The 54,600-nt window shown below is 70.0% G+C and carries 56 protein-coding genes, 2 tRNA genes, 1 rRNA gene and 1 pseudogene (1 of these 60 only partly in view); 26 read left to right on the forward strand and 34 right to left on the reverse strand.

What is annotated here, in order from left to right; translation table 11 throughout:
• A 16S ribosomal RNA gene (locus CHC05_RS38890) occupies positions 1-229 on the reverse strand; the annotation flags it as partial.
• Between the two features lie 2,396 nt (positions 230-2,625).
• The gene (gene map, locus CHC05_RS38895) at positions 2,626-3,447 is read right to left on the reverse strand and encodes a type I methionyl aminopeptidase (RefSeq protein WP_089255676.1); all 822 of its coding nucleotides are present in this window, start codon (positions 3,445-3,447) and stop codon (positions 2,626-2,628) included.
• Between the two features lie 63 nt (positions 3,448-3,510).
• Between map and CHC05_RS38900 the strand changes: the two genes are divergently transcribed.
• Positions 3,511-3,777 carry a helix-turn-helix domain-containing protein gene (locus tag CHC05_RS38900; protein ID WP_089255677.1) on the forward strand — a complete coding sequence of 89 codons (267 nt, stop codon included), beginning with the start codon at positions 3,511-3,513 and terminating at the stop codon, positions 3,775-3,777.
• Here CHC05_RS38900 and CHC05_RS41130 read toward each other — a convergent pair.
• The 3 genes from CHC05_RS41130 to CHC05_RS38910 form a co-directional block, all read right to left on the reverse strand.
• Positions 3,698-4,273, reverse strand: coding sequence for a hypothetical protein (locus CHC05_RS41130; protein WP_144022979.1), 576 nt, complete (start codon positions 4,271-4,273; stop codon positions 3,698-3,700). The genes CHC05_RS38900 and CHC05_RS41130 overlap by 80 nt on opposite strands.
• 97 nt (positions 4,274-4,370) lie before the next feature.
• Positions 4,371-5,321: a permease prefix domain 1-containing protein gene (locus CHC05_RS38905; protein ID WP_089255678.1), complete on the reverse strand. Its 951-nt coding sequence runs from the start codon at positions 5,319-5,321 to the stop codon at positions 4,371-4,373.
• Positions 5,318-5,659, reverse strand: coding sequence for a PadR family transcriptional regulator (locus tag CHC05_RS38910; RefSeq protein WP_089255679.1), 342 nt, complete (start codon positions 5,657-5,659; stop codon positions 5,318-5,320). Before CHC05_RS38910 ends, CHC05_RS38905 begins: the two co-directional genes overlap by 4 nt.
• 82 nt (positions 5,660-5,741) lie before the next feature.
• Here CHC05_RS38910 and CHC05_RS38915 point away from each other — a divergent pair, with 82 nt between their 5' ends.
• Positions 5,742-6,548: a protein phosphatase 2C domain-containing protein gene (locus tag CHC05_RS38915; protein WP_179266583.1), complete on the forward strand. Its 807-nt coding sequence runs from the start codon at positions 5,742-5,744 to the stop codon at positions 6,546-6,548.
• A 35-nt stretch (positions 6,549-6,583) separates the two neighbouring features.
• A complete protein-coding gene (locus tag CHC05_RS38920) occupies positions 6,584-6,964 on the forward strand; it encodes a flavin reductase family protein (RefSeq protein WP_218824821.1) in 381 nt (126 codons plus the stop codon).
• A gap of 58 nt (positions 6,965-7,022) precedes the next feature.
• Here the strand turns inward: CHC05_RS38920 and CHC05_RS38925 are convergent, their stop codons facing one another.
• Positions 7,023-7,382 carry a hypothetical protein gene (locus CHC05_RS38925; RefSeq protein WP_089255680.1) on the reverse strand — a complete coding sequence of 120 codons (360 nt, stop codon included), beginning with the start codon at positions 7,380-7,382 and terminating at the stop codon, positions 7,023-7,025.
• 85 nt (positions 7,383-7,467) lie between these two features.
• Here CHC05_RS38925 and CHC05_RS38930 point away from each other — a divergent pair, with 85 nt between their 5' ends.
• From CHC05_RS38930 to CHC05_RS38940, 3 genes are read left to right on the forward strand one after another with little or no spacing between them, the layout of a single operon-like run.
• Positions 7,468-7,806 carry an ArsR/SmtB family transcription factor gene (locus tag CHC05_RS38930; protein WP_089255681.1) on the forward strand — a complete coding sequence of 113 codons (339 nt, stop codon included), beginning with the start codon at positions 7,468-7,470 and terminating at the stop codon, positions 7,804-7,806.
• Positions 7,803-8,249: an SRPBCC family protein gene (locus CHC05_RS38935; RefSeq protein ID WP_089255682.1), complete on the forward strand. Its 447-nt coding sequence runs from the start codon at positions 7,803-7,805 to the stop codon at positions 8,247-8,249. The genes CHC05_RS38930 and CHC05_RS38935 overlap by 4 nt, the downstream gene beginning before the upstream one ends.
• On the forward strand, positions 8,237-8,998 hold the full coding sequence (locus CHC05_RS38940; RefSeq protein ID WP_089255683.1) for an alpha/beta fold hydrolase: 762 nt from the start codon (positions 8,237-8,239) through the stop codon (positions 8,996-8,998). The genes CHC05_RS38935 and CHC05_RS38940 overlap by 13 nt, the downstream gene beginning before the upstream one ends.
• Before the next feature lies 1 nt (position 8,999).
• On the opposite strand, the pseudogene CHC05_RS38945 reads toward CHC05_RS38940, so the two are convergent.
• Positions 9,000-10,184, reverse strand: a pseudogene (locus CHC05_RS38945) (FAD-dependent oxidoreductase); the annotation flags it as partial.
• A 115-nt stretch (positions 10,185-10,299) separates the two neighbouring features.
• Here CHC05_RS38945 and CHC05_RS38950 point away from each other — a divergent pair.
• Positions 10,300-10,671: a type II toxin-antitoxin system RelE/ParE family toxin gene (locus CHC05_RS38950; RefSeq protein ID WP_089255685.1), complete on the forward strand. Its 372-nt coding sequence runs from the start codon at positions 10,300-10,302 to the stop codon at positions 10,669-10,671.
• Positions 10,672-10,696: 25 nt separating this feature from the next.
• Positions 10,697-10,987 (forward strand): helix-turn-helix domain-containing protein, encoded by a 291-nt coding sequence (locus CHC05_RS38955; RefSeq protein ID WP_089255686.1) that lies wholly within the window; start codon positions 10,697-10,699, stop codon positions 10,985-10,987.
• A gap of 248 nt (positions 10,988-11,235) precedes the next feature.
• Here the strand turns inward: CHC05_RS38955 and CHC05_RS38960 are convergent.
• A tRNA-Gly gene (locus CHC05_RS38960) sits at positions 11,236-11,309 on the reverse strand.
• 156 nt (positions 11,310-11,465) lie between these two features.
• On the opposite strand from CHC05_RS38960, the gene CHC05_RS38965 reads away from it, so the two are divergent.
• Entirely contained in the window at positions 11,466-12,434 is a 969-nt protein-coding gene (locus CHC05_RS38965; RefSeq protein ID WP_089255687.1) for a zinc metalloprotease, read from the forward strand.
• A gap of 50 nt (positions 12,435-12,484) precedes the next feature.
• Here the strand turns inward: CHC05_RS38965 and CHC05_RS38970 are convergent, their stop codons facing one another.
• Positions 12,485-13,000, reverse strand: coding sequence for a pyridoxamine 5'-phosphate oxidase family protein (locus CHC05_RS38970; RefSeq protein WP_089255688.1), 516 nt, complete (start codon positions 12,998-13,000; stop codon positions 12,485-12,487).
• A gap of 44 nt (positions 13,001-13,044) precedes the next feature.
• Here CHC05_RS38970 and dcd point away from each other — a divergent pair, with 44 nt between their 5' ends.
• Positions 13,045-13,632 (forward strand): dCTP deaminase, encoded by a 588-nt coding sequence (gene dcd, locus CHC05_RS38975; RefSeq protein WP_089255689.1) that lies wholly within the window; start codon positions 13,045-13,047, stop codon positions 13,630-13,632.
• 64 nt (positions 13,633-13,696) lie between these two features.
• On the opposite strand, the gene CHC05_RS38980 is transcribed toward dcd, so the two are convergent.
• The 3 genes from CHC05_RS38980 to CHC05_RS38990 all read right to left on the reverse strand — a co-directional run bounded on the left by CHC05_RS38980 (position 13,697) and on the right by CHC05_RS38990 (position 17,120).
• Complete coding sequence (locus CHC05_RS38980) at positions 13,697-14,650, reverse strand: C40 family peptidase (RefSeq protein WP_245871452.1); 954 nt, start codon at positions 14,648-14,650, stop codon at positions 13,697-13,699.
• A gap of 105 nt (positions 14,651-14,755) precedes the next feature.
• Positions 14,756-15,808, reverse strand: coding sequence for a hemolysin family protein (locus CHC05_RS38985; RefSeq protein WP_089255690.1), 1,053 nt, complete (start codon positions 15,806-15,808; stop codon positions 14,756-14,758).
• Complete coding sequence (locus tag CHC05_RS38990; RefSeq protein ID WP_483860515.1) at positions 15,801-17,120, reverse strand: hemolysin family protein; 1,320 nt, start codon at positions 17,118-17,120, stop codon at positions 15,801-15,803. The genes CHC05_RS38985 and CHC05_RS38990 overlap by 8 nt, the downstream gene beginning before the upstream one ends.
• A gap of 126 nt (positions 17,121-17,246) precedes the next feature.
• Between CHC05_RS38990 and CHC05_RS38995 the strand changes: the two genes are divergently transcribed.
• Together CHC05_RS38995 and CHC05_RS39000 are read left to right on the forward strand one after the other, a co-directional pair.
• Positions 17,247-17,894 (forward strand): DedA family protein, encoded by a 648-nt coding sequence (locus tag CHC05_RS38995; protein ID WP_089255692.1) that lies wholly within the window; start codon positions 17,247-17,249, stop codon positions 17,892-17,894.
• 89 nt (positions 17,895-17,983) lie between these two features.
• Positions 17,984-19,954 carry a glycosyltransferase family protein gene (locus CHC05_RS39000; RefSeq protein WP_089255693.1) on the forward strand — a complete coding sequence of 657 codons (1,971 nt, stop codon included), beginning with the start codon at positions 17,984-17,986 and terminating at the stop codon, positions 19,952-19,954.
• 1 nt (position 19,955) lies between these two features.
• Here CHC05_RS39000 and CHC05_RS39005 read toward each other — a convergent pair whose 3' ends face one another.
• Positions 19,956-20,600: a response regulator gene (locus CHC05_RS39005; protein WP_089255694.1), complete on the reverse strand. Its 645-nt coding sequence runs from the start codon at positions 20,598-20,600 to the stop codon at positions 19,956-19,958.
• Complete coding sequence (locus tag CHC05_RS39010; protein WP_089255695.1) at positions 20,591-21,724, reverse strand: sensor histidine kinase; 1,134 nt, start codon at positions 21,722-21,724, stop codon at positions 20,591-20,593. The genes CHC05_RS39005 and CHC05_RS39010 overlap by 10 nt, the downstream gene beginning before the upstream one ends.
• 355 nt (positions 21,725-22,079) lie before the next feature.
• Here CHC05_RS39010 and CHC05_RS39015 point away from each other — a divergent pair, with 355 nt between their 5' ends.
• Positions 22,080-22,304: a hypothetical protein gene (locus tag CHC05_RS39015; RefSeq protein WP_089255696.1), complete on the forward strand. Its 225-nt coding sequence runs from the start codon at positions 22,080-22,082 to the stop codon at positions 22,302-22,304.
• Positions 22,304-22,555, forward strand: coding sequence for a GNAT family N-acetyltransferase (locus tag CHC05_RS39020; protein ID WP_089255697.1), 252 nt, complete (start codon positions 22,304-22,306; stop codon positions 22,553-22,555). Before CHC05_RS39015 ends, CHC05_RS39020 begins: the two co-directional genes overlap by 1 nt.
• Before the next feature lie 16 nt (positions 22,556-22,571).
• Here CHC05_RS39020 and CHC05_RS39025 read toward each other — a convergent pair whose 3' ends face one another.
• From CHC05_RS39025 to CHC05_RS39040, 4 genes are all read right to left on the reverse strand, one after another.
• Entirely contained in the window at positions 22,572-23,666 is a 1,095-nt protein-coding gene (locus CHC05_RS39025; protein WP_089255698.1) for a TolB family protein, read from the reverse strand.
• Positions 23,663-24,115, reverse strand: coding sequence for a SigE family RNA polymerase sigma factor (locus CHC05_RS39030; protein WP_089255699.1), 453 nt, complete (start codon positions 24,113-24,115; stop codon positions 23,663-23,665). The genes CHC05_RS39025 and CHC05_RS39030 overlap by 4 nt, the downstream gene beginning before the upstream one ends.
• 694 nt (positions 24,116-24,809) lie before the next feature.
• Complete coding sequence (locus CHC05_RS39035) at positions 24,810-27,002, reverse strand: (Fe-S)-binding protein (protein ID WP_089255700.1); 2,193 nt, start codon at positions 27,000-27,002, stop codon at positions 24,810-24,812.
• 116 nt (positions 27,003-27,118) lie between these two features.
• Positions 27,119-27,382 (reverse strand): cell division protein CrgA, encoded by a 264-nt coding sequence (locus CHC05_RS39040; protein WP_089255701.1) that lies wholly within the window; start codon positions 27,380-27,382, stop codon positions 27,119-27,121.
• A 126-nt stretch (positions 27,383-27,508) separates the two neighbouring features.
• Between CHC05_RS39040 and CHC05_RS39045 the strand changes: the two genes are divergently transcribed.
• Positions 27,509-28,339 carry a DUF881 domain-containing protein gene (locus CHC05_RS39045; RefSeq protein ID WP_089255702.1) on the forward strand — a complete coding sequence of 277 codons (831 nt, stop codon included), beginning with the start codon at positions 27,509-27,511 and terminating at the stop codon, positions 28,337-28,339.
• Positions 28,340-28,375: 36 nt separating this feature from the next.
• On the opposite strand, the gene CHC05_RS43565 is transcribed toward CHC05_RS39045, so the two are convergent.
• Entirely contained in the window at positions 28,376-28,864 is a 489-nt protein-coding gene (locus CHC05_RS43565) for a hypothetical protein (protein ID WP_425426915.1), read from the reverse strand.
• On the opposite strand from CHC05_RS43565, the gene CHC05_RS39050 reads away from it, so the two are divergent.
• The 3 genes from CHC05_RS39050 to CHC05_RS39060 are packed head-to-tail and all read left to right on the forward strand — an operon-like array spanning position 28,842 to position 30,713.
• Positions 28,842-29,759, forward strand: coding sequence for a class E sortase (locus tag CHC05_RS39050; protein ID WP_425426916.1), 918 nt, complete (start codon positions 28,842-28,844; stop codon positions 29,757-29,759). The genes CHC05_RS43565 and CHC05_RS39050 overlap by 23 nt on opposite strands.
• A 3-nt stretch (positions 29,760-29,762) precedes the next feature.
• Positions 29,763-30,056, forward strand: a complete 294-nt coding sequence (locus tag CHC05_RS39055; RefSeq protein ID WP_089255704.1) for a hypothetical protein — start codon at positions 29,763-29,765, stop codon at positions 30,054-30,056.
• A 6-nt stretch (positions 30,057-30,062) separates the two neighbouring features.
• Complete coding sequence (locus tag CHC05_RS39060; protein ID WP_089255705.1) at positions 30,063-30,713, forward strand: aminodeoxychorismate/anthranilate synthase component II; 651 nt, start codon at positions 30,063-30,065, stop codon at positions 30,711-30,713.
• A gap of 25 nt (positions 30,714-30,738) precedes the next feature.
• On the opposite strand, the gene pknB is transcribed toward CHC05_RS39060, so the two are convergent.
• The 7 genes from pknB to CHC05_RS39095 form a co-directional block, all read right to left on the reverse strand.
• A complete protein-coding gene (gene pknB / locus CHC05_RS39065) occupies positions 30,739-32,556 on the reverse strand; it encodes a Stk1 family PASTA domain-containing Ser/Thr kinase (RefSeq protein ID WP_089255706.1) in 1,818 nt (605 codons plus the stop codon).
• Positions 32,553-33,923 (reverse strand): serine/threonine-protein kinase, encoded by a 1,371-nt coding sequence (locus tag CHC05_RS39070; RefSeq protein WP_089255707.1) that lies wholly within the window; start codon positions 33,921-33,923, stop codon positions 32,553-32,555. Before CHC05_RS39070 ends, pknB begins: the two co-directional genes overlap by 4 nt.
• A gap of 1 nt (position 33,924) precedes the next feature.
• The gene (locus CHC05_RS39075) at positions 33,925-35,430 is read right to left on the reverse strand and encodes a peptidoglycan D,D-transpeptidase FtsI family protein (RefSeq protein WP_089255708.1); all 1,506 of its coding nucleotides are present in this window, start codon (positions 35,428-35,430) and stop codon (positions 33,925-33,927) included.
• Positions 35,427-36,809 (reverse strand): FtsW/RodA/SpoVE family cell cycle protein, encoded by a 1,383-nt coding sequence (locus CHC05_RS39080; RefSeq protein ID WP_089255729.1) that lies wholly within the window; start codon positions 36,807-36,809, stop codon positions 35,427-35,429. The genes CHC05_RS39075 and CHC05_RS39080 overlap by 4 nt, the downstream gene beginning before the upstream one ends.
• A gap of 115 nt (positions 36,810-36,924) precedes the next feature.
• Positions 36,925-38,370 carry a BofC C-terminal domain-containing protein gene (locus tag CHC05_RS39085; RefSeq protein WP_089255709.1) on the reverse strand — a complete coding sequence of 482 codons (1,446 nt, stop codon included), beginning with the start codon at positions 38,368-38,370 and terminating at the stop codon, positions 36,925-36,927.
• A complete protein-coding gene (locus CHC05_RS39090) occupies positions 38,367-38,852 on the reverse strand; it encodes an FHA domain-containing protein FhaB/FipA (RefSeq protein ID WP_089255710.1) in 486 nt (161 codons plus the stop codon). The genes CHC05_RS39085 and CHC05_RS39090 overlap by 4 nt, the downstream gene beginning before the upstream one ends.
• A gap of 4 nt (positions 38,853-38,856) precedes the next feature.
• Entirely contained in the window at positions 38,857-39,660 is an 804-nt protein-coding gene (locus CHC05_RS39095; protein ID WP_089255711.1) for an FHA domain-containing protein, read from the reverse strand.
• A gap of 225 nt (positions 39,661-39,885) precedes the next feature.
• Between CHC05_RS39095 and CHC05_RS39100 the strand changes: the two genes are divergently transcribed.
• The 3 genes from CHC05_RS39100 to CHC05_RS39110 all read left to right on the forward strand — a co-directional run bounded on the left by CHC05_RS39100 (position 39,886) and on the right by CHC05_RS39110 (position 41,925).
• A tRNA-Leu gene (locus tag CHC05_RS39100) sits at positions 39,886-39,971 on the forward strand.
• Between the two features lie 77 nt (positions 39,972-40,048).
• Positions 40,049-41,122, forward strand: a complete 1,074-nt coding sequence (locus CHC05_RS39105; protein WP_089255712.1) for an NAD-dependent epimerase/dehydratase family protein — start codon at positions 40,049-40,051, stop codon at positions 41,120-41,122.
• Positions 41,119-41,925, forward strand: a complete 807-nt coding sequence (locus tag CHC05_RS39110; protein WP_425426917.1) for a WecB/TagA/CpsF family glycosyltransferase — start codon at positions 41,119-41,121, stop codon at positions 41,923-41,925. The genes CHC05_RS39105 and CHC05_RS39110 overlap by 4 nt, the downstream gene beginning before the upstream one ends.
• Here CHC05_RS39110 and CHC05_RS39115 read toward each other — a convergent pair.
• Together CHC05_RS39115 and CHC05_RS39120 are read right to left on the reverse strand one after the other, a co-directional pair.
• Positions 41,922-43,784 (reverse strand): S8 family peptidase, encoded by a 1,863-nt coding sequence (locus CHC05_RS39115; RefSeq protein ID WP_089255713.1) that lies wholly within the window; start codon positions 43,782-43,784, stop codon positions 41,922-41,924. The two genes, CHC05_RS39110 and CHC05_RS39115, sit on opposite strands and share 4 nt — an antisense overlap.
• A 184-nt stretch (positions 43,785-43,968) precedes the next feature.
• Complete coding sequence (locus tag CHC05_RS39120) at positions 43,969-45,843, reverse strand: S8 family peptidase (protein ID WP_089255714.1); 1,875 nt, start codon at positions 45,841-45,843, stop codon at positions 43,969-43,971.
• Between the two features lie 202 nt (positions 45,844-46,045).
• Here CHC05_RS39120 and CHC05_RS39125 point away from each other — a divergent pair, with 202 nt between their 5' ends.
• Positions 46,046-46,624, forward strand: coding sequence for a hypothetical protein (locus CHC05_RS39125; RefSeq protein ID WP_089255715.1), 579 nt, complete (start codon positions 46,046-46,048; stop codon positions 46,622-46,624).
• On the opposite strand, the gene CHC05_RS39130 is transcribed toward CHC05_RS39125, so the two are convergent.
• The 3 genes from CHC05_RS39130 to CHC05_RS39140 all read right to left on the reverse strand — a co-directional run bounded on the left by CHC05_RS39130 (position 46,598) and on the right by CHC05_RS39140 (position 48,231).
• Positions 46,598-46,987, reverse strand: a complete 390-nt coding sequence (locus CHC05_RS39130) for a hypothetical protein (RefSeq protein WP_425426918.1) — start codon at positions 46,985-46,987, stop codon at positions 46,598-46,600. The genes CHC05_RS39125 and CHC05_RS39130 overlap by 27 nt on opposite strands.
• A gap of 174 nt (positions 46,988-47,161) precedes the next feature.
• The gene (locus tag CHC05_RS39135) at positions 47,162-47,386 is read right to left on the reverse strand and encodes a DUF397 domain-containing protein (protein WP_089255717.1); all 225 of its coding nucleotides are present in this window, start codon (positions 47,384-47,386) and stop codon (positions 47,162-47,164) included.
• The gene (locus CHC05_RS39140; protein WP_089255718.1) at positions 47,350-48,231 is read right to left on the reverse strand and encodes a helix-turn-helix domain-containing protein; all 882 of its coding nucleotides are present in this window, start codon (positions 48,229-48,231) and stop codon (positions 47,350-47,352) included. The genes CHC05_RS39135 and CHC05_RS39140 overlap by 37 nt, the downstream gene beginning before the upstream one ends.
• A 344-nt stretch (positions 48,232-48,575) precedes the next feature.
• Here CHC05_RS39140 and CHC05_RS39145 point away from each other — a divergent pair, with 344 nt between their 5' ends.
• On the forward strand, positions 48,576-48,860 hold the full coding sequence (locus CHC05_RS39145; RefSeq protein ID WP_089255719.1) for a hypothetical protein: 285 nt from the start codon (positions 48,576-48,578) through the stop codon (positions 48,858-48,860).
• Between the two features lie 108 nt (positions 48,861-48,968).
• Positions 48,969-49,790 carry a hypothetical protein gene (locus tag CHC05_RS39150; protein WP_144022982.1) on the forward strand — a complete coding sequence of 274 codons (822 nt, stop codon included), beginning with the start codon at positions 48,969-48,971 and terminating at the stop codon, positions 49,788-49,790.
• 171 nt (positions 49,791-49,961) lie between these two features.
• On the opposite strand, the gene CHC05_RS39155 is transcribed toward CHC05_RS39150, so the two are convergent.
• The gene (locus CHC05_RS39155; protein ID WP_089255721.1) at positions 49,962-50,945 is read right to left on the reverse strand and encodes a PASTA domain-containing protein; all 984 of its coding nucleotides are present in this window, start codon (positions 50,943-50,945) and stop codon (positions 49,962-49,964) included.
• A gap of 113 nt (positions 50,946-51,058) precedes the next feature.
• Between CHC05_RS39155 and CHC05_RS39160 the strand changes: the two genes are divergently transcribed.
• Entirely contained in the window at positions 51,059-52,171 is a 1,113-nt protein-coding gene (locus CHC05_RS39160; RefSeq protein ID WP_089255722.1) for a hypothetical protein, read from the forward strand.
• On the opposite strand, the gene CHC05_RS39165 is transcribed toward CHC05_RS39160, so the two are convergent.
• Together CHC05_RS39165 and CHC05_RS39170 are read right to left on the reverse strand one after the other, a co-directional pair.
• On the reverse strand, positions 52,168-53,646 hold the full coding sequence (locus CHC05_RS39165) for a glutamate-cysteine ligase family protein (RefSeq protein ID WP_089255723.1): 1,479 nt from the start codon (positions 53,644-53,646) through the stop codon (positions 52,168-52,170). The two genes, CHC05_RS39160 and CHC05_RS39165, sit on opposite strands and share 4 nt — an antisense overlap.
• Before the next feature lie 193 nt (positions 53,647-53,839).
• The gene (locus CHC05_RS39170) at positions 53,840-54,424 is read right to left on the reverse strand and encodes a YceI family protein (protein ID WP_089255724.1); all 585 of its coding nucleotides are present in this window, start codon (positions 54,422-54,424) and stop codon (positions 53,840-53,842) included.
• Between the two features lie 92 nt (positions 54,425-54,516).
• On the opposite strand from CHC05_RS39170, the gene CHC05_RS39175 reads away from it, so the two are divergent.
• Positions 54,517-54,600, forward strand: the 5' portion of a protein-coding gene (locus CHC05_RS39175; RefSeq protein WP_089255725.1) for a MarR family winged helix-turn-helix transcriptional regulator. It continues 426 nt past the right edge of the window; 84 of the gene's 510 nt are visible here — the first part of the coding sequence; the start codon lies at positions 54,517-54,519; its stop codon lies off the right edge, out of view.

Here is a 54,600-nt window from a genome sequence, read left to right on the forward strand (position 1 = left end):
GCGAGCCCATCCCAGACCGAAAAACTTTCCCCAACCAACCATGCGGCCAGAAGGAGGTATCCGGTATTAGCCCCCGTTTCCGAGGGTTATCCCAAAGTCCAGGGCAGGTTACTCACGTGTTACTCACCCGTTCGCCGCTCGAGTACCCCGAAGGGCCTTTCCGCTCGACTTGCATGTGTTAAGCACGCCGCCAGCGTTCGTCCTGAGCCAGGATCAAACTCTCCAACAAAAACCTTTGTTAAAAAGCGACCTGGCAACCATAATTAACGGATGCCAAAATCAAACACAATTGGCACTGGCTTATCAAACACCCTGTTGAGTTCTCAAAGAACAAACACACACCGAGTTCGTGGCCGATTTCTCGGCCGCGCCCTGCGGGGCACAACTTCTCCAGCTTACTCGGTCGTTTTCGCGCTGTCAAGCCGGCATTTTCGGCTTTCTTGCGCTTCGCCCGAGATCCCGCAACTTGGGCGCGAAGATCCGCTCCCGTTTTGTTGCTAGGAATCCTGCAGACCGGCCGGATTCCGTCGCTCCCGTGAGGGGCTCTCGGATCATCCCGCCCGGCTCCTGCCGGCTTGGTTACTTTACCCGGTCGGCTTCGCAATCTCAAATCCGGTCTAGCCGGTCGATCGCACCGCCCGAACCCTCCACCAGCAAACTGCCTGGTAGTGGTGCCTGCATCCCCCCGGTCGTTTTGTCCGGTGTTCCGCTTGCAGAGAGAAAGTTACGTTGGACGTCCCCGAAACGCAAATCAGGGTTGGTCCATGTCCACTTGCTCCACCTGCGGCCGGCGCGACCAGGGTGACGGCCGAGGTCGTCGTCGCCCTGGAGCAGGACAAGGAGTCCCGGTCCTGGACCTGCAGGCGTACGCCGCCGAGGAAGTCGCCGCCTGAGGTGGCCGAGGCGGGCGTCCGGACAGGGGCGGCGGGGTGACGCCGATGTGCTCAGGCGTTTCGGGTCGGATGCGGATGCCGCCAACGTCGCAGTGGTCGTCTCCGACGTGCAGGTCCGGGTGTACGTCGCCACCGGACGCACCCGCCACGAGCCGCCCGCGTGAGCGGCCTCGACGAGCCGCCCAAGCCGCAACCGCGTTGACGACCCACGCGTCGCGGCAGCGAAACCGCCGTAGTCGCTCCCGGTCTACAAGTCAGGTCATCCGGCTAGCGCCGCGCAGCGGACGGCCTCCGGCTGCCAGTTCTTGCCAAGGCGGGGTTTCGTTTGTTTCGGAGCTCGCCCCGCCCGAGACCGGCACGCGGGCGAAGCTCGGTTGGCCTCGTCAGTACAGCTCGTCCTGCCGGCTCTCGGCTCCATGCCACCACCCGTCGCCGACGTTCGACGCGGCCGCAGGTCTTCGACCGGCCAAGCGCGGAACTGGTCTTGTCGCGAGCCAACACGAAGTCCCGCCCTCCCCCGACATAGCCAGGGACCCCCGCGGGCGGTTCCCCGGTCGCCCCTCGAACCACGGGCCCGGCAGTTCCGACCTCGCCAACCGACGCAGCCAGAAGGCACTGCAGTTGGCCGTGCCGTGGCCTAGCGGCCTAGGTCGCGAGCCGGGTCTCCAGGTAGCCCAGCCACCAGGGCTGAGGCGGGGTCTGAGCGATCAACACGTCGACCACGGCACGTTCGTGGGCAGCGAAGCTGATCCGGTTCAGCGGGTAGAACGTGGCATATTCCGCGTAGACCGGCGGGATCGCCGTGGTGAGGTCGCGTAGACCGGGCAGTCCTGGTCGGAGAAGATCTGCGTCGCCGTGGTGCCTAGGATGCTGCCGGTACCGGCCACGCCCTCGCTGCAAGGACCAGATGCCACGGGCGGCGACGGCGGCAGCCGACCCATCGGCGACGCCTCGATCCTGCGCAGTCCCAGGCACCGGCAGTCGGGCCGACCGCCAGCCGACCGGACCCGGACTAGACCCGACCGGACACGGCGGCCCTCCGGCGGACCGCGGACCGACGGAACCACGTGCCGACCTGACGGCAGTGCCGCAAGTCAACGGCACTCGCAGACACCGAGATTGACCTTGGCGGTCACGGCGCCTCTTCGGATCAGGCGACCATCCTGCCCGACCGCAAGCCCTCGAGTCGGACGCAGTGCGCCAGCCCTGCCGAGGTCCGGCGCGTAAACGCGGGTCAAGCGCGTGCGCCCGGCCGATCCGCGCTGGATCCGAGAAGTCGATCTTCCGCGCTTGGCCTCACCCACGGCTCGCGGCTGACGACGATCGACGGGTCGGTGCACGCCGCGGGACGATCCCTGTGCCGCGCCGCGGTGATCACGGCCACCCGCGTAAGACGCCGTGCTCCGAGCGGACCCCGGCTGTCGTGCTGCCAGCCCCGATCCGGCGGCACGGGTGTCGGTGGTCCCGAGCCACCACGCGACCTGGTCCACCTCGGGTCCCGCCGGCACCACCACCGGCAACGCGCCACCCCGCCGACGCGGCCCGCAGCGTGGCCACCGACTCGGCCGGCAGGCGGTGCGGCGTGGGCAGGCCGACGCGGCTGGACCAGGCCGGCACATTCAGAACCCGCCCGCACCACCTCGCATCGACGCGACCGGCCAGGTGCGCCGCCCGCCGGGTGGCCGAAACCCCACGCACCAGACGGCCGTCCGAACCGAACGGGCTCGGCAGGTCAGGAGGTTGCGGCCGGCTTCTCGGCGGAAGTGGCGGCCGAGCTCGCGCCCGAGGTGGGGCGGAGGGTCAGGACCTGGGGGCCCGACTCCGTGATCGCGACCGTGTGCTCCGAGTGCGCGGTGCGCGAGCCGTCGGCGGAGCGGATCGTCCAACCGTCCCGGTCGTACATGATTTTGTCTGTCGACTGGCAGAGCCACGGCTCGATGGCGATCGTGAGGCCTGGCTCGAGTCTCATGCCTCGGCCCGCCCGGCCGTCGTTCGAGACGTGTGGGGACTCGTGCATCGTGCGGCCGATGCCGTGGCCGCCGAACTCGCCGTTGACGCCGTACCCGTACGAGCGGGCGACCTCGCCGATCGCGTTCGAGACGTCGCCCAGCCGCCCGCCGGGCTGAGCCGCGGCGATCGCGGCAGCTAGCGCCACCTCGGTGGCCTCGATCAGCTTCAGGTCGGCCGGGTCGGGAGTGCCGACCACGAACGAGAGCGCCGAGTCCGCGACCCAGCCGTCGATGCCCACCGCCATGTCGATGCTGAGCAGGTCGCCGTCTGCCAGGACGTAGTCGTGTGGCAGGCCGTGCAGCACCGCGTCGTTGACCGACAGGCACAGCACGTTGCGGAACGGGCCGCGGCCGAAGGACGGCGCGTAGTCCCAGTAGCAGGACTGCGCGCCCCGTTCCTTGATGCGCCGGCGCGCGTGGTGCTCGATGTCCATCAGGTTGACTCCGACCGCGGCGACGCCGCTGAGCTCGGCGAGCAACTCGCCGACGAACTGGCCGGTCACCGCCATCCGCCTGATCTCCTCGGCGGACTTGAGCTCGATCACGAAAGCCTCCCTAACGATCTGCGGTATTTTTATACCACGCCCTCCGCGGGCTATCCTGCGACCATGGTTCGCCAGCCGCTCACCCCGGAACAGATCGCAGCGGGCCAGCGCCTCGGCGTCGCGCTCCGCGCGGCGCGCGCCGGTCGCAGCCTCGTCGAGGTGGCCCTGGCGGCCGGCATCTCACCCGAAACGCTACGCAAGATCGAGGCGGGCCGCCTCCCGGCACCCGCGTTCGGCACGGTGGTCGGGCTCAGCCAAGCGCTCGACGTACCCCTGAATGATCTTGCCGAGGTCTGGCTCGCCGACCTGCCTGTCCGTCAAGCGTCGTAACACGGATGAGGTTGACCGCCCGACCGAGCACCTCCCGCAACACCCGCAGCTGGCGGGGGCTCCAGATCGGGCGGTAGGACTCCATCTTGTAGACCCACGGCACCGCGGCGGCGAAGAGCTGGTCGTGGCCGGCGCTACCCACCGCCCCGCCGGTGTGGAAACCGCGACCCGTGCTGTGCGCGACGTCGGCTCCCCAGTTCCACAGGTCCAGACCGGCCTGCGGGTCGAGGGTGATCCGCTTTCCACGTAGCCAGGCCTGCGCCGGCTCCAGGTCCGTGACCTCCACGACCTCGTCGTCGCCGTCGGCGCCTGGCCAGCCGCGCTCCGCCGCTGTCGTGCGGCAGGCCTCCTCCGACGAGAAGGTGTGCAGCTGGCCGGCCCGGCCGGCGATGCAGTCCTGGCCGTCGGAGTCGGATCCGTACCAGAGGTAGACCAGGCGTCCGTCGAACCTGAGCCCGGTCACCCAACCCTCGACGGGGATGAGTTCGCGTCCCACGACCGACGACACTGCCACACCTCGACGCGGCGGCCGGCGTACAACACGGCGCGAAAGGCCCGGCCCCCCAGGGGGGCCGGGCCGCAGAAAAGAAGAGCTAGGCGGTGCGGCGCAGCTTGATGATGCTCTCGGCGATGTGCCAGAGGGTGATCACGATCGTCACCACGATGGTGACCGTGGCCACCGTGTCGAGGTTGTCGGGCTGGCTGAGCCAGTCGAAGCGGGCCACGAGCTCGGGGCTGAGCAGGCGGTCGTTCGCCATCAGGAGGATGACGGGGATCGCGAAGGCCAGGTCCAGCACCGCGCTCGTCACGACCAGGGGCCGGGTCCACCGGCCGGCGCGGTACTTGGCGATCTCCAGACCGAGCGTGGCGATCAGGACGACCATCAGGAACGGCAGCCAGAAGCTCCACAGCTCCGGGTTGAGGATCGGCAGGTTGCCCTCGCCGTCCCGGGCGGGGACGAACGAGAAGAAGTGCTGGAGCGGCACGTACGCGGTGAAGATGGCGAGCCAACCGATCGAGGCCGCGGCGTCCGTGAGGGTGATCTGCCGGTCCGGGCGGTCGTTCGGGAGCTGGTCGACCGTCCACGCCGGCAGGTCGAGCTTGGTGTTGGTGCGCTCCAGGATCGCGAAGACCAGCGTGACCCAGAACCCGATCTGCACGGCGGTCTGGATCGCGGCGGCGATGCCGGAGCCGACCGCGCCGCCCGCGTTGTCGCCGTCGGTGGCCTGCACCAGGCCGACCACCACGCCGACGAGCGCCGGCACGAAGCTGAGCAGCAGCCGGAGCAGCCGGAACCAGGCCAGGTAGTAGGTCGGGCCGATCAGCTGCAGCCGCCGGTCTTCGTAGCGAGCCGCCAGTTGGGCCGGGTCGCCCAGCTCGGTCAGCACCTCCCGCTCGGCGGTCGTGCTGTCCTCGCCGGCGGCCGTGCGGCCGTCGATCATGTCCTCGATCGAACCGCGCAGCTCGGCTGCGATCTCCTCCCGGCGCTGCGCCGGGACGGTGCGTAGGGTCGCCGCAACGTAGCGGTCGGTGAGGGATGTCATCGTTCCACTCCTTGGATCAGTGCGGTCATCGAGGTCTGTACGGCGGCCAGGTCTTCGAGGAGGCGGGTCAACGTCGACTCGCCCTCGGCACTGGTCCGGTAGAACTTGCGCGGCCGGCTCTCTTCGGTGTTCCACTCGCTGGTCAGCAGCCCCTGCTCCTCGAGCCGACGCAACAGCGGGTAGAGCGTGTTGGCATCCACCGGGAAGCCGTGCTCGGTGAGCCGTTGCAGCAGGGCGTAGCCGTAGTCGGGGTGGCGCAGGGCTACGAGGCTCGCCACGACGACGGTCCCCCGCCGCAGCTCTTGGAGGTGGATCCGCAGGATCTCATCGCTCGCCATGCGTCACACCATACTGTGTGCCACACACCAATGTCTAGAGCACATCATCGTGCGTACGAATGATGATGTGTACCGTCAGGCCATGCGAGTGGCGATGGCGACCGGGGCGGCCGAGCCGGGCCGGGTCAACGAGGACTTCTTCGCGGCCGGGCCCGCGGCGGCCGTGCTGCTCGACGGCGCCGGAATCCGCGGGATCGAGGAGATCTGCCGGCATGGCGTGGCCTGGTACACCACCCGGTTGGGCGGCGAGCTCGTCGCCCGGTTGGCGCTCGCCGACGGGCGCGACCTGGTGTCCGTGCTCGCCGACTCGATCGACGCGGTGGCCGGCTCACATCGCGACACCTGCGACCTCACGAACCCGAGCAGCCCGTCGGCCACGGTGGCCATCCTGCGATTGACCGGCGACCGGGCCGACCACCTCGTACTCGGTGACTCGGTTCTGGTGCTCGATCGGGGCGGCGCCGGTCTGGCCGTCGTGCACGATCGCCGGGAGCTCGTCGTGCGGGAGCGGTTCGGCTCGGCCTACGAGGCCGCACCCGAGGGCAGCGCGAAGAAAGAACGCGAGCGCGCCCGGTACGTCACGGCGTTGCGGGCCAACCGCAACCAGCCGGGTGGTTTCTGGCTCGCCAAGGAGGACCCGCGGACGGCGGCCGAGGCGATCACCGGCAGTGACCCGACCGGCGACCTCACCGATGCCACCCTGCTCACCAACGGCGCCAGCCGCCTCGTCGACCGCTTCGGCGCCGCCGACTGGCCGGGCGCGCTGGCCGTCGTCCGGGCCCAGGGTCCAGGCGAGATCATTCGCCGGGTACGCGCGACGGAAGCGGCGGCCGGCATCGCCCGCGACGACGCGACGGTCGCACACTGCGCGGGCCTGGCCGAAAGCTGACTCCCGCTCCGCCGCGCGCGCCTATGGTCGTTCACGTGGCATGGAAGCAGCTGCCAGGCGACAAGGCGTACCGCGTGCTCGAGGCCGGTCCGACGATCCTGGTCTCCACCCGGAACGCCGCCGGCCGTGCGGATCTGATGACCGTCGGCTTTCACATGGTCATCTCGCACGAGGGCGTGCTCGCGGCCGTCGTCTCACCCGGGGACTTCTCGCAGCGGTCGCTGGCGGAGACCGGTGAGTGCGTGCTCGGCGTGCCCGGCGTCGACCTGGCCGAGCAGGTGGTCGACATCGGCAACTGCTCGGGCTTCGACGTCGACAAGTTCGAGCGCTTCGGGCTGACGCCCAAGAAGGGAAACCACGTCGCGGCGCCGCTGGTCGAGGAGTGCCTGCGACGGCACCTTCAACGCCGACGGTGACCTCATCGACCTCCGCGACCGCATGGTGTTGTGGAAGGCCTACCAGGACTGACCCGGGCTACCAGATCACCACGGCGCCACCCGCTAAGCGGGCCCGGTTTATGGCGTCGGCGATGTTGGTCAGGCGTTGGGTGAGGAAGTCCGGGTCGCGGCCGACCGACGCGGAGACGTAGCCCAGGTTGTCGAGGAGCAGGGTGCAGTCGGCGTCGAGGGCGTCGAGCTCGGCCGTGGTCTCGGCGTACACGTCCTGTGTCGCGAGCATCGGCAGCATCCGCGCTCCCAGCGCCACCACGCAGGGCGCGCCGTAGATGCCGGTGCGCGCGGTCGTCGGGCCGGCCAGGTCAGAGCCGGGTGGACCGTCGAGGAACAGCATCTCGCCGGCGGGGCCGCGGACGTACGCGTGCACGAGGAGGCTCATCGTCGTCGATCGTTACACATCTCACCGCGCCGCCGTACACAACTAATTGGTTGTGAAACTTATTAGTTGTAGATAGGGTCGCGGGGTGACCACCGACGAGCTCAGCCTGGTCTTCGCCGCTCTGGCCGACCCGACCCGGCGCGCCATCCTGGAGCGGCTCGCGCGCGGCGACGCGACCGTCAACCAACTCGCCGAGCCGTTCGCGATGAGCCAGCAGGCCGTGTCGAAGCACGTCAAGGTGCTCGAGAAGGCGCGCCTCGTGCAACGCACCCGGGCCGCGCAGTCCCGGCCGTGCGCGCTCGACACCGTGCGCCTGGACGCCGCGGCCGACTGGATCGCCGAGCACCGGCGGGTCTGGGCCGACCGCTACGACCGCCTCGACGAGCACCTCGCCCGGTTGCGGGCTGGAGAGGAGACCCGATGACCGGCGAGCTGACCTACCGCCGCGTCCACGACGCGCCGCCGGAGCTGCTCTTCGACTGCATGACGCAGCCCGCGCACCTGACCCGTTTCTGGGGTCCGACCGGCACGACGACCCCGCTCGACGGCATCGTCGTCGACCTGCGGCCGGGCGGCGCTTTCGAGACCACGATGGTCAACGAGCGCGACGGCAGCAGCTACCCGATGCGCGCGACGTACGTCGAGGTCGCGCGGCCCCACCGGCTGGTCTGGATCGAGCCGGAGTCGCAGGGCGGCATGAAGACCACGGTCACCTTCACCGCGCTCGGCGACGGCCGCACCGAGGTGGTCACCCATCAGACCAACGTGCCGGAGGCATACCGCAGCGCCGAGGCCCAGGCGGGTTTCCAGACGAGCCTGGACCGATTCGCGGCCTACCTGGAAGGGAGAACGTCATGGCCTTCGTGACATCCGAGGACGGCACGAACATCGCCTTCGAACGCAGCGGCAGCGGGCCGCCGGTCATCCTGGTCGACGGCGCGATGTGCCACCGCGCGTCCGGGCCGATGCGCGGCTTCGCGGCGGTGCTTTCATCGCATTTCACCGTGTACGCCTATGACCGGCGCGGCAGGGGCGAGAGCGGGGACACGCAGCCGTACTCGGTATCCCGGGAGCTCGACGACCTGCGAGCGCTGGTGGCTGCGGCGGGCGGTTCCGCCTTCGGCTTCGGCATCTCGTCCGGCGCGGCCCTGCTTCTGATGGCGGCCGGCCGCGGCTTCGAGCGGATCGCGCTCTACGAGCCGCCGTACGTGGCCGATCGGGACCCCTCCTATGCGCCACAGCTGGCGTCGTTGTTGGCTGCCGGCCGCGACGGCGACGCGATCGCGCTGTTCATGACGTCGATCGGAATGCCCGCGGCTCAGGTGGCCGGGATGCGGACGCAGCCGTTCTGGCCGATGTTCGAGGCGGTCGCGCCGACGCTGGCCTACGACAACGCGATCATGGGCGACCATTCGGTCCCCCGCTCGCTGGCAGCGGAAGTGTCCGTGCCGACGCTGGTGGCGGCCGGCGGAGCGAGCCCGGCCAACCTGCGGGCCGCGGCCAAGGAGGCGGCATCATCGGTGCCGGGTGCCGTGCACCGGGAGTTGCCGGGCGAGACGCACGACGTATCCCCGTCGGCCCTGGCGCCGCTGCTGGTGGAGTTCTTCGGCGCCTGAGTCAGAGGTGTTCGGGCCGGACGCCGAGCCCGACGGCCCGGGCGGCCATGCGCTGCAGCCGCGGCGTGCGGTCGAGCAGACGCATCGGGCCGGGGATGTCGACCGGCCCGGTCAGGTGCAGGAGCGGATCGACGACGCGGCGCTGCGCGAGGCGCTGAGCTGCCTGGGTCACGGCGGTCGGAAACTGACGCCGGCGCTGCACCTTGTGCAGGTCGTCGTCGGTGCAGCTGCCGGCGGCCAGCCCCGGACCGAGAATCCGGGCGGTCGCCACCGCATCCTGAACAGCGAGGTTGATGCCGACCCCACCGATCGGCGACATGGCGTGCGCGGCGTCGCCGATCAGCAGTGCGCCAGGCACGGACCACTGCCGCAGCCGGTCGAGGCGCACAGTCAACAGTCGGACGTCGTCCCAGCTCGCGACTTCACCCACCCGGTCCTTCAGGTGCGGCGCCCGCGCGGTGATCCGGTCACGGAAGGCGCCGAGGCCCGCCGTCTTGATCTCGTCGTAACCGCCTTTGGCGATCACGTAAGCGCACTGAAAGTAGTCGTCCCGGTCGATGCAGAGCATCAGCCCACCGGCACCGACCCGCATGTCGAGCCCGACCGGATCGTCAGGCCGCCGGGAAACCCGGAACCAGAGCACGTCCATGGGCGCCCCGAACTCTTTCGGCCGCAGACCGAGCACGCTTCGAACCACGGACCCGCGACCGTCACAACCGACAGTGAACCGGGCCCGCACCTCTCGCCCATCGTCGACGCGAACGCCGGCGACCCGCCCTCCGTGGCCCCGGATCACGTCGACCACCTCGGCCGACCGCACCAACCTGAACGTAGGAAGCTTCGCGGCCTCCTCGGCCAGCAGATCGAGAAAATCCCACTGCGGCAGGAAGAGAACGTACGGGTGAGCGCCGGGCAGCCGACTGAAATCAGCGACCCGCACACTCCCGTCGTCAAAGGTGGCGCGCAGCGCGTCGACCTTGCGCCCAGGCCGAGCCGCGAGCGCCTCCCCGAGCCCGAGCTCGTCGAGCAGGTTCAACGTGGACGGATGAACGGTGTCGCCCCGAAAGTCCCGCAGAAAGTCGGAGTGCTTCTCGAGCACGACGACGTCAACACCCTGCCGAGCAAGCAACAACCCGAGCACAACGCCCGCCGGCCCGCCACCCACAACACAAACGCTCGCCTCGACGACGACCCTCCTCGATGGAAGCCCGCCCCAGGTTACGTGGAATTGGGCTCAATCTGCCATCGACGACCCTGACCTGTGGCTTGCCCATATACCAAGGACGGTATATTGTTCGAAGGTGAGACGCTACGTCATCGAGCTTGAGCCAGAGGTACGCGACTGGCTCGAAACCTTGCGACTCACGGAGTACGCCAAGGTCGAAGCGATGGCCGACATCCTGGCCGAGCGCGCGGAGACGCTCGGTGAGCCCTACTCGCGCCATCTCGGTGGCAAGACACGCGAGCTGCGGTTTCACCTCGACCGGTCGACCGTCCGCGTCAGCTACTGGCTCGCGCCACAGACTCGAGTAGTGCTGCTGACCGTATTCCGCAAGTCCCGCCAGGTCGAACGTGCCGAGGTCATGCGAGCTATCGCCGCCCAGCAGACGTGCGAACTGGGGCACGAGGACCATGCGCCCGCGACCGAGATCTTCGAACGGAAATGGCAATGAAGCACAACGGAAGGGCGGAAGGACCATGACAGCACGTCACTCCCACTGGGAGCGCACCGGCGCCGAACAGCACAACTCCGCCTACGAGGAAGCGCGGGCAGCGCTTCTGCTCGGCCAGATGGTCCACGACCGGCGCACCGAACTCGGCCTCACCCAAGGCGAGCTCGCCGAGCGTGCCGGCATGACCCAACCGCAACTGTCGCGCCTCGAATCAGGCGGTGCCACGCCCACCGTGCCATTGCTGGCCAGACTCGCAGCAGCGCTCGACGCGGAGCTCGACATCGCCTTCCGACCACACCGTGGCGCCGCAGCCTGAAGCCCTCGCCGCCGATTCACACAACTGCGGCAACAAGCCAGCACAACCGATGCGGATCCAGCGACTCCGCGTCACCAACGACCAACCGGCCGCGCCCGGCGACGCCTGCCAGCAAGCGACGAACTCCGCGCTAGCAGCGGCCCGGGGGCGGCGACCGCTGGAACGTGGGGTGTCCGGGGCTCGGCCCCGGAGCCAGAATGCGAAACCGCCCACGTCCGCGCTCTACGCGGACATGGGCAACCCAGCGGTGGAGCGGGTGACGGGAATCGAACCCGCACTGTCAGCTTGGGAAGCTGATGTTCTGCCATTGAACTACACCCGCGAGCCAGGCCACTCTACCCAACCTGAGCAGGTTGCGCACCAACCCCCTCCGTGAGGGGCGTGGTTAGGGCTGAGGCAGGGGTTTCGGACGTTCCTTCACATCATGCTCATCACTAGCCTCTTTCACATCTGTTCCACGGGGAGGAAGAGGTGAGCAATGACGCTTCAGGGAACACGGTGGGCGTTGCGGGCGGCTACGACCGCGGGGGCCGCGCTTGCCCTCGTGCTCAGCGCCGGCGCTGCCGGGGTGGCCAGCGCCAAGGGTGCGGCGCCGGCGGGTGAGGTTTGTGTCGCTGGTCAGGACCACGGCGGTAGCAACCTCAAGGTGCGTAAGGGCGCGCAGCGGCACGATCCCAACGACCTGTCGCCGGCCGAGGTGGCCGCTGCCGAGGTCGAGTTCGACGCGGCCGCCGCCGCGCGCAGTGGGGGCGTCGCCGACGAGCGGGCCAAGAAGGTCACCATTCCGGTGGTCGTCCACGTGGTGTCCGCGGACGGTACGCGGGCGACCGGCAACATCCCCCGGTCGATGATCGACGCGCAGATGAACGTGCTCAACCTCGCGTATGGCGGCTCCACCGGCGGCGCGGCCTCGCCCTTCTCGTTCAAGTTGAAGAAGGTCAACCGCGTGGTCAACCCCGCCTGGTCGCCGATTCTCGCGGAGACCCCGGCCGAGGTGCAGATGAAGAAGAAGCTGCGTGAGGGCGGCCCGGAGACGCTCAACATCTACATCGGGATCGTCGACCCCGGGCTGCTCGGTTGGGCGACCTATCCCGAGCGCAAGATCACCAAGTACGACGGTGCCGTGATCCTCTCCGAGTCGCTGCCCGGTGGGACCGCCGCGCCCTACAACGAGGGTGACACCGCGACGCACGAGGTCGGGCACTGGCTGAACCTCATGCACACGTTCGAGAACGGGTGCGAGGGCAAGGGTGACCACGTCGCCGACACCCCGGCCGAGGCCGACGCGCAGTTCGAGTGCCCGATCGGCGCCGACACCTGCGCGGCACCGGGGCTGGACCCGATCCACAACTTCATGGACTACACCGACGACGCCTGCATGTATCAGTTCACCGCGGGCCAGGTGAAGCGGATGAACCGCGCCTGGAACGCCTTCCGCGCACCGTAGCGACCACCGCCCGGCGCCGCTCAGAGCAGATGAGCGGCGCCGGCGGTGTCTTAGTTGAGCGCCAGGGCTGGTGCGCGCAGCGCCGGGGCGATGCCGACGCGGCGCGGGGATGATCGGCGACGGTCGCCGGACGGGTCGAGCCAGATGCGCACCTCGGGGCTCGTGCCCCGCCGCGACAGCATCGCCGCCTCGACGGTGAGCTCGAAGAGCCGCCAGTCGACCCGGGGCTCGGCACGTAGGTTGACGGCGATGGCCTGGACCCGCCGCGGGTCGGTGACCGGCTTGGCCCGCCCGGCGACGTAGGCCTCGTCGTCGCTGTCTTCGGGCGGGAACGAGTGCAGCGCGTAGCGCCCGTCGCGCTCCAGATCGCGCCGTTTGGGTGAGTCGACGACGAAGCAGAAAAGGCCGTCATCGGTGATCACCGGTGAGACCGGGTGGACCCGCGGACCGCCGTCGGCCCGGACGGTGGCCAGGTAGCCCAGGCCGGGCCCGTATTGGTGCAGGAGGGCTTGGATCGCCCGCGCAAGTCGCGGCTCATCGGACGCGAACTCAGACCAGGAAGCCATGGAGTGATTCTATCGTACATACGTACGAACCATAGGGTGATTCAATGCTGCTCTCCGACCGTGACCTGGTCACGGAGATCAAGTCGGGCGCCCTGACGCTGGAGCCGTTCGAGCCCGCGCTGGTGCAGCCGTCCAGCATCGACGTGCGCCTTGACCGGCTGTTTCGGGTGTTCAATAACCACCTGTACACCCACATCGACCCGGCCACCCAGCAGGACGAGCTGACCTCGTTGGTGGACGTGCCGGACGGTCAGCCGTTCGTGTTGCACCCGGGCGAGTTCGTGCTCGCCTCGACCATGGAGGTCATCTCCCTGGGCGACCAGCTCGCCGGGCGGCTGGAGGGCAAGTCGAGCCTCGGCCGGCTCGGGCTGCTCACGCACTCGACCGCCGGCTTCATCGACCCGGGCTTCTCCGGCCACGTCACGCTGGAGCTGTCCAACGTGGCCAACCTGCCGATCATGCTCTGGCCGGGCATGAAGATCGGGCAGCTCTGCATCTTCCGGCTCTCGTCGCCGGCCGAGCACCCCTACGGCGCGGCGGTCTACGGCTCGCGCTACCAGGGCCAGCGCGGCCCCACACCGAGCCGGGCCTGGCAGAACTGGCGCACCTGGCCGACCGCCCCCGAAGCCTGAACGCGAAAAGACAAACGAAAGCGGGGGCCCCGAAGGAGGCCCCCGCTTCGAAAAGCAAGAACAGCTAGCGCTTCTTCACCGATCGGTAGCCCGTGATCGGCATGTTGCTGACGCTGGACACCTGCACCGGCTCACCGGCCCGAGGCGCGTGCACCATCTTGCCGTTGCCGATGTAGAGGCCCACATGGCTGATCGGGCTGTAGAAGAAGACCAGGTCACCGGCCCGCGGGCTGGACACCGCATACGTCTCGTCCCACTGGTCACCCGTGTAGTGGGTCAGCGACACGCCCGCCTTGCCCCACGAGTAGAGGGTCAGGCCGGAGCAGTCGAAGGTGCTCGGCCCGTCGGTGTTGAAGACGTACGGCTTGCCGACCTGCTGGCACGCGGTGCGCACGGCCGTGCCCTCGGCGGTCGTGACCGTCGAGATCTTCGGGCAGCCGGCCACGTTGACCCGCGTCGGCGGCAGCGACGCCTCGAGCTTCTTGATGTCCGCGGCGATCGTCTTCTTGCGCGCGGCCAGCTCGGTGTCGGTCTTCTTGTTCTCGGCCACCAGGGCGTCGAGCTTGACCTTCTCGGCGTTGAACTTGTCGCGGGCGGCCACCACGTCGGCGATCTGCGCCTGCTCGTGCCGCGCCATCATGTCGATCATCGCCAGCTGGTCGGTCAGGTCGCCGGTGTTGCCGCCGCTCAGCAGCATCGTCAACTCGCTGCTCGGACCGGCTTTGTAATGCTGCGCCGCGATTGCACCGATGCGGTCAAGTGCGATGTCGGCCTGCAACGACAGCGGCGTGATTTTCTTTTCTAGGTCTTTTGCTTTCCTTTGGTTTTTCTCAAGTTGCGAGTGCACCTTGTTGTACTGCTCGATGACGGGCTCGAGCTGCCGCCATTTCTTGTCGATTTCGGCTTCGATCTGCTGCGGGCTCGGCTCAGCGGCAGCGAGACCTGCCGGGAGCACGGCAGCGACCAGGCCGAAGCAGACGGCCAGCAGGACGTGGACAAACGGCCGGGACGCGCGCAAGGCGAATGCCTCCCGTAGTGAGACGAATGGGCGTGGGGGGTACGCCGCCGAGGAAACACATTAGAGAGAAGCGAAAGCGCCCGCAAGGCCGCATTCGCTGTGCTGTCAGGCGGGTACGGGCGGTGTAACACCTCCGCCAGGAAAGCCCGAATTGCCCTGTCCGACAACCGCATTCAATACATCGTCGAGAGTCACTACTCCCAGTGGCGCGCGGCCATCACTGACCAGAACCATGTGTTGCCGCTCACGCCGCATCGACAACAACAGGTCGGCCAGAGAGCGATCCGGCGGTACGACCGTGAGCCGCCGCACCACCTCCACCGGCACCGGCGCCGTCCGGCTCGCACCCGCGTACCCGAGGATGTCCTTGACGTGCACGAAGCCCAGCACCCGGCGGGTGCTGCGCTGCACGACCGGGAAGCGCGAGCGGCCGGTGCGGGTCGCCAGCACCTCCAGCGAAGCCGGCGAAACGTCCTCGGCGACGGTGGTGACCGACGACCACAGCCGCATGGCGTCGGCCGCCGTGCGATCGTGCAGGGCCAGGGCCCCGGTGATCCGCGCGTGCTCCTCGGAGCCCAGCAGCCCCTCCGTGCGGGCCTGCGAGACCAGCCCGGCGAGCTCCTCGGCGGTGAACACGGTCTTCACCGCGTCGGCCGCCTCGATCCGCCACAGCTTGAGCACCAGCCGGGAGACCCATTTCAACGCCACCAGCAGCGGCTTGGTCGCCACGCAGAAGGCCAGCATCGCCGGACCGAGCCAGAGCGCCGAGGTCTCGGGGCCGGCGATGGCGATGTTCTTCGGCACCATCTCGCCGATGACCGTGTGCAGGTAGACCACGATCATCAGGGCGATGACGAACGCCACCGGGTGCACCGCGGCCTCCGGCAGGCCGACCGCGTGGAACGGGCTCTCCAGCAGGTGGGCGATGGCCGGCTCCGCGATCGCGCCGAGGCCGAGCGAGCAGATGGTGATGCCGAGCTGTGCGCCGGCGATCATCAGCGGGATCTGGTTCATCGCCGAGAGCGCCAGCCGGGCCCGCCGCGACCCGGCGGCCATCGGCTCGATGACGGTGCGGCGCGACGCGATGAGGGCGAACTCGCTGCCGACGAAGAAGGCGTTGCCGAGGATCAGGACCGCCGTGACCAGCAGGTTAAGCATGTTCGGCCTCCGGGCTGACGACGCGCACCTGCTCGACCCGGTGCCGCTCGACCTCGACGACCGTGAACTCCCAACCCGTCTCGTGGATGGTCTCGCCGGCCACCGGGATGTGCCCGAGCCGAGCCATCAAGAACCCGGCGAGCGTCTCGTACGGACCCTCGGGCAGCCGGAAGCCGGTCAGCTCGGCCAGCTCGTCCTCCCGGAGCATCCCGTCGACCAGGAAGGTGCGGTCGCCGCCGGGCACGGTCAGCTCGACCACGCCCGTCTCCTCGATCGCCTCCAGGTCGAACTCGTCGGCGATCTCCCCGACCAGCTCCTCGACCAGGTCCTCGACGGTCACGACGCCGTCGGTGCCGCCGTACTCGTCGACCACGATCGCGAGGTCCGCGTCCGCGGTCCGCAGCGCCGCGAGCACGCCGTCCAGGTCGAGGCTCTCGGGCACGTAGACCGGCTCGCGGGCCACCGCGGCGACCGTCGTGGTCGCCCGCCGGGCCGGCTGCACGCCGAGCGCGTCCGGCACGGCGGCGACTCCGGTGACCAGGTCGAGGGTGTCCTCGTACACGGGGAAGCGGGTGCGCCCGGTCTGGCGGGCGGCCTCGAGCAGCTCGGCGACGCTGGCCGTGGCGCGCAGCGCGATGACGTCGACCCGCGGTGTCATCGCCTCGGCCGCGCGCTTGTCACCGAACCGGATGGTCCGCTGCAGCAGCATCGCGGTGTCGCTGGGCAGGGCGCCGGCCCGGGCGGAGATCGCGGCGAGCAGCCCGAGCTCCTCCGGTGAGCGCGCGCTGGCCAACTCCTCCTGCGGCTCGACGCCGAGGCGCCGCACCACCCAGTTCGCCGACGCGTTGAGGCCGGCGATCAGCCACTTGCAGGCCGCCGAGAACATCCGCAGCGGCACCACGGTGCCGAGCACCGCCGACATCGGCCGGGCCAGCGCCGCGTTCTTCGGCACGAGCTCGCCGAAGAGCATGGAGAGCAGCGTGGCCAGCGCCAGAGCCAAGATCGTCGTCACCGTACGGGTGGACTCGTGCGCCAGCGGCTCGATCACCGGCCGGAACAGCTTGGCCAACGCCGGCTCGGCCAGGTAGCCGGTGAGCAGGGCGGCGATCGTGATGCCGAGCTGGGCGCCGGAGAGCTGGAAGGAGAGTTCGGACAGTGCCCGGCGCACCGTGGTGGCGCGTTTGTCACCGCCGGCCGCTCGCCGGTTGATCTCCGCCCGGTCGACGGTGACCAGGCCGAACTCGGCCGCGACGAAGAACGCGTTGGCGCCGGTCAGAAGCACGAACCCGACCAGCGGAAGGATGGTGGTCAGTACGACGTCGATGATCGGTTCACCTCGGCCGGGATTGTTTCATGCTTCCCTTCCTGAGGTTTTCCGCAGTGGGGCCGGTGGTCAGCCGCATGGTGGGTGGTCGGTCGCGTCCATAGCGTCGTTCGCATGATCCTCACCAGCGCACCTCAGCCCACCGGCGGCATCGCCGGCTGGGCCGTCGACCTGATGGACCGCCTCGGCGCACCGGGCGCCGGCCTGGCCGTCGCCCTGGAGAACCTGTTCCCGCCGCTGCCCAGCGAGATCATCCTGCCGCTCGCCGGCTTCACCGCCAGCCGTGGCGAGCTGAGCCTGGTCGCGGCGCTGTTCTGGACCACAGCCGGCTCGGTCGTCGGAGCGCTGGCGCTCTACCTGGTCGGCGCCGCGGTCGGCCGCGAGCGCATCCGGGCGATCGCCGCCCGGCTGCCGCTGATCCGGCTGCAGGACATCGACCGCACCGAGGCGTGGTTCGCCCGGCACGGGACCAAGGCGGTGTTCCTCGGACGGATGATTCCCATCTTCCGCAGCCTGATCTCCGTGCCGGCCGGCGTGGAGCGGATGCCGGTGCCGACGTTCCTCGCCCTGACCGCGGCCGGCAGCCTGATCTGGAACACCGTGTTCGTGCTGGCCGGCTACCAGCTCGGCGAATCCTGGTGGCGCGTCGAGGCGTACGCGGGAGTGCTCCAGAAGGTGGTCATCGGGACGGTCGTCGTGGTGTTGACCTGGTTCGTCGTCACCCGCCTGCGCCGGCCGAGCGGCCGACACGGTACCTACTGAGGGCACCCGGGATCTGCGCCATCGACGTACCCTTTCGGCACCGCTACCGTAGGTGCGCCCTGCTCGCTTTCACCCTTGGGGATCAACCGATGGCGACCACTCCCCGTCTGGTCCTGCTGCGCGACAGCAGGTGGCCCGACGTGCCCGGCGTGTGCTGCTGGCGTGCCTCGGCCGAGGCCGCGTTCGGCGCCGCCGGCACGGCCGTCACGGATGCGACCTGGGATGGTCCGAAGTACGTTCCGCCCGGTTCCGAGCCGCCGAAGCCCCCGCCGCCCCCGCCGGTCAAGGGCCGCGCGGACTGGCTGCCGATGCCGGTGCGGCGGGGCGTGCGGTTGACGCGGAAGGTCGTCCGCAAGGTTCACCGGATGGTCACCCCGCCGCCACCTCCGCCCCCGCCGCCACCACCGCCGCCGCCACCGCCGGCCGTCCCCGGCCTCGAGGGCGCCTCGATCGTGGTCGCCGAGTCGATCGCGGCCGCGATCGCCGCGCTCAAGGGTGGCGCTCCTGGCGACCGCCTCTGGGTGCTGGCCCTGGCGCCGACCCGCACCGTGCAGGGCGGCACGACGGCGTTCGGCGCGTTGGTCAACGAGGTCGCCGACCGGGTCGCCGGCTTCGTCACCGACAGCGAGCTCGGGCGTGACGCGGTCGAGCGGGCCGCGACCAGCGGGCGCCCCCGGGTGGTCGTGCTGCCGCCGCTCGCGGCGGACCGGGCCTGCCCGTCGTGTGCCGACGCGGCGGCCCCCGAGTTGCCGGAGCTCGACCCGGACACCACCGCCGCCGTCGCGCAGCTCGTCGCCTGGCGCCACCCGAGCGACACCTACTCGGGCCCGATGGCCCGCCGCCGGGGCCTCGGCGGCGACTGGGCGCCGACCGGCTGGCTCGACTGGAACCAGGACGGCCGTGCCTGGCCGCGGCCGGGCCTGCCCGACGACCAGCCCGACTGGACCGCCGCCGCCCAGGAGCGCGGCGCCCGCGAGGTCGTCGCGGCCACCCTGCCCGTCGAGTCGGCCACCGAGCGCGCCGGGCGCAACGTGCTGATCTCCGGCTTCGACCTCAAGTTCATCCGTGAGCTGGGCCACCGGCTGGACCAGCGGGGCGACCTGGACGTGTCGCTCGACGAGTGGCGGATGATCCGCACGCAGCAGTCGCCCTCCGAGCAGACCGAAGAGCTGCTGCTCAAGGCCGACACGGTCGTCGCCGAGTGGGTCCGGCCGAGCGCCGTCTGGCTGACCGAGCGCAAGCAGCCCGAGTCGAAGCTCATCCTCCGGCTGCACCGGTTCGAGCTCGAGTCGGCGTACCCGAGCAAGATCGATATTTATCAGGTCGATGCCGTGGTCTACATCGCGCCCGCGATCGGCCCGCGGATCCGCGACGAGATCGGGTGGCCCAAAGAGAAGCTGGTCTACATCCCGAACTACCTCGACATCGACTGGCTCGACCGGCCGAAGCTGCCCGACGCCCGGTTCGCGATCGGCATGGTCGGCACCGAGCGCTTCCTCAAGCGCCTCGACCTCGCGCTCGACGTCGTGGCCGCCGTGCGGCGCGAGGATCCGCGGTTCACGCTGCAGATCCGGTCGATGAACCCGCAGGACAACATGTACGTGTGGGCCAGCCGCGAGGAACAGGAGTACGCGGGTTGGTGCCAGGACCGCATCGAGCGCGACCCGTTGCTGCGCGGCGGGGTCGTCATCGAGGCACCCGGCCGCGACATGGCCCGCTGGTACCGCCGGGTCGGCGGCTTCCTCTCGATGAGCGACATCGAGGGCGTGCACCTGGCCGCCGCCGAGGCGATGGCCTCCGGCGCCGTCCCGGTGTTCCGGCCCTGGCCCGGGGTCCGCGAGGTGTACGACGACCACTGGATCCACCAGTCGGTCGACGACGCGGCCGCCGCGCTGCTGGCCAACGCCGACCCGGACGTGTGGGCCGAGCGGTCGGCCGCGGCCAAGGCCGAGATGCGCCGCCGCTACGACCCGGCCGCCGTCCTGACCGCCTGGGCCGACCTTGTGCACGGTGACATCGACAAGGCCCGCGAGCCGTTCGCCTCATACGTGAAGATCTGACTCAGGAGCCGAGGTAGTGCAGCACCGCCAGCACCCGGCGGCTGTAGCCGGTCGTGTGCGACAGGCCGAGCTTGTCGAAGATCGCGTTGACGTGCTTCTCCACCGCGCTCTGTGAGACGTGCAACTGGGCCGCGATGCCGGCGTTGGTGTGGCCCTGCCCCATCCGGTCCAGCACCTCGGCCTCCCGGGGGGTCAGTCGGCGCAGCGGGTCCGTGTGCGAGGTGCGGGCCAGCAGTTGGCGGACCACCTCGGGATCGAACGCGGCCCGCCCGGCGGCCACCCGGTCCAGCGCGTCGAGGAACTCGCCCACCTCGGCGACCCGGTCCTTGAGCAGGTAGCCGACCCCGTCGCTGCGGGTGGTGAGCAGCTCGACCGCATAGCGGCGCTCGACGTACTGCGACAGCACCAGCACACCGACCGCGGGCCAACGGTCCCGGATCTCCAGTGCGGCCCGCAGGCCGTCGTCGCGGTGCGTCGGCGGCATCCGGACGTCGGCGACGACCACGTCGGGCTGATCGGCGGCGACCGCCGCCAGCAGCGCCGGGGCGTCGCCGACCTCGGCCACCACCTCGTGACCCTCGTCGGTCAGCAACCGCGCCAAGCCAGCCCGGAGCAGCACGGAGTCCTCGGCCAAGATCACCCGCATGGTAGGACCGCCGTGATTCGGGTCGGGCCGCCGCGCGGGCTCTCGACCGTCAACGAGCCGTCGAGCGCTGCCGCGCGGCGGGCCAGCCCGGACAGGCCGCCGCCGGACGGGTCGGCGCCGCCTGGTCCGTCGTCGGTCACGGTCACCCGTACCCCCTGATCGGTTCGTGCGACAACGACGCTGACCCGGCTGTCGGGCGCGTGCTTGGCCGCGTTGGTCACGGCTTCGGAGACCACGAAATACGCGGCCGTCTCGACCGCCGACGGCAGCCGGTCGACCGGGCAGTCGACGGAGACGGGCACGCCGCCGCGCTCGGCCACCCGGGACAGCGCCTCGGCGAGGCCGAGGTTGTCGAGGTCGGCCGGGTACGCGCGCCAGGCCACGTCGCGCAGTTCGGCCAAGATCTCGCGGGCCTCGTCGTGCGCCTGCCGGACCAGCTCGTCGGAGCGGTCCTGGTCGGTGCCGCGCCGGGCCTGCCCGAGCAGCAGCCCGAGCGCGACCAGCCGCTGCTGAACCCCGTCGTGCAGATCACGCTCGATCCGACGCCGCTCGGCGTCGACCGCGGCGACCACACCCGCGCGGCTGGCCGCCAACTCGCTGATCCGGCGCTCGTAGCGGGCCCGGTCGTCGGGCACGAGCAGCCGCCCGGCCAGCCACCGGTCCAGCGCGGCCACCCCGAGGAAGCCCTGCACGGCCAGGAAGAGCAGCACGAGGCCGCCGACCACCTGGGCTCCGACCAGCAGCGCGCCGCTGCGGCCGACGAACAGGTCGCGGGCCCAGACCACCCCGGTGCCGAGGCCGTAGAGAAAGAGCAGGGCGACGAGCCCACCGAGCAGACCGACAACCCAACGAATCCCGAGGTACGCGACCGCGCGGCGTTCGGTGTAGTCGTCGAGCACGTCGACCGAGCCGCCGCCGGGCAGAAAGGCCGCGATCCGCCGGCGCTGCACCTCGACGAGGTGGCGGGCCGGCCGCTCGATGGCGGTGGGTTGGCGCCCGCGGGTCAGCTCGACCAGGACGACGAGCCCGGCCCAACCAAGAAAAGCCAGCTCCGCGACGGCGGTGGCGGCACCGACAACCACGCCGACGAACAACCGCCCGCCCGCGCTCAGCACCCCACCCATGCCCCGCACGCTACCTCTGTGGTTTTCCACACCCCGCGGGCTGCGGAACGCCGGAAGGCCCTGATGTGGCATGGTCATCGCCCGTGGAGGTCGTACCGGTCGAAGGTTGGGTTTCGGGCCTCAGGTTCGACGTGCACGTGGTCTATCTGTGGTGGGGTCGGGACTCCGCCGGCGAAGACTGTGTGGCCGCACGATCGGGTCGGGTCTACGCCTTCGCTTCGCCGGCTGATTGCCGGGCGATGGCCGATGCCCGAGGCTGGGCGCACGTGGAGACCGACGAGGTCGAGTTGATCGACCTGCGACCGGTGCAGGACTGGCTGCGCGGCAAGCGGCTCACCCTTGCCCCAGCGACGCGTTGGGCCTGTGGAACCTGGCGACCGACGTCGCCTACAGCACGGGACAGCCCTGGAACGACCGCGGCCGGTTGCGGAACCAGTGCTACGACAAGCTCTTCGCCGCCGCGGTGCCGTGGGTCTACGGGCAGGAGTCGTACCGCCCGATCTGGTCGCCGCGTCAACTGTCGGCGATGCGCGCGACCCTGGGCCAGGCTGTCCACCTCCTCCGCGTCGGAATCGCCTGATGGAGCTGCGCACCTCCCGGCTGCTGCTGCGGGAGCTCACCGACGCCGACCACGCGGCGGTCCACCGATATGCCAGCGACCCCGACGTGACCCGGTTCATGGCATGGGGACCGAACAGCGTGGAGGAGACCGTCGCCTTCCTCGCCGATGCCCGGCGGGTTCCGCCCACGTCCTGCAGAAGATCGGCATGCGGTGCGAGGGCCACCTGCGCGACCACCTGCGGATCCGCGGGCAATGGCGGGACCGCTTGACCTTCGCCGTCTTCGGTCAGGGTGTGTAGGCCAGCAGTTTGAGGTGCTCGACCGCAGCCGGTTCGGGCACCTCTGCCTTGACCCTGAAGTCCGGGCCGAGCAACGTCAGTTTGCCCGCCGTCCGCACGAGGATGTCGCCGTTGGGCTGGAACAGGATCGCGGTGACGTCGCCCCTGACCGGGAGGCCGACGTTCTCGCCCGTCCGCACGTCGATGACCGTGTCAGCGATCAGGTCCCGGGCGATGTCCGAGTCCTCCTCCTGATCCTTGCGCTGCCATACGGAGATCAGACCACCGTCCGCGGAGATGCTGTACGGGTCGCAACTGCGCCGTCGCCCGTAGTTCGCCTGCGGCTCGCCACTGCCGAAGCCAGGAACCACACGCGCGTTGCCCCCGTCGGGATCGGCAGTCGCAAGGTCACAGTCGCCCGTGGCGTACCCGATGTGTCGCCCGTCGGCCGACCACAGAAAGTGGATCGCCGACCGCTGGTCCACCAGCGGGGTGAAACGGCCGGTCGCGATCGTGACGATGCCCTTGGTGACCTCCCCATCAGGGCCCTTCGCCAGCAGCAGCTGCTCGGAGTCCGGCGACCATGCCGGCTCGTATCCGTAGTACTTGGCACCCTGGAACACCGTCCGGCGGTTCCGACCGTCGCGGTCGGTCACGACCACCTTCCCGCCCTTGTCGACGAAGGCGACGCGCGCACCGTCCGGCGACACACTCGCCGCGTACGCGTCCTTCACCAACACCGTGTCCACACCGGACTTCGTGACCCTGACCAGCCGCTCGCTGTCGGAGTAGTACAGCCAACCGGGCAACCCGGTAATCGAGCTCTGCACCGGCGGGGCGGCCGTGGGGGAAGGCGAACCGGTAACGGAGGGCAGTGCGGTCGGCATGGCCGCCGGCTCGGGCTCGCTGCGCCCCGGCACGCCCAGTTGCCAGGCGAGCCCGCCTGCCAGCACCAGCGCGCAGGCCGCGACCGAGCCGCTGACGAAAGCCCGGTTGCGACCGATCCGCTTCGAGCGGGCCAACGACCGGTCGACGAAGTCCACCGGCTTCGCCTGGTCGCCGATTTCGGTCAGGCTGTTCCGCAGCAGGTCGTCGTCATTCATCTTCCGGTCCCTTCCATGGTCCGGAATTGCCGCAGCTCCGGCACGAGCTTGCGCGGGTGCTCGAGCGCCCGCGCGGTCTGCGTCTTGACGGTGCTGACCGATACGCCGAGGAGATCGGCGGCCTCGGACTCCGTGTGGTCCTCGAAGTAGCGCAACACCACGACCGCGCGCTGCCGCGGGCTGAGCGACCGCAGCGCCTGCTCAACGGTCATCCGGCGCGTGATCGAGTCGGTGTCGTCGTGACCATGCCGGTCGACCGGCTCGGGGAGGTCGCCGCTGAGCACCTCTGCCGTCCTGCGTCGCCGCCACATGGAGACCTGTTGGTGATACATGACCCGGCGGGCGTACGCCTCGGCGTTGCCGACTTCGTGGAGCCGGGACCAGGCCCGGTGCGTGCGCGCCAGGGCTTCCTGCACCAGGTCCTCGGCCAGGTGCTGGTCTCCGTCCACAGAGAGTGGAGCGCGGGCCGCTGATCCGCGAACGCGGTGAACTTTCCCGTCGCGACCGTCAGGACGCCCGTTGTCCGCTGCCCCGGGCTCCGGTACTTCGCGACCAGCAGGCGCTTCGAATCCGGGGACCACGCGGGCTCGAACCCGTCGCGTTCGGCACCGCGAAACACCGTCCGACGATTCCGACCGTCTCGGTCGCTGACGATCACGTTCCCGCTCTCGCCACCGCTCTCGTCGACGAAAGCGATACGCGCACCATCCGGCGACACATTCGCCGTGAACGCGCCGTTCGGCAATACCGTCTTCACACCCGAGCCGGTAAGCCGAACGAGCCGATCGTGGTCGCGGTAGTACAGGCGGCCGGGGATCGAGGTGGCCGGTGACGGCTTGACCGGCGGCTCAGCCGGTGTGGGTGCCGCCGAAGTCGGAGACGGGACGGACGGCGCCGAGGCCAACGGTCGACTGCCGGCGGGCTTCGGGTTGGCCTCACAGGCGACGGTGAGCAGCACGGCAGTGGCGAGAAGGGCCCAGCGGGCAACGGTCCGCGACGAGATCGCGTTCATGGGAACACCGTTTCGAGAAAGAGAGAGGCGTCGCCGGCCGGGCGTCGTGCACGTCCTGTGCGCACATCAAGACGTAACCTCGTGCCCAGACGGGCGACAGGCCGTTCGGCTCTCTTTCCTCGGCCGAACGGTCAGCCCGCGGCGGCGGCCTCCGGCTGCGCGGCGGCCGGGCTCTCCGGCTTGACCGAGCGCAGCAGCACCGTGGCCACGTCGACCACCTCGACGCCGTCGGTGGCGCCGGCGGCCTGCTTGGCCGTGACTCCGTCGCTGATCATGGTGAAGCAGAACGGGCAGCCGACCGCGATCGTGTGGGCGCCAGTCGAGATGGCCTCCTCGACGCGCTCGATGTTGATCCGCTTGCCGATCCGCTCTTCCATCCACATCCGGGCACCGCCGGCGCCGCAGCAGAAGGACCGCTCGCTGTTGCGCGGCATCTCGGTCAGCTCTCCGCCGCCGGCCGAGGCCTGCAGCACCTCGCGCGGCGGGGTGAAGACCCGGTTGTGCCGGCCCAGGTAGCAGGGGTCGTGGTAGGTGACACCGCCGTCGACGGGCTGCACCGGGGTCAGCTTGCCCGACGCGACCAGGTCGGACAGGAGCTCCGTGTGGTGCACGACCTCGAAGCTGCCGCCGAGGGCGCCGTACTCGTTGCGCAAGGTGTTGAAGCAGTGCGGGCAGGACGCGACGATCTTCTTGACGCCCGCCTCGTTGAGCGTCTCGACGTTCTGCTGGGCCAGCATCTGGAAGACGAACTCGTTGCCCATCCGCCGGGCCGGGTCGCCGGTGCAGGTCTCGCCCTCGCCCAGGATCGCGAAGTCGACGCCGGCCTCGTGCAGCAGCGTCGCGACCGCCCGGGTCGTCTTCTTCGCCCGGTCCTCGAAGGCACCCGCGCAGCCGACCCAGAAGAGGTATTCGAAGTCGTCGCCGGCGCCGGCCCGCTTGACCTCGAAGTCCAGGCCCTTGGTCCAGTCTTCGCGGGTGTTCGGCGGCGCCCCCCAGGGGTTGCCCTTGTTCTCCAGGTTGCGCAGCATGACGCCGGCCTCGGACGGGAACGACGATTCGATCAGCACCTGGTAGCGGCGCATGTCGACGATGTGGTCCACGTGCTCGATGTCGACCGGGCACTGCTCGACGCACGCGCCGCAGGTGGTGCACGACCAGAGCACGTCGGGGTCGATCACGCCGCCGTCCGACGAGCCGCCGATCAACGGGCGGTCGGCCTCGGCCATCGCGAGGACGTCAACGCCCGCCAGCTGCTCCTGGCTCGCCTTCTCCTCGCCCGTCAGGTCCTTGCCGCCGCCGGCCAGCAGATAAGGCGCCTTCGCGTACGCGTGGTCGCGCAGCGACAGGACCAGCAGCTTCGGCGAGAGCGGCTTGCCGGTGTTCCACGCCGGGCACTGCGACTGGCAGCGGCCGCACTCGGTGCAGGTGGAGAAGTCCAGCAGGCCCTTCCAGGTGAACTGCTCGACCTGGGCGACGCCGAACTGGTCCTTCTCCGGGTCGGCCTCCTCGAAGTCGAGCGGCGCGCCGTTGGACATCATCGGCCGCAGGGCGCCGAGACCCGATCCGGCCGCGAGCTCCGGGTCGCGCTTGAAGAAGATGTTCGGGAAGGCCAGGAACCGGTGCCAGGCGACGCCCATCGTCACGTTCAACGAGATGACGATCAGCCAGGTCATCGAGATGACGATCTTGATCGCGGCGACCACCGGGGCCCCGGACTCCCAGGCCGGCAGCACCGAGCCCAGGCCGTGCGAGAGCGGCGCGGCCCAGGTGGGGAAGTCCAGGTGGTCGTTGGCGGCCTTGAAACCGCGGATCAGGAATCCGCAGACCAGCACGCCGACGATGACCCACTCGACGAAGTAGCCCTGCCACATGGTCGAACCGGTGAACCGGGACAGGCCGCGCGCCCGGCCCGGCCGGTTCCGCAGCCGCACCGAGATCAGGTAGAAGATGCCCAGGATGCCCAGGATGCCGAGGATCTCGGTGACGAAGCCGAAGACGACCCAGCCCGACAGCCAGGGAATGTGGCCCGTCGGCGTGACGACCTCGAAGTAGGCCTCCAGCACGAGCAGCGAGAGCACGATGAAAGCGGCCATCACGAACCAGTGGGCGGCGCCGATCGCGGACCACTTCAACATCCGGGTGTGGCCGGCGGTCTCCTTGAGCATGACCTTGGTCCGGGCACCCCAGGAGCCCAGGCGGGCCGGGTCTGGTTGGCCGAGCCGGACGACGGCGAGCATCCGCGTGACAGCGCGGACGGCGAGCGCGACCGCGACGAGCGTGATGAGACCCGCGATGGTCGTGCAGATGATCTCGACGACGCCCATGCGCGTAGCCTCCGTTGGCCTAGGTGTGGCTGATGACCAGGTTACGGCACAAGTTACTTATCAGTAACGTGAGCTGCGCCGCACCTGGTCGTCAGATCACCTTAGTAAATCGGAGATCAGCGCCAGCGGCTGAACACCGCGAGCGAGGCGACCATCGCACCGAACCCGATCGCCAGGTTCCAGTAGCTCCACGACGCCACCGGGTAGTTGGTGTCAGAGAGGTAGTAGACCACCAGCCAGGCGATGCCGAACGCGATCAGTGCGACCCCGGTCACCGGCAGCCACCGCGGGCTGGGCTTGCGGCTCGCCGCGACCGACGACGGGCGCACGTCGGTCGGAGGGGTGTAGACCTTCTTCTTGCGAACCTGCGACTTGGGCACGACGCTCTCTCCTGGTTGTGGTCCTCGCTCGGGCCTGTCAACCGGCGACGGTCCATGGCCAATAATGTTCGCCAGCTAGCGTAATCAACGCGGCGCGTCGCGGCCATGGACGGGCGGCACCGGGTTATGGGAATAATCCGGCAACCGGATCGACAAGCGTGCACGGAGGAGGAACCGGTGCGGAACTCGTCTGTCTGGCGGGCCGGTCTGCGCCGGGTGGCGCGGGTCCGGAAACCCCGCACGGTCTGGTCGGCCCTGGTGCCGCTGATCGCGCTGGCCGCCGGGCTGCTTTTCACCACGACAGCCCGCACCGCCGACGGTACCGCGCTGCGCGAGGATCGCCGCCCCCGGCTGGCCCAGGTGGTCGAGGAGGAGCGCGCCCGGGTGACGGCCAGCCAGCAGAAGGCCCGCGAGCTCGCCGAGGCGGTCAAGACCCAGACCGACTCGCTGGCCCACACCGACGGGCCGATCCGCGCCGAGAGCCAGCGGGCGCAGGGCATGGAACCGGCCGCCGGGTTCACCGCGGTGCACGGCCCCGGCTTGACCGTGCGGCTCGACGACGCGCCCCAGCGGTCGGGTGACCGGCCCGACGGGGTCCGCCCCGATGATCTCGTGGTCCACCAGGGCGACGTGCAGGCCGCCGTCAACGCCCTCTGGGCCGGCGGTGCGGAGGCTATGTCGATCATGGGGGTCCGGGTTTTGTCCACCAGCGCGGTACGCTGCGTCGGCAACACCTTGCTCTTGCACGGACGTGTCTACTCACCACCGTTCGTGATCACGGCGATCGGTGATCCCAACGCGATGCGACAGGCATTGGGAGAATCCGACGGCGTACGTCTCTTCAAAGACGCTGTGGATCACTTCCAGCTCGGCTATCAAGAGACGGTGGAGAAGGACGTGACGATACCCGCGTTCGAGGGGTCAAGCGCCCTCCGATCAGCAAAGGTGACTTCATGAGGCTTTTGCCGTCATGACGGGCGACCAGAACGGCCGTCACCGCGCGCCCGACGCCAACGATGCGACCGCGGTCATCCCCCGGGTGATCGAGCGGACGACCGCTGACGCGGTGCCGGCGCGTCCGGCGCCGACCGCACGGCCGCACCCCCGACCACTGGAAGCACCGGCCGACTCCCGGACTCCGGTGCGCGACGTCCCGGTGACCCCAGGCCCGACGCTGCGGCCGCCCGCGCCCGAGGCCAGCCCGGACACGACAGCGGTGATCCCGAGGATCACGGCACCGGCCGCAAAGACATCACCGCCGTCGCCGCCGCCCGCGGCCACGGCACCGCCCGTGGTGCCGGCGCCGACCGCGAAGACGGCGGTCACGGTCCCGGCCTCACCGGCTGCCGATGCGACCGCGGTGATCCCCAAGGTCACTGTGGTCCCGGCGCCGGTGCCGGCGCCGGCACCGAAGCCCGCGCCGGTCACGTCGCCCGACGCGACCGCGGTAATCCCGAAGGTGATCGACGAGACGACCGTCATTCCACGGGTGCCGAGCGCGCAGACGCTGGCCACCCAGTCACCCGACCTGACCACCGTGATGGGTGCGGTGCCGCCGGCGCCGGACAAGCCGGACCCGGCCGACCTGCCCGCCCCGCCGCCGGCGCCGCGCCGCGGCGAGAAGGTCGTGCGCCTGCGGGCCGAGAACGTCGGCGACGACTACAAGAGCGTCTACTCCGAGCTCACCCGGCCGACGGTCTGGTCCCGCATCCGGTCCGGCATCCGGGTCGGCGGCGAACTGATGATCACCTTCGGCCTGGTGGTGCTGCTCTTCGCGGCGTACGAGGTCTGGGGTGTCGGTGTCGTCCAGGGCGGCAAGCAGGACGCGCTGGCCGGCGCGCTCGAACAGCAGTGGGCCAACGAGCCCGGCGACGACCCCACGGTCGGCCCGACGCCCCCCGCCGGCCAGGGTGGCCTGGGCTCCAAGATCCATGGCATCGCGAAGCTCTACATCCCGGCGCTCGGCCAGCAGTGGGTGGTCGTCGACGGGGTCACCCAGGCCGACATCCGCTACGCGCCCGGCCACTACCCGGACACCGCACTGCCGGGCCAGATCGGCAACTTCTCCGTCGCGGGCCACCGCAACCGGGCGACCTTCTGGCGGCTCGACGAGCTCGACAACGGCGATTCCATCGTCGTCGAGGACAAGAAGAACTGGTACATCTACCACGTCGTGAAGACCCGGATCGTCAAGCCGACCCAGGTCGAGGTGGTCGCGCCGGTCCCAATGCTGCCGGGCTCGAAGCCGACGAAGGCGATGGTCACGCTGACCACCTGCAACCCGAAGTTCGACAACTACCAGCGCCTGATCGTGCACGGCGAGCTGGTGCGCACCCAGCCGAAGTCGCAGGGCGACCCGGCCGAGCTGGGAGGCTGAGCGATGTACGCGTGGATCTGGCGCAAGCTGCCGTTCGACGGCGTCATCGGCAAGCTGCTGACCTCGCTCGTGCTGCTCACGGGCATACTCGCGCTGTTCTGGTTCGTCGTGTTCCCGTGGGCCGAGCCCCTGCTGCCGTTCGACGACGTGCAGGTGACCCAGGAGGGCGGGATCCCGGGCGCACCGGCCGCCGACGACCCGGGCCTGATCGGCCCGTCGGCCGACCCGCGCGAGTCGAACCTCGACGACCACGACATCCCGTACTCGACCGCGACCGACAACCCGCTTCCGAGGTAACACACCATGCGCGTGCTGGTGATCGACAACTACGACTCGTTCGTCTTCAACCTGGTGCAATATCTGGGCCAGCTCGGAGTCGAGTGTGACGTACGTCGCAACGACGAGCTCGACCTGGCCGACGTCGGCCGCGCCGGCGCCGCCGGTGTGCTGCTCTCTCCGGGGCCGGGCACGCCCGAGAAGGCCGGGATCTGCATCGACGTGATCAAGGAGTACGCGGGCGAGCTGCCGATCTTCGGTGTCTGCCTCGGGCACCAGGCGATCGGTGCCGCGTTCGGCGCGACCGTGACGCGGGCACCGGAGCTGCTGCACGGCAAGACCTCGCTCGTGCACCACGGCGGCCTGGGCGTGCTCGGTGGGCTCCCGGACCCGTTCACCGCCACCCGCTACCACTCGCTCGCGGTGCTGCCGGAGACGCTGCCCGACGAGCTCGAGGTGACCGGTGCGACCGAGTCCGGCGTCGTGATGGCCATGCGGCACCGCACGCTGCCGATCGAGGGCGTGCAGTTCCACCCCGAGTCGGTGCTGACCGAGGGCGGCCACCTGATGCTCGCCAACTGGCTGGCGGCCTGCGGCCACCCCGAGGCGCTGGAGCGGGCCCCGGAGCTCTCGGCCGAGGTCGACGCCCGCCGCCGAGCCGCGTTCGCCGCCGCCTGACCGGCGGCGGCGCGGCGCGCGCGACTTAGTTCTTGTGCGCCCGGTCCTCGCCGATGATCGGCTTGCCGCCGCCGATGCCGGGCAGGATGTCGCCGATCCCGCCGTTGTTGCCGCCGGCCGGCGGTGAGCTCGGGTCACCCGACGGCGGGTCGTCGGGCTCCTCGAACACCGTAACGGTGATCGTCACCGTGTCCTTGAGCTTGGCTTCCTGGTCGGCATTGGGATCCTGGTCGATCACCTTGTCGGCCAGGTTCTCGCTCTGGACGGGCTGGCCTTCCTCGACGTCGACCTTGAAGCCAGCCTGTTCCAGCAGAGCCTCGGCGACCTCGCGGGACTTGCCGACCACGTTCGGCACCTTCTTGAGCTGGCCGTTGGAGATCTCGACCTTGATCTTGGTGCCGGGCTTGACCGAGGTGCCGGCCTTGTCGACCCTGATGACCGTGTTCTCCGGCTGAGAGCTGTTGACCTCGTCGAAGTCCGGCGTGAGCTTGCGGGTCTCGAACTCGCGCTCGACGTCGGCCTTGGTCCGGCCCTTGAGGTCGGGCACCTCCACCGTGCCAGGACCCGCGCAGACGGTCAGCGTCACCGTGCTGTTCTTCTCGACCTTCTCACCGCCCGACGGGTTCTGCTTCGTGACGGTGTTCTCCGCGCACTCGGGATCTTCCTGCCGCGCGGTCTCGACGACGAAGCCGTCGGCCTGAAGCGCCTGCGTGGCGGCGGCGACCGGCTGGCCGAGCACCGAGGCCACCTCGACCTTCTCGCCCCGGGCGTTCTGCACCAGCAGGCCGGCGACCAGCGCGATCACGGCGAGCACGCCGAGCACGCTCAGCACGCCCAGCACCCAGTTGGAGCGCTTGCGCCGCTGCGCGTCGCCGACCGCGGCGGCCGGGATCGTGCGCGTCGCCGCGCCCTGCGGCCCGCGGACCACGGCCGTGGCGGCGTTGGCCGCGCCCATCGGCATGGTCTCCTGGTCACGCATCACCGGAGTGGCCATGACCGGCCGGCCGGTGGCCGCACGGAGCACGTCGGCCCGCATCTCGCCGGCGCTCTGGTAGCGGTTGAGCGGGTTCTTGGACAGCGCCTTGAGCACGATCGCGTCGATCGGCGGCGTCACGTCGCGGTTGATCTCGCTCGGCGCCCGCGGGTCTTCCCGCACGTGTTGGTAGGCCACGCTGACCGGGCTGTCGCCAACGAACGGCGGGTGCCCGCACAGGAGCTCGAACAGCACGCAGCCGGCCGCGTAGACGTCGGAACGGGCGTCGACCGCCTCACCCCGGGCCTGCTCCGGCGACAGATATTGTGCCGTGCCGATCACCGCGCTGGTCTGCGTCATGGTGGTCGCGCCGCTGGCCAGGGCCCGGGCGATGCCGAAGTCCATGACCTTGACCTGGCCGTTCTGCGTGAGCATCACGTTGCCGGGCTTGATGTCGCGGTGGATGATGCCGTGCCGGTGGCTGAACTCCAGCGCGGCGCAGATGTCGGCGGTGATCTCCAGAGCCCGGCGCGGCTGCAACCGGCCCTCGGCGGCCAGCACCTCCTTGAGGGTGCGGCCGTTGACGAACTCCATGACGATGAACGGCAGCGTCTCGCCCGTCGGGGCGATCTCCTCGCCGGTGTCGTAGACGGCGACGATGGCCGGGTGGTTGAGCGAGGCGGCGTTCTGCGCCTCCCGCCGGAACCGCATCTGGAACGTCGCGTCGCGGGCGAGGTCGGTGCGGAGCATCTTGATCGCGACGTCCCGGCCGAGCCGGAGGTCACGGCCACGGTGCACCTCGGCCATGCCGCCGTATCCGAGCAGCTCGCCGACCTGATACCTGCCACCCAGCAGGCGGGCCTGCGTCATCTCGTCAACATTCCTTCGCTTGTCATCCCGATGTGGAGGATTCGCTCTCCAAGACGGTACGGGGCATTTGCCGCCTCGGTTCCACCGGTCGGTAGATGAAGCGGGGTCGTTACCTTCCCCGCGGGAGCCATCGGGGGGGCGCCGTTGTTTTCCGTGCTGTTCTTTTGACTGAGCTGGTAGGAGATGACCCCGGCACAGATCAGCACCAACGCGCCGAGTATCACCGCCAACACGATCAGTAACCGCCGCCCTCCGCTGCTTGGCTCGGCGGCAGAGGGCACCGACGCGTAACCGTATCCTGCGGAAGCGGGAGGCCGGTTTGCCGGCACGCTCGGGTAGCCACCGCGCGCTGCCGGACTACTCACCACGGGTGACGAAGGTCGATGCGGCGGCGGGGCCGGGTTGCCACGCGGCGGGGTCGGCTTGACCGGGCCCGGCACGGTGGCCCGCCCGCTCGGTGCCAGCGCGGGCGAGGCGGGCGCGCCCGAGATCGGCCCGGCGGTCGGCGGGGCGGCCGGGGTGACGGGGCGGTGTGGCTGGGCCGGCGCCGCCAGGGTCGTCGCGGCCTGCCGGGACACGGCCGAGAACGCCGAGGCGGTGGGCCAGCGGGCGGTCGGGTCCTTGGCCATCGCGCGGTCGACGATCGACCGGATCGCTGGCGGGATGTCACCCGGCAACGGGCGGGCGGTCTCCCGGACGTGCTTCATGGCGATCTCGAGCGGGTTGTCGCCCTCGAACGGGCGACGCCCGGACAGGCACTGGTAGGCGACCACGCCCAGGGCGTACACGTCGGAGGACGGGGTGGCGATCGCACCCGCCGCCTGCTCCGGCGAGATGTAGGAGGCGGTGCCGAGCACCGAGCCGGCCGCGGTGAGCTGGCCGACGATCGCCGAGCGGGCGATGCCGAAGTCGGTCAGGACCAGCGTGCCGTTCGGTCGTACGAGCAGGTTGCCGGGCTTGACGTCGCGGTGGACGATGCCCTTCTCGTGCGCCGCCTGCAGTGCGTCGGCCGCCTGGGCGACCAGCGCCATCGTGCGGGCCGGGGTCAGCCGGCCGACCCGGCTCAGCGTGCGGGACAGCGCGTCGCCCTCGACATATTCCATGACCAGGAAGGCGATCTGCTGGTCGCTGCCGTAGTCGTAGACGTCGACGACGCCCGGGTGGTTGATCGTCGCCATCGTGCGGGCCTCGCCCCGGAACCGCTCGGCGAAGCCCGGCTCGTCGAGCAGGGCGGGCAGCAGGATCTTGACCGCGACCGTGCGGCCGAGCACCTCGTCGGTGCCGCGCCAGACGTCGCCCATGCCGCCGCCGGCGATGCGCTCGTCGAGGCGGTACCGGCCGCCGAGCATGACCCCGGGACTGATCACCTCAGCTGCCCTCCGCGTCGGTGACCACCGCGCGCATGATCTGGCCGGCGATCCGGGCCGCCTCGCCGCTGCCGCCGCTGCCGGCCTCCTGGAGGAAGACGGCGACCGCGCTGACCGGCTGGCCGTCCTTCATCGCGAAGCCGATGAACCAGCCGTGGTCCTTGCGGTCCGGCGCGGACTGGGCGGTGCCGGTCTTGCCACCGACCACGATGTTGTCGATCTGGGCGTTGCGGCCGGTGCCGTTCTCGACCACGTTGACCATCATGTCCTGCAGCTCACGGGCCACCGCGCTGCTGACGACGGAGCCGTTGAGCTCCTTCGGCGTGGCCGTGTAGTGCGAGGTCGTGCGGTCGGGACCGAGCAGCTTCTGCACGAGGTAAGGCCGCATCTGCCGGCCGTTGTTGGCCACGGCGGCGGCGATCAGCGCACCCTGCAGCGGGGTCATCCGGACGTTGTTCTGGCCGATGCCGCTCTGCGCCAGCGCGGCCGGGTCGTCGCCGCCGTCCGGGTTCTTGATGTCGCCGGTCTCGCTCGTGGCGACCGGCAGGCCTTCGGCGTTGAGCCGCCCGCAGGTGAGGTCCGTCTGGCCGAAGCCGAACTTGCGCGCCTCGTCCTTGATCTTGTCGGCACCAAGTGCCACCGCGAGTTGGGCGAAGCCGGTGTTGCACGACTCGGTCAGCGCCTCACGCAGGGAGACCTGCGACTCGGGGCAGATCGACGCGGCCGCGTTGCGGATGTCGGTGCCGGACGTCGGCGCGCGGTAGACCGGGCCGGCCGGGATCTGGGTCTGCTGGGTGTAGCCGTTCTCCAGCGCCGCCGCGGCGTCGATCACCTTGAACGTCGAGCCGGGCGGGTACGTCTCGCTCAGCGCGCGGTTGATCAGCGGCTTGTCCGGGTCGCTGTCGAGCTTGTCGAAGGCCGCCTCGGCGGCGTTGGTGTCGTGGCTGACCAGCGGGTTCGGGTCAAAGCTCGGCATGGAGACGAGGGCCTGCACCGCGCCCGTGCGCGGGTTGATCGCCACCGCGGCGCCCTTGTCGGCGCCGACCCGGTTGTTGGTCATCTCCTTGAAGGCCGTCTCCTGCGCACGCTTGGAGAGGCTGAGCAGCACGCTGCCGCCCGGCGTCTTCTCGCCCGTCCACAGGTCGGAGATCCGGTCGGCGACCAGCGCGTCGGAGGTGCCGGCGAGGAACTCGTCCTCGCTGCGCTCGATGCCGGTGGCCGCGAGGTTGACCGGGTTGTAGCCGACGACGTGCGCGTACGCCTCGTCCGCCGGGTACTGCCGGATGTACTTGAGCTCGCCGTCGGTCGGCTTGCTGGTGGCCAGCGCGGTGCGGCCGGCCTCGATCACGCCGCGCTCCCGCTCGTACTCCGCGATCTGCACCCGGCCGTTGTAGTCGCTGTTGCGGTATTCGTCCGCCTTGTAGGCCTGCACCCAGTTGAGGTTGGCGAAGAGCAGCGCGAAGAGAACCAGGACGACGACGCCGACCCGGCGCAGTGGTGCGTTCACGGCTTGATCACCTCCGTGGGTGCCCCGTGCAGTTGCGCGGGAGCACTCGCTGTCGCGCCGCTCGGTCGGGCCGAAGCCGACCCTTCGACCGGGCGCCGTGCGGCGTCGGAGACGCGCAGCAGCAGAGCGATCAGCATCCAGTTGGCCATCAGTGACGAGCCACCGGCGGACAGGAATGGGGTGGTCTGGCCGGTCAGCGGGATCAACCGGCTGATTCCACCCACGATGACGAACACCTGCAGACCCAGCGTGAAGGCTAGGCCGCCGGCGAGCAGCTTGCCGAACGAGTCGCGCACCGCGAGACCGGCACGCAGGCCGCGCTGCACGATCAACAGGTAGACGATCAGCAGCGCGGAGAGCCCGAAGAGCCCGATCTCCTCGCCGAGCCCGGCGAAGATGAAGTCGTTGTGTACCTCAGGGATCTTGGTCGGCTGGCCGCCGCCCGGGCCGGTGCCGAACAGCCCGCCGCTGCCCAACCCGAGCAGCGACTGCACGAGTTGGTAACCGCGCTCGTACGGGTCGGAGAACGGGTCGAGCCAGATCTCGGCGCGCTGGTAGAAGTTGGCGAACGGGCCGCCGACCGAGGCGCCCAGCAGGTACGCGGCGTATGCGCCACCGAAGAAGAGCAGCAGGCCGATGATCAGCCAGCTCACCCGCTCGGTGGCGATGTAGAGCGTGACCACGAACATGCCGAAGTAGAGCAGCGAGGTGCCGAGGTCCTTCTCGAAGACCAGGACCAGCAGACTGACCGCCCAGACCGCGAGCACCGGACCCAGGTCGCGGCCGCGCGGGAAGTCGACGCCGAGCACCCGCCGGCTGGCCAGCGAGAGCACCTCGCGCTTGCGCACCAGGTAGTAGGCGAAGAAGGCGAGCAGGGCCAGCTTGGCGAACTCACCCGGCTGGATCTGGAAGCCGCCGATCCTGATCCACAGCTTGGCGCCGTTGATCTCGGAGAACCGCCCGGGCAGCAGGGCCGGGATCAACACCAGGACGATGCCGCCCAGGCCCAGCGTGTACGCGTACCGCGAGATCGCCCGGTGGTCCTTGACCACGAGCAACACGATCGCGGCGAACACGACCGCGATCAGCGTCCAGGCGAGCTGGCGGCCACCCGTGCCCGCGAAGATCGGGTAGGTGAGCCGCTCGGCGGCCGGCGCCTCGGCCAGGTCCAGCCGGCGCAGGAACGCCACGCCGATCCCGTTGAGCAGGGCGACGGCCGGGATGAGCGCCGGGTCGGCGTACGGCGCCGTGTAGCGCACCACCAGGTGCAGGCCGAGGAACAGCGCGCTGAGGATCGCCGCCGGCACCCAGAAGTTGCCGGTGATCGTGTCGAACATGGTGAGCTGGATGGTCGCGCTGTAAGCCGCGACCAGCGCCATCGCAAAGCCGAGCAGAGCCAGCTCGGCATTGCGACGGGTCTGGACGTCACGGACGCGCGGAAGCTCACCCGTCGCCGCGGGTGTGTTGATCGAACCGGCCTGCGAACTCACGATGTCAGTTCGACGGCCGGCAGTCCGCCGGATCGATGACCGGTGGGACGGTGTCGGTCGGCGTCCCGTCAGGCACCGCGGTGGCTGAGCCGATGCTGCTCGGCGGCGTGCTCGTCGGAGCCGTCGCGCCGACCGTCGGGCTGGCCGGCGGCACCGTCGGCGTGTTCAGCTGCTCACCCGCGGTGTTCGCGGGCGGGCAGGCCGGCTTGAGGTTGGGGTTGGTCGGGTCGTCGGTCGTCAGCTCCGCCAGCCGGCGCTGCGCGTCGGCTTCGCTGTTGGCCTGGATGCCCTGCTTGACCCGCTCCTGCGCGACCGAGGTGAGCTCGTCGAGGCTGGTGGCGCTCGTCGACTGCACGCTCGACAGGTCGACGCCCGCGATCTGGCCCGGCACGCCGCGGAACACGGCGAGCTGGCCCTCCTCGGTGGCACCGACGTAGAACTGCTGCTGGGTGACCCGCCAGCCGGCCCAGAGGCCGCCGCCGAGGATGATCAGCAGCACGCCGAGCAGCACCGCCGTGCGCACCGGCCGCCGGCGACGCCGTTCGCCGTCGTCTTCGTGTGCGCCGCCGCGACCGTTGGCCTCGGCGGGCAGGTTCTGGTCGGGCACCGCCGCGCGGGGCGCGGAGAGGGCCGCCGAGGCGCGCGCGGCGGGCGTGTCGGCGCCGGCCGAGGTCGCGTTGCCCCGGTCGCGGGCCGCCGCACCGCCGACGATCGGCGCCTGCTCGACGATGTCCTGGTCGGTCGCGTCCGCGACGACCACGGTGATGTTGTCGGGGCCACCGCCGCGCAGCGCGAGCGCGACCAGCCGTTCGACGCACTGCTGCGGGTCGACGAAGTCGCGCAACGACTCGGCGATCGTCTCGGCGCTGACCACGCCGGAGAGCCCGTCGCTGCAGATCAGGTAGCGATCGCCGCGCAGCACCTGCCGGACGGAGTATTCAGGGTCGATGTCGCGGCCGTCGAGCGCGCGGGTGAGCAACGACCGCTGCGGGTGGCTGCTCGCCTCCTCGGCGCTGATCCGGCCCTCGTCGACGAGCATCTGAACGTACGTGTCGTCCTTGGTGATCTGCGCGAACTCGCCGTCGCGGAGCATGTAGGCGCGCGAGTCACCGATGTGCACCATGCCGATCTTGCTGCCCGAGAACAGGATGGCGGTGAGCGTGGTGCCCATGCCCTCGAGCTGCGGGTTGGCATCGACGGTGTCGCGCAGTTGTTGGTTGGCGGTATCGACAGCCGTGCGCAGCGCGTCGACGAGGGCGTCACCTGGGACGTCCTCGTCGAGCGGGGCCATGGCTCCGATGACGATGTTGCTCGCGACGTCACCGGCGGCCATGCCGCCCATGCCGTCGGCAACGGCGAGCAGCCGCGGTCCGGCGTAGACGGAGTCTTGATTTCCGTCCCGGATCAGACCGCGGTCACTGCGGGCCGCGTAACGCAGTGTCAGTGTCATGGCCGTAACTCGAGTGAAGTGCGGCCGATACGGATCGGCACGCCGAGGGGGACGGGGGTCGGTCCGGTGACCTTAGCGCGATCGAGATACGTCCCGTTCGTCGAGCCCAGGTCTTCCACGAACCACTGCCCTGACCTGGGAACAAGCCGGGCGTGACGCGCCGACGCGTAATCGTCGGTGATCACCAGTGTCGAGTCCTCGGCGCGGCCGATCGTAATCTGGCCATCACCGAGCGTGATTCGCGTGCCGGCGAGCTGACCCGCGGTCACCACCAGTTGGTGAGCCGCGCGGCCCCGCTTCACCTTGGCCGGCCGCGTTTGACCGGTCGACGCACCCACCCCCCGTGGTGCGGCGACCAGCCTGCTGGATCGGGCCCCGGCGAAGAGGTCACGCCGGATCACACCCACGACTGTGAACACGAAGATCCACAGCAGAATGAGGAATCCGATCCGGGCGACTTCGACGACGAAATCTCCGGCCAACGGGCTAACCGTCCACGCGGAACGTCAGCGTCGTCGTGCCGAGCTGGATCATGTCGCCGGGGTTGAGCGCCACGGCCGAGACGCGCTGGCCGTTGACCATCGTGCCGTTGGTCGAGCCGAGGTCCGTGAGGACGACCTGCGCACCGTCGAAGTCGAGCCGGGCGTGTCGCCGCGAGATCCCGACGTCGGGGAGGCGCAGGTTGGCCTGGTCGCCCCGGCCGATCACGGTCGAGCCCATCTGCAGCGGGTACGTCCGGCCATCGCCGGAGACCAGCCGGATGTTGCGCCCGCCCGCGCCGCCACCACCGCCGTGCATCGGGGGCTGCCCGTAGCCCTGGTCGTAGGGCTGCTGATAGCCGCCCCCGCCACCCTGCTGGTCGTAGCCCTGCTGCACCGGGGCGACGTCGCCGCCGGTGTAGACCTCGGCCGTGACCCGGAACATGCCCGTGTCGAGGCCGTCGCCACGCTCGATCTCGACGATCACGTCGCCGTAGACCGTCCACGCCTGCTCACCGATGAACTCAGCCTGAGACTGCGCGAGTTCCTGGGCGAGCGCGGCCGCGTACGGCGCGAGCCGGCTGTGGTCATAGGGAGATAGGTCAATCACGTAGCGGTTCGGCACCAGAGTCCGCCCGCCGGCCAGGATAGCCTTGTGCGCCTCCGCCTCCCGCTGCATGGCGTTGAGGATCTCCACAGGGTGGACGACCCCCTTGAACACCTTGGCGAAGGCCCCTTCGACCAGGCCTTCCAAACGCTTCTCGAAGCGTTGCAGCACGCTCACCGGCTCCTCCTCGGGTTCCGAGGCCATGATGGTATCCGGCCGGGGCACATGCAGTCCGCATGGCGACCGACCGACTGTCAGCGCCGGTCTCCGTGGAGCGCCGTGGGAGCGCTGCCGCGCGTGGCGTCTGGGGAGACCGAGCCCGCCACCGGAGTGGCGGGCAACGCCGTGTTAGTCTTCCCAGGCGCCGCGAGCGGCAACCGCCCACGGCCACCGGCATGGATAGCGTAATATGTGCCGGCAGCTGTTCCCGGGGAAGTGGCGGAATGGCAGACGCGCACGGTTCAGGTCCGTGTGCCCGAAAGGGCGTGGGGGTTCAACTCCCCCCTTCCCCACCATGACGTTAAGGCTCCGCGACTCGCGGAGCCTTAACGTTATGCACCCCTGATTGCCGAGCAGCACCTGGAGTTGAGGCGTGTCCGTCGCGTTGGTCACCGGTTCCGGAGGCTTGATCGGCTCGGAGGCCACCCGGCATTTCGCCGGCCTGGGCCTCGACGTCGTTGGCATCGACAACGACATGCGGCGCTACTTCTACGGCGAAGACGGCTCGACCGCCTGGAGTGTCGCGAGCCTCGGCAAGGACCTCGGCGGTGCGTACACCCACTACGAGACCGACATCCGGGACCGGGCCGGGCTCGAGCAGATCTTCAAGAAATACGGCTCCGACATCGCCGTGGTGATCCACACCGCCGGTCAGCCCTCGCACGACTGGGCCGCCAAGGAGCCGTTCACCGACTTCGACGTCAACGCCGTCGGCACCCTCAATGTGCTGGAGAACACGCGCGCCCACGCGATCGAGGCGCCGTTCATCTTCTGCTCGACCAACAAGGTCTACGGCGACCGGCCCAACAGCCTGCCGCTGGTCGAGCTCGAAACTCGTTATGAAATCGCGTCCGACCACGCGTACGCGGACGGCGTGACCGAGGACATGTCGATCGACGACTCCATGCACTCGATCTTCGGGGTCAGCAAGGTCGCCGGCGACGTGATGGTCCAGGAATACGGTCGCTACTTCGGCATGAAGACGGCCGCGTTCCGGGGCGGCACGCTGACCGGCCCGGCGCACTCGGCGGCCGAGCTCCACGGCTTCCTCGGCTACGTGATGCGCTGCGTGATGGAGGAGCGCACCTACAACCTCTTCGGCTACAAGGGCAAGATGGTCCGCGACGCCATCCACTCCCACGACGTGCTGACGGCGTTCGAGGCGTTCTTCCGTGCACCGCGCTCCGGTCAGATCTACAACCTGGGCGGCGGCCGCCACTCCAACACCTCGCACATCGAGGCGTTCGCGATCGCCAAGGAGATCTCCGGCCGGGAGCCGAAGATCAACTACGTCGAGCAGGCCCGGATGGGCGACCACCAGTGGTGGATCAGCAGCATGGCCCGCTTCCAGGAGCACTACCCCGACTGGAAGCAGACGTACGACGTGCCGATGATCCTGCGCGAGATCCACGACGCGAACGTCGACCGCTGGGTGCCCGGGTCGTGATCGACAAGGGCCGGCACAGCGTCCTCGGCGTCCTGGTCGACGCCGTCGACTATGAGACCGCGACCGCCCGCGTGATCGAGGCGGCGCACGAACGCCGGCCCATGGCGCTGACCGCGCTGGCCGTGCACGGCGTGATGACCGGCGTGCTCGACCCGCCGCACAACGCCCGGCTCAACTCGTTCGACGTGGTCACCCCCGACGGGCAGCCCGTGCGCTGGGGGCTCAACCTGCTGCACCGCGCCGGCCTGACCGACCGGGTCTACGGCCCGACGCTGACCCTGCGGGTGCTGGAGCGCTGTGCAGCCGAAGGGCTGCCGGTCTACCTCTACGGCTCGACCGACGAGACGCTCGCCCGCCTGGTCCCCGCGCTGGAGAAGATGTTCCCGGCGCTCAAGTTCGCCGGCGCCGAGCAGTCGAAGTTCCGGCTGGCCCGACCCGGCGAGGCCGTCGAGATCGCCGACCGGATCCGGGCGTCCGGCGCCCGGGTCGTGCTGGTCGGGCTCGGCTGCCCGCGACAGGAGATCTTCGCGTACGCGATGCGCCCCCTGCTCGACATGCCCCAGCTCGCCGTCGGCGCGGCCTTCGACTACCACGCCGGGCTGCTCCGCAAGCCGCCGGCGTGGATGCAGCGGGCCGCCCTGGAGTGGCTGTGGCGGCTCGGCCTCGAACCGCGCCGGCTGTGGCGCCGCTACGTGATCCTCAACCCGGCGTACCTCAGCCGGCTCTTCGCCCAGAAGCTCGGCATATGGAAAGCGACCCCGCCGCCACCGGCGACGGAGCCGCTCTCCGACTTCCCTGTCTAGAGGGTCAACGTCCAGCCGTTGATGGTGCCGGCGTCGCCGCCGAACAGGTCCTGCACCTTCAGCTTCCAGTTGCCGTTCGCCGACTCACCCGCCAGGTTGACGGTGTAGGTCACGTTCACGTTGGCGGCCGAGTCGTACGGGCTGGCCTTCTTCAGCCGGTAGACCGTGCCGTCCGGAGCGACCAGGTCGACCAGCAGGTCGCCCCGGAAGCTGTGCGTGATGTCGACGGCCACCGTCGACGTGCTCGACGGGCCGCGGTCGCAGCCGAGGATCCAGTTGGAGCTCGTCACCGCGCTGCCCAGGTCCGGGATCGCCACGTCGCCGCCGTTGCTGGCGGAGCAGCCACCCGGCCCGGCGACGACCGTCAACGTGTAGGTCGCCGAACGCGTGCCGCTGGTGCCCGTGCCTGTGATGGTCACCGGGTAGGTGCCCGCCGGGGTCGCACCCGAGGTGGCGATGGTCAGCGTCGACGAACCGCCCGACGTGACGGTGGTCGGGTTGAAGCTCGCCGTCGCGCCGGCCGGCAGACCGCTCGCCGTGAGCGCGACCGACTGCGTGGCACCGGTGTTGCTGGTGCCGACCGTGACCGTGGCCGGGTCACCCGCCAGGACCGCGCCGGAGGTCGGCGTCGCGGACACCCCGAAGTTGCTGGCCGGCGGCGCCTCCTTGACGAAGAGCAGCCGGTTCGGCGTGTCGGTGCCGGGGTTGATCACCTTGTCCGGCGTCGAGTTGGTGACCAGGTAGTCGCGCACCTGCTGGTTGGTCCAGCCCGGGTTGGTCGAGAGCACCAGGGCGGCCGCCCCGGCCACGTGCGGCGTCGCCATCGACGTGCCGTTGATGGTGTTCGTCGCCGTGTTGCTCGTCGCCCAGGCCGAGGTGATGGCGACGCCCGGGCCGAGGATGTCGACGCAGGTGCCGAAGTTCGAGAACGAGGCCGCGCCGTCGTTGATCCCCGTCGCACCCACCGTGATCGCGTTGGGCACGCGGGCCGGCGAGTAGTTGCACGCGTTCTGCCGCCGGCCGAGGAGGTCTCCGTTGCCGGCCGCGATCGCGAAGGTCAGCCCGGTGTCGATCGCGCCGTTGACCGCGTCGTCGAGCGCCACGCTTGCGTCGCCACCCAGGCTCATGTTGGCCACCGCGGGCTTGACCGCGTTGGCGGCGACCCAGTCGATGCCCGCGATCACCTGTGCGTCGGTGCCCTCACCCTGGCAGTTCAGCACGCGCACCGCGACCAGCTTGACGCCCTTGGCCACGCCGTACGTGTTGCCGCCGACCGTGCCGGCCACGTGCGTGCCGTGCCCGTGGCAGTCGTCGGCCGTGCCGCCGTCGATGGCGTCGAAGCCGCTGGTGGCCCGGCCACCGAAGTCCTGGTGCGTGGTCCGGATGCCGGTGTCGATGATGTACGCGTGCACGTTCGTCGCGGTGTTCGGGTACGTGTACGACTGGTTCAGCGGCAGATCCCGCTGGTCGATCCGGTCCAGGCCCCACGACGGCGGGTTGGTCTGCGTGCCGTACGCCTTCACCTTGTGGTTCTGCTCGACGTAGGCGACGGCCGGGTCGGCCGCGATCTTGCTTGCCTGCGCCGCGGTGGCCTTCAACTCGAACCCGCGCAGCGCGGTGCGGAACGTGTGGACCGCCGTGCCACCGGACCGGCCGGTCAACTTCTTGGCCTGACCGTCGACCGCGGCGACCGGCACGGCGTTGTCCTTCAGGACGACGATGTAGCTGCCGGCGACGGCGGTCGCACCACCGGCCCGCCGCACGATCCCGGACGGCTCGGCGGCGGCCGACGGCGCCGCGAACGTGAACACCGTCAAGGCGCTCACACCGACCAGGATGGACTTGCGTGGGAGTCTCATCTCCCGTTCTCCCCTCCTGTCCACGAACTGACCGCCCCGTTTGTGACATGGCCGTCCGCGGACCGATGGTGAGGCTATTCGGCAGGCGAAGACATGAACAGATGTCTGTTAGTCAAGATCGCGCAACTCTCGGACAAAAGAAAGCGGCCCCGGATCACCGGAGCCGCTTTCCCTGGTGCGTGCGCTAGAGGGTCAACGTCCAGGTGTTGATGTAGCCGGTGTCGGCGCTGTAGACGTCGCGCACCCGCAACTGCCAGTTCCCGTTCGCCGCCTCACCAGAGAGGTTCACGGTATACGTCGCGTTGACGTTGTCGGCGCTGTCCGACGCGCTGCTGTTCTTCAGCCGGAACGCCGTGCCGTCCGGAGCCACCAGGTCGATGACCAGATCGCCGCGGTACGTGTGGACGATGTTGACGGCCACGGTCGACGAGCTTGACGGAGCCCGCCCGCAACCGGAGATGGCGATCGTGCTGGACACGTTGGTGTTGTTGTCAGGGATCGCCACGTCGGTGCCGTTGGTCCCGGAGCAGCCGCCACCCGGGCCACCCGTCACCGTGAGCGAGTAGGTCGCGGACCGCGCACCGGCCGCTCCCGTCCCGGTGACCGTGACGGCGTAGGTGCCGGACGGCGTCGACGTCGAGGTGGAGATGGTCAGCGTCGCCGAGCCACCCGACGTGACGGAGGTCGGGCTGAAGCTCGCCGTCGCGCCGGACGGCAGGCCGCTCGCGGAGAACGCGACGGACTGCGCCGTGCCGGAGGTGGTGGCGGTGTTGACCGTCGTGGTGGCCGCGCTGCCCGCCGCCACCGAACCGGAGGCGGGTGACACCGAGACGCTGAAGTCGTTGGCCGGCGGCGTGCCGTCGTTGACCACGAAGAGCAGCCGGTTCGGGGTCCCGGTGCCGGGGTTGGTCACGACGTTGGGCGTGGAGTTGTTGACCAGGTAGTCGCGTACCTGCTGGTTGCTCCAGCCGGGGTTGGCCGAGAGCACGAGCGCGGCCGCTCCGGCGACGTGCGGGGTCGCCATCGACGTACCGCTGATGGTGTTGGTGGCGGTGTCGCCCGTCGACCAGGACGAGGTGATGTTGACGCCCGGGGCGAGGATGTCGACGCAGGTGCCAAAGTTCGAGAACGAGGCCGCGGCGTCGTTGTTCTGCGTGGCGCCGACGGTGATGGCGTTGGGCACCCGGGCCGGCGAGTAGTTGCAGGCGTTCTGCCGCTGGCCGAAGATGTTGCCGTTGCCCGCCGCGATCGCGAACGTGACGCCCGAGTTGATCGCGCTGTTCACGGCATTGTCGATGGCCGTGTTGGCACCGCCGCCGAGGCTCATGTTGGCCACCGCGGGCTTGATCGCGTTGGCGGTCACCCAGTCGATGCCGCCGACGACCTGCGCGTTGGTGCCGCTGCCCTGACAGTTGAGCACCCGCACCGCGACGAGCTGCACACCCTTGGCCACGCCGTACGCGCCGCCGCCGACCGTGCCGGCCACGTGCGTGCCGTGCCCGTTGCAGTCGTCGGCCGCGCCGCCGTCCACGGCGTCGAACCCGCTGGTCGCCCGCCCACCGAAGTCCTGGTGGGTGGTGCGGATCCCGGTGTCCACGATGTACGCGTGCACGTTGGCCGCCGTGTTCGGGTACGTGTAGGACTGGTTCAGCGGCAGGTTCCGCTGGTCGATCCGGTCCAGCCCCCAGGACGGCGGGTTGGTCTGCGTGCCGAACGCGTGCACCGTGTGGTTCTGCTCGACGTACGCGACGTTCGGGTTGGCCGCGATCTTCTTGGCCTGTGTCGCGCTCGCCTTGAGCTCGAAGCCGCGTAGCGCCGTGCGGTACGTGCGGACCACGCTGCCACCATGCTTGCCGGCGAGCGACGCCGCGTTGCCGTCGACCGAGGCCCGGGCGACAGCGGTGTCCTTGAACACGACGATGTAGCTGTCGGCCACGGCGGTGTCGCCGCCCACGTGCAGGATCGTTCCGCTCGGCTCGGCGGCGGCCGCCGGCGAGCTGAACGCGAACGCGGTCAGGGCACCAACCCCGACCAGGATGAACTTGCGCGGGAGTCTCATCTCCCTCCTCCCCTCCGATCGGCGGACCGGCCGTCCCGCTCGTGGCGGGATATCGGCGTTCACCGATCGATGGTGAGGTTATGCGGGTTGGGGAGAAGTAGACAGATGTCGAATTTTGCTGGCCCCTACGGGGTGCTTCTGCGGGTCGGCCCCGGGTGCGGCCCGGATGTGCGTGGTCGCTCTCTTTGCGACGCTTCCTGGCATGGGGACCGAACTGGCACTGACCGCCGCCATCGCGGCCGTCGCGCTCGCCGCGGCCGGACTCGTCGACCTGCTGCCGCGGGCCACCACTGCCGCCGTCCTGCGCCGCCGGGCCGCCCGGCTCCAGCTGCTGGTCGGCGCGCTGCTCGCGGTGCTGACCGGCATCGGGCTGGCCGGGCTGGCGGGCTACGGCGACCTGGTGCCGGCGGTCGTGCCGTTCGTGGTGCCCGCGCTGGCCGTCGCCTTCGTCTCGATGCGCCGGATCGGCCGGGTACGCCGCGGCGCCGCCGCGTTCGCGACGGCGCCGCACACTCCCACCCCGCCCGGCCTGCGCGCCACGGCGGCACACCCGCTGCTCGCCCTGCCGATCCAGATCACCGCGCTGGCGGGAGTCGCGGCCGTGTTGGCCGCGGCCGGCCTGGTGGCGTTGACGGTGCCGGCCGTGCTCGGCGCGGTGTTGACCGCAGCCGGCCTGGTCGTCGCCGGCATCGGCGTCCGGGACGCGTTGCGGCACAGCCGCCTCGCCGAAGGCGCGGTGGCGCGGCCGGAACGCCTAGCGCGGCCGGTTGGCGTCCTGTAGGTAGAGCAGCTCGAGGATGGACCGGGCGGCCTCGAACCAGCGGTCCAGCCAGCCGGCGGTCGGGATGCTGCCCTTCGGCGGCAGTTCCAGGAGCAGGCCCCGCAGCAACGGGTGGTCGGCGATGAGCGCCTCCTGCTCGGTGTTCCACTGCGGCGGGTAGACGGCCTCGAGGGCGGGCAGCCCCGGCCGGTCCGCGGCGGCGTCGCCCCGGTTGAGGTCCGCCGGGAGCCCTTGGCGCACCACCCGCTCGGGCTCGCGGTCCGCCGGCGCCTCGATCGTCAGGGCGGCCTCGCGGCGGGTCTTGCGATACGGCCCGGTGAACCGCTCCTGCGCCGCCGAACCGTTTCCGAGGTTGTCGGGCATGGTCATTCTTCTGTCGCCTGCCTGCTCGTTCGGATTAACCCGCTCGGCGGGTTGACCTGGCATTTACCGTGTCTTCTGGTACAACGACCCGGCGCGGCGACGGCGACGGCCCTTCTACGAAAGCAGGCGCCCTCCGTGGCTGGAGGGCGCCTGGTTTTTCGGGGCTCGGGGCACTTACAGGTCGAACTCGCCGTCCTTGGCACCGCCGACGAACGCGTCCCACTCGTCGATGGTGAACAGCAGGGCCGGTCCGGTCGGGTTCTTCGAGTCGCGGACCGCGACCGCATCCGGTACGAACGCGACCTCGACGCAGTTGTCGCAGTTGGGCCCGCTACGGGTGCTCTTCTGCCAGACCGCGCCGGTCAGATCGACATGAAACCCCTTGGTCTCGCCTTCCACAGTGGCTCCTTAGCTAGCTTCGCGATGTAGGCGACCGACTCCTCGGGGCGGAGTGCGGCCGCACGGATGTGGTCGAAGATGAAGACGTACTTTCGCAACTCGTCGCTCTTCTCGATGAAGAGGCCCCCGGTGGCGTTCTCCGCGTAGACCACTTCGGGGTCACTCGGTTCGGGGAACTCCAGAATGGCGAACGTGCCGTCCATACCGGCATGAGCACCTGCCTCGAAGGGCAGGATCTGCAAGGTCACATTCGGGGACTCTGCCGCCTTCACAAGCCTTTCCAGTTGGGCCCGCATGACGGCATCACCGCCTACAGGCCGGCTCACCACAGCTTCATCTAGAACGAACCACAGGTCGATGGGGTCGTCCTCTTTCAATAACGACTGACGCGCGCGACGGACACTCACTCTTCTGTCTACGTCGTCCGTGGTGAAGTCCGGCCGCGCGGCGCGGATCATGGCTTTCGCATAGTCCTCGGTCTGCAGCAGACCGGGCACCACCTGGTGCTCGTACGCGCGGATCGAATGGGCGGCCGCTTCCAGTCCTACATAGGCGCCGGCCAGCACCGCTCCGTACGGGTGCCACCAACCTTTCTGTCTCGCCTCACGGGCGATCTGCACCAGTTCCTCGCACTCCGGGCCGGTGATGCCGTAGATGGCGAGCATGTCCCGGACGTCGCGCGGGGTCGCCGAGGTGTGGCCGGTCTCGATGCGCGAGATCTTCGACGCGGAGCATTCGAGCCGCTCAGCGACGCCGTCGATGGTGACGCCGGCCCCCTCTCGGCGGCGGCGTAGCTCGGCGCCTAGTCGCCGACGGCGGATGGTCGGGCTCCGGCGCTCGGTCACCGGGTCACCTCCGGACGGGTGCGGGAAACATTAGCGTCCGCACCCGCCGCGGGAACGGACCAAATCGGACGAACGCGGCGAGCTACGCTAAATGCGACGGTCGCTGAGTGATACGGCCTCAGTCTGACGCGCTAATCGGTTGGACATCAAGGACCATTGCGGCCGCAAGAGGCCACGAAAGCACTACCAAAGTGCAACTTGCATTGATCATGTTGTTGGTGCACTCTCTACGTATGCCACGGGTCACTCAGCGTTTCTGAAAGATCAGTTCTCCCCGACGGCCTTTCTTGAGTCCTCCCCGATTCTGAGTTACCTCGATCAACGGCTTCGGAACAGGAGTTGATGTGCTTCCTCGCTCCGGTGACGTGCTGCACGTGACGCGCGCGGCGAGCGTCCAGTTCATCGACCCGCTACTCTTCCGCGTCATCCGCGTGCACGACTGGCCGACCTACGACGGCTGGGTCTGGCTCGACGGCTACGAGCTCAACGCGGCAGGCGACGCGGTCGAGCGGCGCTCGATCTTCGTGCAGGTCAGCGGCCTCCGGCAGTTGCGCTCGCCGAACGACCTACGCCACGCGCCACGGCGCGTCGGTGCGCCCGCGATGCCGGTCGCGGCGCGCGCGGGCTGACCGTTCCGCGTTCCCGTGATGCTCGGGCCTTCGCGGCTCTAGACTCGACATACCCACCGAAAAGTTCTTCCCGGGCGTGACCAGGACCCCTATTCCTGGGGGTCACCCATGGTCAAGCCACCGGCGCGACCGCTGATCCGCTCTGCCGCAGTGCTTCTCGCGGCCGCCGCGTTCCTCGTCGGCGGCGTCGCGTTGCCGGGCGTCGCCCTACCCGGCGTCGCGCTGGCCGCACGCGGCGCGGCGTTCGCCGAGCCGGCCGGGCTGCCGGGCGTGCCCGGGATCGCGTCCGTCGTCGTGCCCGACGTGGCGGGGTTGCCGCAGTCTCCTGGCTGGCCGCTGTCTCCTGGCTGGCCGCTGTCTCCTGGCTGGCCGCTGTCCGAGGGTGCGCTGCCCGGCATCGTCCTGCCGACCCCGGTGTGGCAACACCTCGACCCGCTGCGCCAGCCGGCTGTTCCCGGGATCGGTGGTGTCGCTCAGCCCGGTGACCCGGACGGATGGTTCGACCGCCCGGACCCGGACGACCCTGGTCCCGGTGACGAACCGCCCGACGATCCGGCACCCGACGAAGAGGAGCCAGACGTCCGGCCGCCCGCCGTGCCGCAGGTGCCCGCCCCGGTGGAGCCGATGCGACCGACGGTCGCTCCGCTGCCGCTGCCCAGCGCCGCGCCGCCTCGACCGGCACCCGCCAGCCCCGCGTCGCCGCGGCCGACGCGGACGGTCACTCCGTCACCGGCCGACACGCGGGGCCTGGACGAGCTCTTCCCGGACCGCCCGTCGACCGACACGCCCGAGGCCGGCGCGCCGCACGGATCGACAGCCGACCCGGAGCCGGTCGGCTACGGCCGTCCACTGATCTACTCGGGCATCGCCGGCATGCTCATCTCGGCGATCGGCATCGGTGTGGTGCTGAACCGCCGGCGCGGTTGGTGACGGCTCTGGGGCGTGTCTTGTGGATCAGGGTGGTGCGCCGGCGAGGTCCAGGCGGCGTCCGGGCGTGCGCGGAGGTGGGTCGGATACCGGTGTTGTATCCGGCCCGGCTCCGCGTGCGGTCGGTCGTCGTCTGGGCCCGCCGGGGTGCCGGCATGATCCACAAGACACGCCCTATGGGCCGGGCGGGATGCTCGGCGACGCGGTCGGGGTGGGTGTCGGCGTGGCGGTCGGAGTGGGTGCCCCCGACGAGACCTCGAGGGTGACCGTGGTGCCCGGTCGCACCTGCGTGCCGGGCCCGGGATCCGAGTCGAGCACCGTCCCGGCCGGCTGGTCGGACTCCACGTAGGTGATGCGCGCGCCCAGCCCGACCCCGGAGAGCCGCTGCACGGCCTCGTCCTGGCTCAGCCCCTGCAGGATCGGCACCTCGACGGGCGCCGGCGTGGTGGCGGTCGGCGACGGCGAGCTGGTCGTGGGTGCGGCGCTCGTCGGTGCGGGCGTGGTCGCGACCGGCGTAGTAGGGCTCGGCTCCGGTTTGGGGCCGCCGTCGCCGCGCAGGATCAGCCAGAGGCCGAACGCGAGCACGCCGAGCAGGACCAGCGCGATGATGCCGATCAGGATCGGCATCCACCACCGACGCCCGTCGGGCGGCCCGGGCTGCCAGTGGTCCGGCGGACCGTCGTCCGGCGGCTCACCCGGGCCACCGGGCTGCGGGATGCCGGCACGCCCGGCCCAGGCCCGATCCGCCGGCGGCGTGGCGTTGCGCGGCGCGTTCTGCTGGATCCGCGTGGTCCGGTCGTCGTCCCCCGCCCGACCGGCCGCCGAGATCTGCGTCGTCCGGTCGTCGTCGCGCGGCCGCTCGATCCGGGCCGTGCGGTCCGGATCCTCCGGCAGCCGCTGGGTCGCCGCGGATTGTTCGTTCGCCGACTCATTCGCATCCGACCCGATTCGCGTGGCGTCGGGCTCGTCCGGCGGCGACACCCGCTGCGTCGCGTCGGGCTCGCTCGGGGGCGTCACCCGTTGTGTTCGCTCAGCGTCGTCCGGGTCGTCGTCCTCGTCGCGGATCGGGTCGAACGGCGCCGTATGGTCGAGCGGCTGGTCGGGGTTGTCCGAGCCTGAGGCGCCCCGCGTACGCGGGTCTTCGGGCTGGTCGGCCATCCTCGATCCCTTCGCTGCCTGGAAGATCCGGAACCGACCCTAGCCTGCCCGGGTGGATCACGCTCCGGGCGCGAGGCTCGCCCGCATCGCGGGCGAACGCTACGCTGCCCGGCATGGCCGTACGAGGCTGGGGAGGATCGATCGCCGCGGCGATCGGCATTGCTGCCTGCGCCGGTGCCGCGCAGCTCGGTCTCGGCTACGGCCTGGGCATCATCACCTGGCTGCCGGCGTCCGACCGGGTGGGCGAGGCGGCCTGGGCCGCCAGCCTGTCGTGGGCCGCGTGGATCGCCGCGACCTCGACGGTCGCGGGCGCGATCGGCGCGCAACGGCTCACCGACGCGGCCGACACCGACAGTGACCCACCCGGCGCCACGTTCCTCGGCCGCGTCTCACTCGTCGTCGCCGCCGCGGTCGGCGCGCTCGTCACCGTCGCCCTGGTGGCGGTGCCCGCCCGGGCCGCGGTCAGGGCCGACACGTTCTCGCCGCAGACCATCGCCGCCGGCTACGCGGTGATCGGTGTGCTGCTCGGCCTCGTCTTCGCGACGTGGGCCCTGTCGTCGCGCGCGGCGGCAAGCAACGTCATCGCGACGGTCGGCTGGCTCTGGTTGCTCGCCGTGGTCTCGGTGACCGAGGGGGTGGTCTCGGGCGGCGACCAGTCGCCCGCCCAACTCGGCGTCTGGCAGATCACCAGCGGCAGTGACGCCTTCTGGTTCCGTGACTACCTCTACTGGCCGGGCGCGGCGCTCGCGCTCGGTGCGGCGTTCGTGATCGGCGCACTGGTCGCCCGCGGCCCGGCCCGCGACCCGCTGCACCGCGTCGGTGCCGCGGTGTCCGGCATCGCGGGTCCGCTCGTGGTGGCTTCCGCCTATTTCTTGGCCGCGCCGCGGCTGTCCGGCATCCGCGCCGAACAGGTCTCGGCGCACCTGCTGGCCCCGTACGCGGTGCTGGCGGGCCTGGCCGGCTCGGTGCTGGTCACCACCCTGGCGCAACGCGCCGACCGGTCCCTGGTGACGGTGCCGACCCAGCGCGCGCAGGCCGGCGAGCCCAGCCGCGACCGGGTCGACCCCGGCCCGGCGACCGACGACGGTGCGGAGGCCGTGCGTACCCCCGTCGCCACTCCATTGTGGCCGGCGGGCACCGCACCCGGCGAAACCCCGCCGTCACCACCGAAGCCGGAACGCAAGCGCCGCTTCGGCCGCCGCGGCAACGGCGACGGCGACGCCTAGTCGATCGGCCAGGTGTGCACGGGATCGTTGGTGCGCGCTAGCTCCGCGTAACGATCGAGCATATGGTGCAGCGCCGTCGTGCGGTCCAGGCCGCGCTTGCGCTCCGCCGCGCGGACCATCGCCGTCTGCCAGGCCGCGCCGTTCTGGCCGGTGCGGCAGCGTTCGGCGATGATGCCCAGCAACTGGTCGCGGAACCGCGGTGCGACACCGAAGCGGTCCAGCCCCGCCGCCGCCCTAGGCAGCAACACCTCGGGCACGAGGTCCGCGATCCGCACCTCGCCGTGCCGGGGCCAGTAGACCCGGGCGTCGAGGCCACGGCGGGCGGCGGCGTGGAAGTTCTCCTCGGCCTTGGTGAACGGCAGCTGGCTCCAGATCGGACGGTCGGCCTCGGCCAGGTCGCGCACGAGTCCGAAGTAGAACGCCGCGTTCGCCAGCATGTCGATGACTGTGGGCCCGGCCGGCAGGACCCGGTTCTCCACGCGCAGGTGCGGCCGGCCATTGTGGATGTCGTAGACCGGCCGGTTCCAGCGGTAGATGGTGCCGTTGTGCAGGCGGAGCTCGCCGAGATGGGGCACGCCGCCGCTGTGCAGGACCTCGACCGGGTCCTCGTCGTCGGTGATCGGCAGCAGCGGCGGGAAGTAGCGGACGTTCTCCTCGAACAGGTCGAAGATCGAGGTGATCCAGCGCTCGCCGAACCACACGCGTGGCCGTACCCCCTGTGATTTCAGCTCGTCGGGTCGCGTGTCGGTGGCCTGCTCGAACAGCGCGATCCGGGTCTCGGCCCAGAGCTGTTTCCCGTACAGGTAAGGCGAATTGGCCCCGATGCCGACCTGGATGCCCGCGATCGACTGGGCCGCGTTCCAGTAGTCGGCGAACGTGTCGGGTGAGACCTGCAGGTGGAACTGCACGCTGGTGCACGCCGACTCGGGCGCGATCGAGTCGGTGAAGGTCTGCAACCGTTCCACACCACGGATGTCGAGCCCGATGTCCTCACCGCGGGCCGCGACGATCTGCTCGTTGAGCGCCCAGTAGCGCTCGTTGCTGGAGAGGTTGGCGAGAACCAGGTGGCGCGGGGTGAGGGTGGGCAGGATGCCGATCAGCACGATCGTCGCGTCGGCCTTGTTGGCCCGGTCTTCCGCGCGACCGAGGCTGGCCTGGATGTCGTGCTGGTAGTCGGCGAACCCGTCGCCCTCGATCAGCCGCGGCCGCGCGTTCAGCTCGAGGTTGAACAGCCCGAGCTCGGTCTGGAACGTCGGATCCGCGAGGTTGGCCAGGATTTCCGCGTTGCGCATTGCTGGCTCGGCGTCTTTGTCGACCAGGTTGAGCTCGATCTCCAGACCCGTCGTCGGCCGCTCGGCGTCGAACTCGAAGTCGTCGAGCATAAGCGCGAAGACATCGAGACATCGCCGGACTTTCTGCCGATAGCGGACGCGGTCCTCACGGGAGAAAAAAACCGGCGACACATCCTTGCCCATGTGTGCCCTCCCCGGCGCACGGCCCCGTATGAGTGGCGAGTGGACCCTTCACGGTAGGAGGGCCGAGGCCGCTCGGCCAGAGTCAAACCAGATACTTATCACCCTTTGTAAGCGGATCAAAGCGTTCAGTCCACCATACGTCAAGGCCCCGGCAGCGAGTGATCGCTGCCGGGGCCTTGAAAAGAGGCGGTCGTCACGCCTGGCGAACGGCCTCGCCCTCGAGCTCGATGCGGACCTTCTTGCCCACCAGGACGCCACCGGTCTCCAGGTTGACGTTCCAGGTCAGGCCGAACTCCTCGCGGTCGATCTCGGTGCTGGCCGAGAAGCCGAAGATGTCCATGCCGTACGGGTTGCGGCCGGCGCCCTCGAACTCGACCTTGAGCTCGACCTTGCGGGTCACGCCGCGGATGGTCAGCTCACCGGGGAGGACGAACTCCGTGCCGTTGACCTTCGTCACGCCACCGAGGCTCTGGAACTCGATGGTCGGAAACTCCTCGGTCTTGAGGAAGTCGGGGCTGCGGAGGTGTGCGTCACGGTCAGCGACACCAGTGGTGATGCTGGCGGTCTTGATCGTCGCGGAGACGCTGGACTCCGTCGGGTCCTCGGCGACCGTGATGGTCGCGGCGGCCTCGTCGAAGTGACCGCGAACCTTGGCCACCATCATGTGGCGAGCGACGAAACCGACCAACTTGTGCGCGGGGTCGAGTTCGTACGTGCCGGGGGCCGGGATGGTCACGCCGTTCCAGACGCGGGTGTTGTTGGTAGCGGTGTCGCTCACGGGAGGGGCTCCTTCAAGAGAGTCAGCGGTTTGCCTGATCAGTTGATGAAGCAACTATATCGCCGGCAATATTCCGCATGTCAAGGACTGCTATGCTGGGCCTCGTGAGTGAGTTGTTCGACGACCCCCGGATCACCGCGATCGGGCTGCTCGCCGAGGCCTTCAGCGGGCTCTCG

The sequence above is a fragment of the Asanoa hainanensis genome (genome assembly GCF_900188485.1).
Classification (GTDB): Bacteria; Actinomycetota; Actinomycetes; order Mycobacteriales; family Micromonosporaceae; genus Asanoa; species Asanoa hainanensis.

Excerpts from the sequence above, each read along its gene's own strand:
- CHC05_RS38900 (WP_089255677.1), top strand. The coding sequence starts at position 3,511 with ATGGTTCGCCAGCCGCTCACCCCGGAACAGATCGCAGCGGGCCAGCGC.
- CHC05_RS38905 (WP_089255678.1), bottom strand. The coding sequence starts at position 5,321 with ATGACATCCCTCACCGACCGCTACGTTGCGGCGACCCTACGCACCGTC.
- CHC05_RS38910 (WP_089255679.1), bottom strand. The coding sequence starts at position 5,659 with ATGGCGAGCGATGAGATCCTGCGGATCCACCTCCAAGAGCTGCGGCGG.
- CHC05_RS38915 (WP_179266583.1), top strand. The coding sequence starts at position 5,742 with ATGCGAGTGGCGATGGCGACCGGGGCGGCCGAGCCGGGCCGGGTCAAC.
- CHC05_RS38925 (WP_089255680.1), bottom strand. The coding sequence starts at position 7,382 with ATGAGCCTCCTCGTGCACGCGTACGTCCGCGGCCCCGCCGGCGAGATG.
- CHC05_RS38935 (WP_089255682.1), top strand. The coding sequence starts at position 7,803 with ATGACCGGCGAGCTGACCTACCGCCGCGTCCACGACGCGCCGCCGGAG.
- CHC05_RS38940 (WP_089255683.1), top strand. The coding sequence starts at position 8,237 with ATGGCCTTCGTGACATCCGAGGACGGCACGAACATCGCCTTCGAACGC.
- CHC05_RS38955 (WP_089255686.1), top strand. The coding sequence starts at position 10,697 with ATGACAGCACGTCACTCCCACTGGGAGCGCACCGGCGCCGAACAGCAC.
- CHC05_RS38965 (WP_089255687.1), top strand. The coding sequence starts at position 11,466 with ATGACGCTTCAGGGAACACGGTGGGCGTTGCGGGCGGCTACGACCGCG.
- CHC05_RS38970 (WP_089255688.1), bottom strand. The coding sequence starts at position 13,000 with ATGGCTTCCTGGTCTGAGTTCGCGTCCGATGAGCCGCGACTTGCGCGG.
- dcd (WP_089255689.1), top strand. The coding sequence starts at position 13,045 with ATGCTGCTCTCCGACCGTGACCTGGTCACGGAGATCAAGTCGGGCGCC.
- CHC05_RS38985 (WP_089255690.1), bottom strand. The coding sequence starts at position 15,808 with ATGCTTAACCTGCTGGTCACGGCGGTCCTGATCCTCGGCAACGCCTTC.
- CHC05_RS38995 (WP_089255692.1), top strand. The coding sequence starts at position 17,247 with ATGATCCTCACCAGCGCACCTCAGCCCACCGGCGGCATCGCCGGCTGG.
- CHC05_RS39000 (WP_089255693.1), top strand. The coding sequence starts at position 17,984 with ATGGCGACCACTCCCCGTCTGGTCCTGCTGCGCGACAGCAGGTGGCCC.
- CHC05_RS39005 (WP_089255694.1), bottom strand. The coding sequence starts at position 20,600 with ATGCGGGTGATCTTGGCCGAGGACTCCGTGCTGCTCCGGGCTGGCTTG.
- CHC05_RS39010 (WP_089255695.1), bottom strand. The coding sequence starts at position 21,724 with ATGGGTGGGGTGCTGAGCGCGGGCGGGCGGTTGTTCGTCGGCGTGGTT.
- CHC05_RS39020 (WP_089255697.1), top strand. The coding sequence starts at position 22,304 with ATGGAGCTGCGCACCTCCCGGCTGCTGCTGCGGGAGCTCACCGACGCC.
- CHC05_RS39025 (WP_089255698.1), bottom strand. The coding sequence starts at position 23,666 with ATGAATGACGACGACCTGCTGCGGAACAGCCTGACCGAAATCGGCGAC.
- CHC05_RS39035 (WP_089255700.1), bottom strand. The coding sequence starts at position 27,002 with ATGGGCGTCGTCGAGATCATCTGCACGACCATCGCGGGTCTCATCACG.
- CHC05_RS39045 (WP_089255702.1), top strand. The coding sequence starts at position 27,509 with ATGGGAATAATCCGGCAACCGGATCGACAAGCGTGCACGGAGGAGGAA.
- CHC05_RS43565 (WP_425426915.1), bottom strand. The coding sequence starts at position 28,864 with ATGACGGTCGTCTCGTCGATCACCTTCGGGATTACCGCGGTCGCGTCG.
- CHC05_RS39055 (WP_089255704.1), top strand. The coding sequence starts at position 29,763 with ATGTACGCGTGGATCTGGCGCAAGCTGCCGTTCGACGGCGTCATCGGC.
- CHC05_RS39060 (WP_089255705.1), top strand. The coding sequence starts at position 30,063 with ATGCGCGTGCTGGTGATCGACAACTACGACTCGTTCGTCTTCAACCTG.
- pknB (WP_089255706.1), bottom strand. The coding sequence starts at position 32,556 with ATGACGCAGGCCCGCCTGCTGGGTGGCAGGTATCAGGTCGGCGAGCTG.
- CHC05_RS39080 (WP_089255729.1), bottom strand. The coding sequence starts at position 36,809 with ATGGCGCTGGTCGCGGCTTACAGCGCGACCATCCAGCTCACCATGTTC.
- CHC05_RS39085 (WP_089255709.1), bottom strand. The coding sequence starts at position 38,370 with ATGACACTGACACTGCGTTACGCGGCCCGCAGTGACCGCGGTCTGATC.
- CHC05_RS39095 (WP_089255711.1), bottom strand. The coding sequence starts at position 39,660 with ATGGCCTCGGAACCCGAGGAGGAGCCGGTGAGCGTGCTGCAACGCTTC.
- CHC05_RS39115 (WP_089255713.1), bottom strand. The coding sequence starts at position 43,784 with ATGAGACTCCCACGCAAGTCCATCCTGGTCGGTGTGAGCGCCTTGACG.
- CHC05_RS39120 (WP_089255714.1), bottom strand. The coding sequence starts at position 45,843 with ATGAGACTCCCGCGCAAGTTCATCCTGGTCGGGGTTGGTGCCCTGACC.
- CHC05_RS39125 (WP_089255715.1), top strand. The coding sequence starts at position 46,046 with ATGGGGACCGAACTGGCACTGACCGCCGCCATCGCGGCCGTCGCGCTC.
- CHC05_RS39130 (WP_425426918.1), bottom strand. The coding sequence starts at position 46,987 with ATGCCCGACAACCTCGGAAACGGTTCGGCGGCGCAGGAGCGGTTCACC.
- CHC05_RS39150 (WP_144022982.1), top strand. The coding sequence starts at position 48,969 with ATGGTCAAGCCACCGGCGCGACCGCTGATCCGCTCTGCCGCAGTGCTT.
- CHC05_RS39155 (WP_089255721.1), bottom strand. The coding sequence starts at position 50,945 with ATGGCCGACCAGCCCGAAGACCCGCGTACGCGGGGCGCCTCAGGCTCG.
- CHC05_RS39160 (WP_089255722.1), top strand. The coding sequence starts at position 51,059 with ATGGCCGTACGAGGCTGGGGAGGATCGATCGCCGCGGCGATCGGCATT.
- CHC05_RS39165 (WP_089255723.1), bottom strand. The coding sequence starts at position 53,646 with ATGGGCAAGGATGTGTCGCCGGTTTTTTTCTCCCGTGAGGACCGCGTC.